The sequence below is a fragment of the Deltaproteobacteria bacterium GWC2_65_14 genome (assembly GCA_001797615.1).
Classification (GTDB): domain Bacteria; phylum Desulfobacterota; class Deferrimicrobia; order Deferrimicrobiales; family Deferrimicrobiaceae; genus GWC2-65-14.
Genome location: MGPV01000022.1, coordinates 1 through 57275 on the forward strand (window position 1 = coordinate 1; position 57275 = coordinate 57275).

A 57275-nucleotide genomic window follows, 5' to 3' on the forward strand; every position below is an offset into this window, starting at 1 on the left:
CGGAGGAGGGGGTCGCCCGCCTTAAGCCTCGGCGATCACGCCATCGGCCTTAGCGGCAGGGCGTCGGGCTTCCGCGCTCCGCAAGGTCGCGCTCATCCTCCCTGATCGGTCGGCGCCCGCCGCCCGTTCGACCCCCTCCCGTTGCGCACCACGCAACGGAAAAGGGAGTGGTGCCGGAGGAGGGGGTCGAACCCTCACGGCCTTGCGGCCACGGGATTTTGAGTCCCGCGCGTCTGCCAGTTCCACCACTCCGGCACGTCCGGACAGGATCTGCCCACGCACGTTCCATGGGGAAAACGCCCACGATTCCGGGCGGGGCGGCCTGTTCCTTTTATACATGCACGGTGGGGAAAAACCAAGCGATCCGGCTAAACTTTCGATGTTGGAATACCGATAGGAACAGAGTGGCCACGGAGAAAACAGACGTCGCTTCCAGGATGAACCCCCTGGGCCGGGGAGCCCTGCTCCTGGGGATCACCCTTCTCCTGTTCGGCCTGCTGCTCGGATTGTTCTTCCCCTACTTCGGAAGGGGCCCGATGGTCCTGTGGGTCGTCCTGGGCGGCGGCTTTGCCGTCCTCTACCTGGTCCTGTTCTGGATCGTCCGGAAGGGGCATCTGCAGATCCGCTCGGGTCAGGAGGAGCTGCGCGCCTCCCGCGAGAAGATCCGGTCGCAGAACCGGGAGCTTCTGGCCCGGATCGGCGCATCGGTCCGCGTCGAGAAGGAGATCGGCAAGATTCTCCGGGAGGTGACGGGAGAGGTCCGTCGGATCCTGGACATCCCGCGCTGTGCGATCCGGCTCTTCGGGGACCCCGACACGGTCATCGAGGAGTTGGCCCCGGGCATCCCATCCGCGAGGCAGCTGTTCCCCGAATCCTCGCGTCCGGAGGACTTGGAAGAGATCCTCCGGATGGAAAAGACGCGGGTCGTGGACGACGTCCGGAAGATCCCGGGGTACGAGGGAAAGAAGGAGGAGCTGGAACGGATCGGCCTGGGAGCCTATATCGGGGTCCCCCTCCGCACGCAGGATGGACTGCAGGGAGTTCTCTTCCTGGACCGGGCGGAGTCCCACCGGTGGACGCGGGAGGAGGTGGAGACCGCGGAGGCGGTGGCGGGACAGGTGGCGATGGCGATCCGGCAGGCCCGCCTGTCCCGGGAGCAGGAGGAGGTGACCGAGCGCCTGTTCGCGCTGATGAACAACGTGCCGGGGCTGGTGTACCGCGGGTACCCGGACTGGTCGGTCGGGTTCATGGGGGCCGGGGCGGAGCAGATCACCGGGTATGCGGCGAAGGAATTCCTGGACGGTGTCCTGAGTTGGAAAGATGTGATCGAGGCGGAGGACATCGAGAGGGTCTTGCAGACCATGCGGGAGTCGATCCGCAGGAAAGATCCGCTCATCCGGTTGGAGTACCGGATCCGGCAGAAAGACGAAAGCGTGAAATGGATCGCGGACCGGCGGCAGCTCGTGTACGACTCCGAAGGAAAATTCCTGCACATCGACGGCCTGGCGCTGGACATCACGGAGCGGAAGCGATCCGAGGAGACGCTCCGGCTCACCCAGTTCACCGTGGACCGTTCGGGCGACTCCGCCTACTGGATGGACCGGGACGGAAGGTTGCTCTACGTGAACGAAAAGACCTGCAGTTCCCTTGGGTACACCCGGGAGGAGCTCCTCTCGATGTCGATCCGGGAGATCAATCCCGACTACCCCGGGGATTCCTGGGGAAACCACTGGGAAGAGGTCCGGAAGAGAAAATCGTTCCCGATGGAAACCCGCCACCGTGCGAAGGACGGAAGGCTGATCCCGGTGGAGGTGACCGTCAACCACCTCGAGTTCGGCGGGAAGGAGTTCAACTGCGCCTTCGCACGCGACATCACGGAACGCCTGCGCGTCCGGGAGGAGAGCCGCCGGCTCCAGGAGCAGCTTCTCCAGTCCCAGAAAATGGAAGCGCTGGGGATCCTGGCCGGGGGAGTCGCCCATGACTTCAACAACCTGCTGACGGGGATCCTGGGCTACGCGGACCTGCTGTCCATTCGGGCCCCCCGGGGGAGCGAAACGGAGGTGGCGGCGAGGGTGATCCGGGAGTCGGCCGAGCGCGCTTCCCGCCTGACCACCCAGCTGCTCGGGTTCGCCCGGAAAGGAAAGAACCTGGCGGTGCCCGTGGATCTCTGCAGGACCGTCGCCGACGTGAAGAGCATCCTGGAGCGGACGCTGGACCGGCATATCCGGATCCGGACCCGGTTCCCGGAGAGGGCGGCCATGGTCGTAGGGGATCCCACCCAGCTCTCCCAGGTGGTGATGAATCTGGGAGTGAACGCGAAGGATGCCATGCCGGAAGGGGGGGAGCTCTTTCTTTCCATCGGAGATGCGGTTCTCGACGAGGCCTTCTGCCGGGAGAACCCCGGGTCGGCGCCGGGCCGCTACGTGGTCCTGTCCGTCCGGGACTCCGGCGTCGGGATCCCGGAGAAGAACCTCTCCCGGGTCTTCGAACCCTTCTTCACCACGAAGGAGCCCGGGAAGGGAAGCGGGTTGGGGCTCTCGATGGTCTTCGGGATCGTCAAGAACCATGGGGGAACCATCCACGTTCAGAGCGGGGAAGGCGAGGGGACGACGATGACGGCCTACCTGCCCGCCTTCGAAGGCGAGGTTGCCAGGGAGGAGGTCCCGGAGCCCTCGCCCGTTTCTCCGATGGGGCGGAAGGGGAGGGTGCTCCTGGTGGACGACGAGGAGACGGTCCGGGAGGTCTGCGCCTCCATGCTCGAGGTCATCGGCTACGACGTGATCGCCGCGGAGAACGGCGAGGAGGGGGTAGAGCGGTACCGGGAACGCTGGAGGGAGATCGACCTTGTGATCCTGGACATGATCATGCCGAAGATGGGGGGGCGCGACTGCTTCCGGAAGATCCGGGAGATCAATCCGCAGGTCCGGGCGATCCTGTCCACGGGGTACAGCCTCGAGGGGGCGGTCCAGGAGATTCTCCGGGAGGGGATGGACGGGTTCATCCAGAAGCCGTACCGGCTGGACCAACTGTCCGAGGCGATGTCCCAGGCGATGCGGCGCGCCTCGTAGCGATTTCGGCGGGAGCGGTTTTCCCTTCGGGGATGGAAAGCCGCCCCTTCTTCCGGTACAGTCTGGGGATGAACCTGCTGGACATCCTGATCCTGGCTCTGTGCGTGGGATTGGGGATCTTCGGGATTTTCCAGGGGCTCGTGAGGCAGGCCTTTTCCTGGGCCGGCCTGATCCTCGGGCATATCCTCGGGGTGAAATATTTCGGCGACGCGAAGGATCTCCTGGGTCTTTCCTTCCTCCACGGGGACGTCGTCGCCTACCTGCTGCTGTTCGCCGTGGTCTACCTGTGCGTGCGCCTGCTGGGAGTGCTCGTCGAGCGCCTGGTGCGCGAGTCGAAGCTCTCGGGGACCGACCGGTTCGCCGGGGCCCTCGCGGGGTTCGCCAAGGGGATCCTCCTCACCATTCTGCTGGTCTTCATGCTGGTCATCCTGCTTCCGAAAGACACGTCGCTGGTGCGGCGCTCGAAACTCGCCCCCCAGGCGGTCACGGCCGCGGGATGGATCTCGAAGCTGTTTCCCGAACGGATCGGCGACGCCTTCCGGGAGAAGATCGGGCAGGCGGCGCCCCCGGCCGCGCCCGCGAAGAAGCCTGACGGGAAGTAGCCCCTCTACCCTCGCCGGATCGCCTTCTGCGAGGTCTTGATGGCGCACAGGTCCGCGCACATCGTGCAGGCCGCCTCGTCGACGGTCGGCATGCTCCCGCCCCGGAGCGCCTGCGCCCGCTCCGGATCGATGGAGAGCTCGATCTGGGCCTTCCAGTCGAGCTTCCGCCGCGCCTCGGCCATCGCGTTGTCGCGGTCCATCGCGCCGGGGAGCCCCCGGGCGATGTCGGCGGCATGCGCGGCGATCCGGGAGGCGATCACCCCTTCCCTCACATCCTCCACCGGGGGGAGCCGCAGATGTTCCGAGGGGGTCACGTAGCAGAGGAAATCGGCCCCGCTCCACGCCGCGATCGCACCCCCGATCGCCGAGGTGATGTGGTCGTACCCCGGGGCGATGTCGGTCACCAGCGGGCCCAGGACGTAGAAGGGGGCGCCGTGGCATAGCCGCTTCTGGATCTGCACGTTCGCGGCGATCTGGTGCATCGGAACGTGGCCAGGCCCCTCGATCATCACCTGGACCCCCTTCGCCCACGCCCGCTCGGTCAGCTCTCCGAGCGTCAGCAGCTCGTGGAGCTGGGCGCGGTCGGTCGCGTCGGCCAGGCATCCCGGTCGCAGTCCGTCCCCCAGGGAGATCGTGACGTCGAACTCCCGGCAAATCTCGACCAGGCGGTCGTACTCCTCGAAGAAGGGATTTTCCCGGCCGTTGAACTCCATCCACTCGGCGAGGAGCGCTCCCCCCCGGCTGACGATGTCCAGCCGCCGTCCCTCCCGGACCAGCCGTTCGAGGGCGGCCCTCGTCACACCGCAGTGGACCGTCATGAAATCCACGCCGTCCTCCGCATGCTTCCGGATCCCCTCGAAGAAGTCGTCCGGGGAGAGCTCCACCCAGGATTTTTTCCGCAGTACAGCGTCGGCCGCCGCCTGGTAGACCGGGACGGTGCCCAGGGGAACCGGGCACTCCGCGAGGATCGCCCGGCGGATCTCGTCGATCGGACCCCCCGTGGAGAGGTCCATGACCGCGTCGGCCCCCGCCGCCACGGCGGTCCGCATCTTCTCTAGCTCCAGCGAGACGTCCGCCCGGTCCCGGGAGGAGCCGACGTTCGCGTTCACCTTGACCCGCAGCCCTTCCCCGATGGCGACGGGGCGGATCTCCCCCCGCACCCGGTTCCTCGGGATGACGGCCCGGCCCTCCGCGACGAGCTCCCGCATCCTCTCCGGGGCTATTCCCTCTTCTTTCGCGGCCCGGAGGATCTCATCAGGCAGGATCCCCTTCCTGGCCTTTTCCAGCAGCGTCATGGCTCACCTTCCTTCCCGCAGCGGCGCGGGGTATTCCTCCCCGATGCGCCGCATCAATTCGTCTGCGGCCGACCGCGGGTCCGCGGCGGCCACCACGCCCGAGATCAGGGCGATCCCGAACGCCCCGGCCCGGATCGTTTCCTTCACCTGTTCCGGGCCTACCCCCCCGAGGGCGAACACCGGTATCGGTGACTCCCGGCAGGCGCTAGACAGCGCTTCCACGCCGACCGGCGGGCCGTAGGCGGCCTTGGAGGGGGTCGCATAGACCGGCCCGAAGGTCCCGTAGTCGGCCCCGCCCGAGGTGGCCTTCCGGAGCTCCTCGAGGCCGTGTGTGGAGCATCCGACGATCGCCCCGGGCCCCAGCAGCCGCCTCGCCTCGGACGGGGGGATCGACCCGACCCCGAGGTGTACCCCGTCCGCCCCGACCGCCAGGGCGACGTCCGCCCGGTCGTTCACCAGCAGCCGTGCGCCGAACCGACGCGTCAGGACGCGCATCCGTTCCGCCAGCCGGTAGAGGTCCCGACCCGACAGGTCCTTCTCCCGCAGCTGCACGGCCCGGATCCCCCCGTCGAGCGCCGCCTCCACGGTCGCTTCCAGATCGCCGTTTCGCGCCTGCCGGCGGTCGGTGATCAGCAGGACCCGGAAATCGACCTTCATCCGTCTTCCCGTTACGAGAAGAAGGTGCCGTCCAGCGGCGAGGAGGCGGTGGCATAGAGCTTCTTCGGGATCCGCCCGGCGAGGAATGCCTTGCGCCCGGCCGACACCGCCTCCCGCATCGCCTCGGCCATCGTCACGGGATCTCTCGCGCCGGCGATCCCGGTGTTCATCAGGACGCCGTCGCAGCCGAGCTCCATCGCGACCGCCGCGTCGGAGGCGGTCCCCACCCCCGCATCGACGATCACCGGGACCTTCACGGTCTCCAGGATGATCCGGATGTTGTACGGGTTCCGGATGCCGAGCCCCGACCCGATCGGCGCCGCCAGCGGCATCACCGCCGCGCATCCCGCGTCCTCGAGCTTCTTCGCCATGATCGGGTCGTCGTTCGTGTAGGGGAGGACGACGAACCCCTCCTTCACCAGCACCTTCGCCGCGGCCAGGAGGCCTTCCGTGTCGGGAAACAGCGTCTTCTCGTCCCCGATCACCTCCAGCTTGACCATGTCCGACATCCCGGCCTCCCGGGCGAGGAGACAGGTTCTCACGGCGTCGTCGGCCGTGTAGCAGGCCGCCGTGTTCGGAAGCAGGGTGTACCGCTTCGGGTCGACATGGTCCAGCAGCGACTCCCTGCTCCGGTCGAGGTTCACCCGCCGCACGGCGACGGTGACGATCTCCGCGCCGGACGCCTCGAGCGCCCGGACCATGGTGGGGTAGTCCGGATATTTCCCGGTTCCCACCAGCAGGCGGGACCGGAAGTTCTTCCCTCCCAGCGAAAGCGGCTTGTCCATCCCTCTATCCCCCTCCCACGAAGGTGACGATCTCCAGCCGGTCCCCCTCCTCGAGGAGCGTTTCCCCGTACTCGGCCTTCCGGACGATGGAGAGGTTCCTCTCCACCGCCACCCGGGATTCCGGCAGGGAAAGCTCCCGCAGCAACTGAAGGACCGTGGCGCCCGGCGCGACCACGCGCTTTTCTCCGTTCACGAGGATCCCGGCCGGCTTCCCCATCAGAAGTGCAGATCCTTTTCGCCAGCGATCGTCCGGGCCAGCCTTCGCTGGAACTCTCCGAAGAGGGGGGAATCCTCCATCTCCCGCCTGCCGGTCCGCACCGCGGTCAGGCACTCCTCCTTGAGCACAGGGTCCTCCGCTGCGACGGCATACTCGGCCAGCGTCAGGAGCGCGTTGGGGAGGCAATAGCTTCCGATCCTTCCCCCCTCCGCCATCTCCGTGAACCGGCTGCCGGTCCGTCCGCTCCGGTAGCAGCTGGTGCACAGGGAAGGGAGGTACCCCCGGGAGAGGATCGTCCGGATCATCTCCTCCAGCGTCCTCGTGTCGGTGATCTCGAACTGCTCGGAGTCGCGCCGCCGCCGCCCCTCCGAGTAGCCGCCGGGGTCGGTCTTCGACCCCGCGCTGATCTGGGAGGCGCCGATCTCCAGCGTGCGGTCGCGCAGCGCCGCCGGCTCCCGGGTCGAGATCACCACCCCGGCGGCGGGAACCGAGAGCCGGAAGACGATCACGATCCGTTCGAATTCCGTGTCGGATACCGGACGGGGGGCGGCCGGCAGGGGCGACCCGAACGCCCTCCGGAACCGGGGGACCGAGAGGGTGTGGGGAAAGGCGCCGAAGTTCTCGTGCAGGGATTCGGCATGGCGGATGACCGAGAGCGCCTCGAACCGGGGGTCGTAGAGGCCCAGCAGGGCTCCGATCCCGACGTCGTCGAACCCCGCCTGGAAGGCCCGGTCCATGCAGGTGAGCCGCCCGGCGTAATCCGCCTTGGGGCCGGAGGGGTGCATCTCGCGGTAGGTCTCCGGGTGGTAGGTCTCCTGGAAGACCTGGTAGACTCCCGCCCCCGCCTCCCGGATTTCCCGGAGCGCCTCGACCGGCATCGGCGCCGCGTTCACGTGGAGGATCCGCATTCCCGTCTCCCGGTAGATCGCCCGAAGGACGTCGGCGAGATACCCGGCCTGTTCCCGGGCCGGGTGCTCCCCGGTCACCAGGAGAAGCCGGCGGTACCCCCTCCGCTCCAGGACGCGCGCTTCCCGCACCGCCTCCTCCGGGGAGAGGGTGATCCTCCCGGCCTCCCGGTTGTCCCGCCGGAACCCGCAGTAGAGGCAGTTGTTGCCGCACTCGCTCGAAAGGTAGAGCGGTGCGAAGAGCACGATCCGCCGCCCGAACACCGCCTCCCGGACCGCCCGGGCCACCGCCCCCGCCGACTCCCACACCATCGGGTCGTCGGTGGCGAGCAGCCGGGCCGCCTCGTGGAGGGCGAGCCTCCTCCGGGGGGAGAGGGAGCGCAGGAGGGCGAACGCCTCCCGCCTGCGGAACGGAAGGGTTCCGGCCAGGATCCGGCGGATCTGCTCCGCCGATACGGGAAGCGGATGGAGGGCTGCGGAACCCTGTTGCGGAAGCATCTTCGTCACAATCCTCCGGAAACGAAAAAACCGCGCCCGGCAGGCACGGTTCGTAGAGATCATCGCTCCCTGCGCCGGCATTACCCGGATCAGGTTCAACGGGTTGCCCGCGGCATGCGCGGGCTCTCAGCGAATAGCACCCCTGGCGTTGTTTCCCCATGATACGCCCCCGCGCCGGCCGAAGTCAAACCCCGCATCGCTGCGGAAACGGCTTTCACGGACGCGGCTTTCACACGGACACAGCTTTCACGGACACGGCTTTCACAGTCGCAGCGGTTTCCGATTCCATCCATGGCGGATTGGATGGGCACTGACCAGTCGGAGAGAGGGATGGTTGCGTATCGCAACACCCAGGCAGCGGGTCGGGAGTTCGAATCTCTCCAGGCGCACCATGGTTTTCCTGTTCCGCGATGCGAGATTCGAACTACGAGGCGGGCGCCGACCGGTTCGAATCTCTCCGGCAGGCGTTTCCTCCCGGTCAGCCAAGACGGGGTCGGCATACCCCGGGGATAAGCGCAGGAAGGTCCTTCGGAGCGGGTGATATCCGCCTCTTCCGGTCAGAAACCCATATGCCGGAGGAAATAGGGCATCTGAATTTTCCACCACGGCCAGTCGTGGGACACATCGTGCCCCCAGATATCGACCCAGGCGGGGATCTGCTTCTCTTCGAGAATCCGCCTGAGTTCCAGGGTGTCCGCGAGGAATATGTCTTCGTGATCCCCCTGGCCCGCGCACAGGACGATGCGGCCGCTCCGGTACCGATCCAGGAACCACGGATCGTCGAGGTTGGGGAGATAGGCGAGCGGTTCATGGAAATACACGGTTTCATCGACCTCGCCGACAAAGTGCTTCAGCCGGAAAAAACCGCTCAGGGAGATCACGGCGTCGAAGATATCCGGGCGGTGGAGGAAGAAGTTCGTCGCGTTGTATCCTCCGAAGCTGCACCCCATCCCCATGATCCCGTCATCCCCGGATCGCCAACGCGCGTAAGGGACGACCTCATCCACGATATACCGCTCGTATCGGTTGTGCCGGTTCGCGCGGTCGGCCAGGGGGGCGTTCCCGTTCAGCCATGTCTGGTGATAGATGCTGTCCACGGTGAACAGTTGGACCTTCCCCTCGTTCAGAAAAAGCCGGCAGGCGTCCACCATGCCGGTATCCTCGAACTCGGTAAACATCCCCGTTATTGAGGGAAACGCAAGGGCAGGCTTTCCCGCGTGCCCGTATACCTTCAACTCCATCTCCTGGCCGAGGTTCGGGCTCCACCACTTGTGATACTCGATATTCACGGTCGCTCCTCCCATATGGTATCCCGTGGTGCCCCCCCCCTCGCAAGTCCCGGGGCGGCCTCGCATGCCTGGATGTCCCCCGAACGCCCCGCGGGACGGATGCACCATTGTTGCTATCGGATCAGAAACCGAGCTCCTTGAGAACGTTGGGAATCGTTTTTTTCCACCACGGCCAGTCGTGGGCCACGTCACGTCCCCGGATGTCGATCCGGGCAGGGCTCTTCTTCTTACCCCGGGACTTCGCCCCCCTGCGCCTGTACACATTCCGTACCACGTCCCGGCTGCCGGGCCCTCGCTTGACATCTCCCTACTTTCGAAGGGTGACTGATCTCTCCACTTCTTCTACCGTAGTAAACGCTTGCCGGTATGGGCCGCGTCGTTTCGGCCGGTCTCCCAACTCGCAACAAGCACATCAATCGAACCGGGAAATGTCCGATGGACAGGACGGCATTAAAGAGGTTCATCCCTCCGAACATCGCATGGAAGATTCCTTTTGACAACCCGGCATGCCCGCTCAACGGAGGCGACGTCTACAAGGCTCTTTCCCCCCACAAAGTGATCGTGATGGCATGCAACATCCGGATTCCCTCGGTGATCCCCGGAATCATGAAGGCGGCTCAGGAGCTCGATGCGGTCGTCGCATTCGAGCTGGCCAAGACGGAAGGAAACATCGACGGCGGGTACACGGGGATGACCCCGGAGGTTTTCGCCAAAACGATCCTCACCTACGCGTGGAAGGTGCAGTTCGCGCGTCCGTTCGTCATCCACGGAGACCACATCACGGTCAAGAACACGTCCGCCAAGGAGATCGACGAGGGCCGCGCCCTGATCGCGGCGGAGCTCGCGGCCGGCTTCACCTCGTTCGCGATCGACGCCTCCTTCAACCCGGTCCCGGACAACGCGCGGATCACCGCCGAGCTTGCCGCGCCCATTCGGGAGCGGGGACTGGGGCTCGAAGTGGAGGTCGGGGAGATCAAATCCGCGGGGAGCGAGTCGACCCTGTCCACCGTAGAAGAGGCGGTGGAGCTGCTGGAGCGGCTCTTGGCAGAGGGTGTCTCGGCGGACCTGCTCGCCATCAACAACGGGTCGAAGCACGGCAACTATCTCGAGGGGGAGAAGATCTTCATCGACCTCGAGCGGACAGGGCGGATTCACGAGGCCGTTCATGGTCGGTTCGGCGTCGATATCGCGCAGCATGGGATCACCGGCACCCCCCTGCACATGATCGGATGCTTTGCCGACTACGGGATCCGCAAGGGAAACGTCGGTACGCAGTGGCAGAACATCGCCCACAAGGGGCTGCCTCCCGCGCTGATGCGGAAGATGCGCGCCTGGTCCAAGGAGACGGGAAAGGACATCAAGTTCGCGACCAGACAGTTCAAGCAGGAGATCGACGCGATCCCGACGGAATATGCGGAAAAGATCGAAAGGGCGGCCTATCGGGAAGCGCTGGCGCTCCTCCGCGCCTTCCGCGCCGAGGGGACGGCGACGATCGTCGCGCACCGCCTCGCAGGCAATGCTTGAGGGGCGGTCGGCTTGGCGAAGGGCCGGCGCGTTCCACCCGTGGGAGGTCAGGTCTCACCAGGCGCGGACGCGCCTGGATGGAGGAGCGGCGCGGGCACAATCCCCTGCAGCGTCCGATTGCCGTTTACGAGATGCACCTGGGATCCTGGATGCGCATACCGGAGGAAGGGAACCGGATGCCCACCTACCGGGAGGTGGCCCCGCGGCCGGCGGAATACCTGCGCCGCCTGAAGTTCACCCACGTCCAGTTCCTCCCCGTCATGGAGCACCCGTTCTACGGCTCCCGGGGATACCAGGTCGCCGGGTACTTCGCCCCGACCAGCCGGTACGGGACGCCCCCATGCCTTGGCATGGACGCCCTTACACCCTGACTCCGGCCGTGCCTCCCCTGGCAGCCGTGTTCTTCAAGAGCGCGAACCCGTAGCGTCGTCGCCATGATCCCGCCGTCGCCGTGGCACCAACGGATGGATGGGATCACCTCTTCGAGGACATACCGTTCATACCGACCGTGCCGCCTCGCGCGGTCCGCCAAGGAGTCGCCCGCGACCAGGTTCCGGCGGCGAACGCCGTGCCTCCTCTCAACCCGCGCTGCCCTGGGGAATCCCCTCGAGAATCAGGCTCATCTCCTGAGACGAATAGGCTCTGAGGGTCTCGGTCCTCGCGTTCCCGAGGATCCCCAGCCCAAGCATCAGGCGGCTGATGGCTCTATCGTCCGGGGCGTCCACGACCACGACGACATCGTAACGCCCCATGGTCCAATGGATCTCCCTGACCTTCACCTTCAACTTCTCCGCCATGTCCTTGAACGCTTTGGCCCGCTCGGTCGACTGCTTGACATTTCGGATCCCTTGGTCGGTCCAGTTGATCAGGCTCACGTAGGTCGGCATCTCCCTCCTCCTTTCGGCGCCTCCGATGCGCCATGGCATCGGGGCCTGCGCGGATGACGGTGCGGCCGGTCCGGGACCGCCGCCGGCTCAACTCCCCACTTCCTTCAGGATGTTGGGCATCATATTTCTCCATATTCCCTTTCCATCCTTTTCCATCGGATTCGTCTTCGTATCCCAATGTTTGAAGTTCCCCACAATATCAACCGCACGCGCCTCGGGCGCAGGAAATTCGAATTGAGCCTTCCTCGCACGGTGCTTTCGCCCACTTCGCACTCCACCATTTTCGATGGTCGACGATCATCGCTCTCCCTCCATCAGCAACGCAAGCGGTGAATCCAACGGCGATCCGCCGACCCCCACGTACGCACACGGGCAACCCCGGCGCGACTCACGCACACCGGACGTCCCGCAGTGGGGTGCGTTGCCGTCACCGGGTCAATACCCCAGTTCCTTCAGGAAGTGGGGCATCATCTTTCTCCACCACGGCCAGTCGTGGGCCACGTCATGGCCCCAGATGTCGATCCAGGCGGGGATCTGCTTCTCTTCGAGAATCCGCTTGAGTTCCAGGGTGTCCGCGAGGAACTTGTCTTCCCAGTACCCCTGGCCCACGCAGATCACCAGGCGGCTCTGCCGGTACCAGTCCAGGTACCACGGGTCGTTGAGTCCTGGAAGAAAGGCGATCGGCGCGTTGAAATAGACCCCCTCGTCCATGTAGTCGCCGATGTAGAACCTCGGATGGAACGGCCCGCTCAGGGCGATTGCGGTGTGAACGAGATCCGGGTGGCGGAGAAAAAAGTTCACCGTGTGGAACGCCCCGAAGCTGCACCCGGTCACTGTGATCCGGCCGTTTCCGCAGCGCCCGGCGATGAACGGGAAGACCTCGTGGATGAGATAGGCCTCGTACTGGTTGTGCCGCCTCACGCGGTCCGGCATCGAGACTCCCTCGTTCAGCCAGGACTGTGCGTCCATGCTGTCCACGGCGAACAGATGGATCCTGCCCTCGTCGATGAAAGGCCTGCAGACCTCCACCATGCCGAAATCCTCGTATTCATGAAAAGTCCCCGCCTTCGTCGGAAACACGAGGATGGGCTTCCCCGCGTGCCCGTAGACCTTGAATTCCATATCCCGGTTCAGGTTTTGGCTCCAATACTTGTGATACTCGGTATTCATTCCCGTTCCCTCCATGAGGTTCTTGTATTGTGTTCCAGGGGTTCTCCAAGAGGGTCATCAGGCCCGACCGCCTCTTTTTCGCAATGCCTTCTCGTATATCGACAGGTACTCGCGCGCGGAGGCGTCCCACGAAAAATCCTTTGCCATCCCTCTCCGGACGATCGCCTTCCAGCGACGGCGGTTCGCATGGGCCGCAAGCGTCCTTGATATGGCACGTATCAGCTCCCCGGCATCGTACCCGTTGAATTTGAAGCCCGTCCCGCCCGCGGGATCCTCGTCGGCGTCCACGACAGTATCCGCAAGCCCGCCGGTGTTTCGCACGATGGGCACCGTCCCGTACTTGAGGCTGCAGATCTGGGTAAGGCCGCAAGGCTCATAACGGGAAGGCATGAGGAAGATATCCGCTCCGGCCTGGACCTTGTGCGCCAACCGGTTATCGAACCCGAGCCGAAGCGAGACCTTGTCCGGACGGCGTCGGGCGAGTTCGGTTATCGACTGCTCGTATCTCCGCTCGCCCGTGCCGAGTACGACAAGGCGGACAGGCTGCTCCGCCAACCAGCCGCCGATCAGGTCAAGCAGGTCGACTCCCTTCTGGGCGGTCAGGCGTCCGATGAAACCGATGACGGGCTCCGACACCGGATCCGTCCAGCCGAACTCCGCGAGAAGGTCGGCCTTGCACGCCCCTTTCCCGGAAAGGTTGTACTTCGAATAGTGCGCGGCGATCAGGCGGTCCGTCTTCGGGTTCCACTCGTCGTAGTCGACACCATTCAAGATTCCGAATACATCTTCACGGCGCTGGTACAGAACACCTTCGAGACCGCAACCATAATCCGCGGTCTGTATCTCGCGGCTGTAGGTATGGCTTACGGTGGAAAGGACGTCTGAAAAAACCAGCCCCGCCTTCAGCAGGTTGATTCTTCCGAAGAATTCAATCCCTTGGGGGGTGAACAGCTCCCAACCAAGTCCCGTGAGCGGCAGGTCGTGGGTCCAGAAAAGTCCCTGGTACCCGAGGTTGTGGAGCGTCATCACCGTTCCGGTCGAGCGGAATGCTTCCTCGTCCGCATAGAGCGTTCTCGCGTAGGCGGGGATCAGGGCGGTCTGCCACTCGTTGCAGTGGAGGATGTCGTAACGCCGGCCGGACCGTGTGATCCACTCCATGACGGATTTGCAGAAGAATGCGAAACGCTCGCAGTTGTCGACGTAATCCCCCTCCTTCGTGCCGTAGATGAATTCCCTGTCGAAGTACCGGTCGTTGCGGACCAGGAACGTCTTGACCCCGGAATCGGCACTTGTCTCCAGAATCACTCCGCGTTCTTCCCGGTGTCCCATAGGGACGCGGATATCGGGGCCCGTTGGGGACAGGGGGGACCCCTGCCCATCCAGGCCGCGGTAGAGAGGAAGGATACAATCGGCTTCCACCCCGATCTTCCTCAGCGCCTTGGGGAGGGCCCCGGCAACGTCGGCCAATCCTCCCGTCTTTGCGAACGGGGTAATTTCAGGGGATGCGATAAGGACTCGCATGATGTTCTCTCCTCGACTCGACAGAAATGTCCTCCGTACAGCCAGGCCCGCTCCCTATTGTCGTGGGGTCGGTCCGGCGGCGGGCAATCCGGAGGGGGCTACTCCCACGTCACCAGCAGCGGGATGCAGGGGTTGACGAGGTCCGGATGCCGCGGGACGACCCTCGCGGCATACCCGTACCGACCGCTCGCACGGCAAGGAATCTCCGCACTGAACGTCGCGACCTTCCCGTCGGTCCCCACAAGCCCGGCACGCACGATTTCCCGCCAGAGGGGCTCGCCTGAGGACCCCATCGGCCCATGGACGATTTCCACCGCCACGTCCTCCGGGGAGAGGGGGCCGAGCTCGGCCCGGATGACGACGGGGGCCACCCCGTCGGCCTTGTACTCCGGACCCCCGGGAGCCTCCTCGAAGTGCACGGAGACGCGGGGCCATGCCGTCCGCACCCGTCGCCATGATGCCAAAGCCTTCGCGGCGGCGAAATCGTCTTCCCCGAGATGATGACCCGCCCGATGGGCCGGAAGATAAAGCTTCTCCAGATACTCCTGGACCATCCGGTGCGTGTTGAAGTAGGCACCCAGCTTCCCCATCGACGATTTCATCAGCGCGATCCAGCCTCGGGGCAGTCCCGCCCGGTCCCGGTCGTAGAAGAGGGGGACGATCTCCTCCTCGAGGAGGCTGTAGAGAGCCTCGCCCTCAACCTGGTCCTGCTCCTCCGGGTCCGCATAGACCTCGCCGCTGCCGATGGCCCACCCGGTATCCGGGGCATACCCCTCGCACCACCATCCGTCCAGGATGGAGACGTTGAGCGCGCCATTGGCGGCCGCCTTCATCCCGCTCGTCCCCGAGGCCTCGTGGGGACGCCGCGGCGTATTGAGCCAGACGTCTACCCCCTGGGTGAGGTACCGCGCGACGTTGATGTCGTAATCCTCGAGGAAGGCGATCCGGTGACGGATGCGTGGATCCCTCGCGAAATGGATGACCGCCTTGATGACTTCCTTGCCGGCCTGGTCCTGCGGGTGCGCCTTCCCCGCGAAAAGAATCTGGACGGGTCGATCCGGGTTCGTGAGAAGCCGGACGAGCCGCTCCGGCTGACGGAACAGGAGCCAGGCGCGCTTGTACGTCGCGAACCGACGCGCGACGCCGATGGTGAGCGCCTCGGGGCTCAACAGCTCTTCGGCGGCCCGAAGCGCGGAGGCTCCCGCCCCCTGCCGCAAAAGCTGGGTCCGAATCCTCTTGCGGGCGAAGAAGACAAGCCGCTCCCGGCGCGTTTCGTGACGGCCCCACAGTTCGCTGGAGGGAACGGTGTCGATCCGCTCCCAGACCGAGTGGTCGGCCGGCTTCACGGAGAACCGCGGCCCCAGGTAGCGGGAAAACAGGTCTCCCATCTCGTGGCTGATCCAGGAGCGCGTGTGGATCCCGTTCGTGATGCACCCGATGGGGACTTCGGACTCGGGGAGGCCGGGCCATAGGTGCTGCCACATTTTCCGGGATGTCTCCCCGTGGAGGCGGGCGACGCCGTTGACGAACGCGGCCGTCTTGAGGGCCAGGATCGTGAGCCCGAACTGATGGGACTTCTCGCCCGGCGCCTGCCCCATGCGGAGGAACTTCTGCCAGGAGAGCCCCAGCTGCTGCGCCATCGGCTGGAAATATTTCAGGACGAGCTCCGCGGCGAACACCTCGTTCCCCGCGGGTACGGGGGTGTGCGTCGTGAACACGGTGGAACCGTACACCTGCTCTCCCGCCTCGGCGAACGAAATCCCCCGCTCCGCCACGACCGCGCGGATCCGCTCCAGGGCCAGGAACGCCGAGTGCCCTTCGTTCATGTGGTAGACGGTGGGGGAGAGCCCCAGCGCCTTGAGCGCCCGCACGCCGCCGACACCCAGGATGATCTCCTGCCGGATCCGCATCTCCCGGTCGCCTCCGTAGAGGGTCTCCGTAATTTCCCGGGCCGCGGGAGAATTGGTCTTCACGTTCGTGTCCAGGAGGTAGAGCGGCGTCCGTCCGACCTGGACGCGCCAGATCCTGACGTTTACGGTCTCGCCCCCCATCTCCACGTCGACGGTCAGCGCCTTGCCGTCCGGCCCTCGTTCGATCGTGACCGGCATGTTGAACCAGTCGTTGACGGGGTACTGCTCCTGCTGCCAACCGTCCTGGTTCAGGACCTGACGAAAGTACCCCTTCTGGTAGAGAAGGCCTACGCCAACCAGCGGGATCCCGAGGTCCGATGCCGACTTGAGGTGGTCGCCGGCCAGGACCCCAAGGCCGCCCGAGTAGATGGGCAGCCCCTCGTCGATCCCGAACTCGCAGGAGAAGTAGGCGGCGAGAAAATCCTTCTCCGCCGCGTATGTCTCGCGGAACCACCCCGGTGCTTTGAGGTAGTCGATGAACCTTGCATGCACGTCCCGCAGGTTTGCGACGAAGCTCTCGTCGCTTGCCGCCGATTCGAGGTCGTTCTGGGAAAGGGCGCCGAGCATCAGGACCGGGTTCTGGTACGACTTCTCCCAGAGATCCGGGTCGAGGCGGATGAACAGCTGGACCGCTTCCCAGTTCCAGCAGAACCAGAGGTTCATCGCAAGGTCCTTGAGAGGGAGCAGCGGCTCGGGAAGGTTCGGCTGAATATGGAAATGCCGGAATTTCATGGCGTTATCTCCTGGGAACTGTTCTTGCCCGGTTCCCCTTACCCGAAGAACTCCTCCGCGATCGAGTAGACGATCATGTCGACCGTCTTTTCCTTCGCGGTAGCCTCCGCGAGCGGGACGGCGACGATCCGGTTCCCCTGGAGCGCCGCCATCTTCCCGAACTCTCCCCGGTGGACCATTTCGGTCGCGTGGATGCCGTACCGGGTGGCGAGAACCCGGTCGTGCGCCGTCGGCGAGCCGCCCCGCTGGATGTGGCCGAGCACGACGAACCGTGTCTCGAACTTCGTCCGCTTCTCGATGGCCGCGGCCAGCAACTGCGAGATCCCGCCCAGACGGACGTGGCCGAACTCATCGGTCCTCGCCTCCTGGGTGACGAGTTCCCCTTCGACGCCGGCTTTCTCCCGGAACTTCGCCCCCTCGGCGACCACGACGATGCTGAAGTTCTTCCCGCGGCTGTGGCGGCGCAGGATCAGGTCACACACCTCATCGATGTCGATCGGTTTTTCCGGGATGAGGACGACGCTCGCCCCCCCGGCGATCCCCGCATAGGTGGCGATCCATCCCGCGTGGCGGCCCATCACTTCCACCACCATGACCCGGTTGTGCGATTCGGCCGTCGTGTGGATCCGGTCGATGGCGTCGGTTGCGATGGAGACGGCCGTGTCGAACCCGAAGGTGAAATCGGTACCCGACAGGTCGTTGTCGATCGTCTTGGGGACGCCCACCACCCGGGAAGCGAAAGCGTCCGCCTTCCGAACCACCGCCCGGATCACGGCATTGAGGCCGGGGCAGTCCCCCCCTCCGGTGAGCACGCCGATCTTCATCGCGGATTCCCCCTGCGCGAAAATATACGCAACAGAAAAAATATTTTTACGGTTCAGGCCCTTATTCCGGTCCTCACGAATTCGGGCTTCGGCTTGGGCACGAAGGACGGGTCCCACCACTTGTATTCGTATATCTGCCCGTGTTTCCCCTCGAACGGTTCGATCTCCTTGAGGACCTTTGCAGGATTTCCTCCGACGATGGTGAACGGAGGGACGTCCTTGTTCACCACGCTCGCGGAAGAAACGACGGACCCCCGCCCCACCGTGACCCCTTTCAGGATGATGCAGTGGCAGCCCACCCAGGCGCCCTCTTCCACGGTGGTCGGCATATCCTTCGGCGGATTGTAGCCGACACCGTGGTAGTCGGTATCGGTGATCGACGTTTTCCAGCCGATGAGGCAGTAGCCGCCGATCACCACCCTCACCTTGCTGTGGATCTCGACATCGTAATTGATGCTGGTGTAGTCGCCGATTTCAATGCGCGCCCCTTTCCCAACCTGGAGACGGAGCGGCCCCTGGAACTGGACGTCTCCGATCAAGATCTCCCCTCCCCCGTTATTGACCAGGAGAGGACCGATCCTCTCCCAGTTCCCCTGCATGGTATAGTCCCCTCGCTCCAGTCCATCCCGGATGGTACGGTAGTCTTGCAACATGGCTTCCCCCCTGCCCTGGAATTGGAGTGACAAACCTCCGGGTTTTTTCCCTAAACGCCTCGAACTGCATCATCCGCCTTCTCCCTTCTTCCCTCCTTTCCCGCCGTTTTCGCCCGGTATATGCCGGTCAGCGACCGTACCGCCCGTACAAGGGAGGCAGGCCCGTCCACATTGACGGCCTTCGCAACCGACACCCAGCCTCCTATGGCAAATGCCGTTCCCCTGCGTGAAAGTACCCACCGCATCGCCACGGCGTCGTTTTCGTCATCTCCCGCGTAAATAATCCGTCCCTTGGATGGATGGAAACTCAAGTGGCGGCAAAGTCGTCGGATGCCGAAGGCCTTGTTTATCGTGGGAAGGAATTGCACATCGGCTACATCGGGGCCTCCGAAGACGCGAATCCCCGGATGTCGTTTCAATTCCTGAATCATCGGAAAAAGGACGAAGATCTCCTCCGGGTGAACGCGCAGGTAATGAACCGCCACCGACCAACGCTTGTCTTCCAGCTCCACGCCATGAATCGTGGCGATCTTTCCCAGCACGGGAATCACGTTCCTCCGGGATTTTTCCAGTTCCCTCTCCGTTTCCTCGTCGGGAGGGAACAGGGCGCCTTCCGGATCGCGCCACGTAAGCCCGCTCCCTCCTCCCACGAAGACCCGCGGTACGGGGATCCGGGGGACGATGTCCTCGATGGACCGGCTGGAGAGTACGGCCACCCGGTCCCGAGGGTCGGCGGCAAGGTCCTTCAGAAGCTCCAGGGCATCCGGATGCAGACGCGCCTCGTTGCGGTCGGGGACCAAGGGGGAAAGAGTTCCATCGAAGCCGAAGACCCATAGGTGCCGGATGCCGACGCCAGGCTTCACCACGCCACCTCCGGAGCGAGAATCCGTTCCGATTCCTCGAAGATCCTCGCCCCCCAGCGAAACACGTTGTTCCCTTGCACCTGGGCGCGCATCCTCCCCATCCTCGGCCGGTAATCCTCCGCGGGCATGAGATAGGCCGCATGCATCGCATCCGCCATCTGATCGATGTCGTACGAGTTCACGAGCAGGGCATCCGCGAGCTCGCGGGCCGCGCCGGTGTAGATGGAGAGAATGAGGACCCCATCCCCGTCCGTGCGGGCGGAGATGAACTCCTTCGCCACCAGGTTCATCCCGTCATGGAGGGAAGTCACGAGCCCGACATGGGCCAGACGGTACGCGGCAAGCACCGCGTGATAATCGTGGTGGCCCCGCAGGAACCGGATGGGCATCCAGGTTTCCGTCTGGTGGCGCCAGTTGATTTCGTCGATGAGGTCGTCCAGCTCATCGTTCAATTTCCTGTAGGCCTCGATGTGGGTCCGGCTGGGGGCGGCCAACTGGACCAGAGTGGCCTTCGCTTTCAACTCCGGATGACGTCTCAGCATCAGGTCGAAGGCGCGCAGGCGCTCCGGGATCCCTTTGGTGTAATCGATGCGGTCGGCGCCGACGAAAAGCTTCCCCCCGTTGCTCTCCCCCAACTCCTCAAGGAAACCCGCCATCTTCAGTCTTACGGCCGGAGATTCGCTGTCCATCCCGATCCGCGCGTAGTCCACGCTGATCGGGAAGGCGCGGACATAGGTCGAATGGCCGCCGCGGAATGCGCGGAAGTTCTCGTAATCGACACGCGATTCGATCCCCCGGTCCACGGTGCCGAGGAAATTCCTGCAGTAGTATTGAATGTGGAACCCGATCAGATCGTTCCCGAGGAGACCGTCCAGCAGTTCCTCCGCGAAGGGGCAGATGCGGAACGTCTCGCGGTTGGGCCACGGGATGTGCCAGAACTGGATCACCTTGATGTCCGGCCGGGCCTCCTTGATCAGGCGCGGCAATAAGGACAAATGGTAGTCCTGGATAAAGACGATCGCCGGGCCGGACCCCGCTTCCTCCAGGACCGCATCACGGAATCTCTTGTTGACGGCCCTGTAGGCATCCCAGTCGCACCGTGAAAAGCGCGGCCTCGAGTATACGTGGTGGCACAGCGGCCAGATCGCCGTGTTGGAAAGCCCGTAGTAATAGCCGTCCTCCTCCGCACGGGTGAGCCAGACGCGCTGAAGCACGTACTTGGGATCCTCCGGCGGGAGGGCGATGCGGCCACGCTCGCCTGCCACGAGCCGGTCTGCGGAGCCGGAGCCGTGGGCGATCCAGGTCCCTCCGACGGCGCGGACGATCGGCTCGATGGCGGCCACCATTCCGCTGGCCGGTCGAAGCACCCTGACCCCCTCCGCGACGCGCTCGTGCACGACCGGCTCCCGGTTGGACACCACGATGAGCTTCGCTCCCGTCGACACCCGGGAGACGACTTCCGCGAGTTCATCCGCCCTCATGGCAAAACGTCTTCCTCTTCCCCGCGTACCCTTTCCGCGCCCAGGAGAAAACGTTTCCCGCCGGGTCACGATCCGCCCCCGGCTCCACTCGGAGGCCCGGATCCCCGCGGCGGTTGTTTTGCGATGGTAGGATGCGAAGGGGGAGGAGTCACCCTCCGAAAGGAGGGAAAAATTCGGGAAGGGTCGGTCCTTTTTTAAAACAGGAATACGGGGATTGTCGACGGCTATCCCGCCACAATTTCCACGGGTCCACTTCCTTCCCGGGCTGCCGGGGGAACGGACGAGCCCGAAAAGGTGTTTGAAAACACCGGGGTTCGCGGAGGACGGATACGCGGCAGCGGTTCAGCCAAGCAGCCCCAAATTCCGGGCGCTGGCAATCGCCTCGGTGCGGTTGCTGACGTACAGCTTGCAGTAAAGCCGTTTCAGGTACCACTTCACCGTCGTCTCGGAGAGAAAGAGTCGCTTGCCGATATCGCGGTTGCGCAGACCCCGGGAGAGCAGATCGAGGATCTGCACTTCCCTGTAGTGGAACGACTCCCGGGGCAGCCCCGTCGACGTTTCCCTGGAGACGGGGTCGCCTTCATCTCCAAGGGCCGAAAGGATCCCGGCCGCCGTCGCGCGCAGCCTCTCCCTGCTCTTGAGTTGCCTGAGGAACGGAATGATCTCTCTTCCCGCATTCACGAAGGGGCGAATGATTCCTTCCCCTTCGGCAAGGAACATTGCCTGTTCGAGCTTTGCCAGTCCCTTCTTCGAATTCCCCAGGCCGATCCATGCGGAACCCAGCAGGACGAGGACTTCGATGACGTTCCGTCCTCTTCCCGCGGTCCGGGCGCTGTTCAGGATCTTCCCGGACAGCCTGACGGCCCCGCTGAAATTCCGCTGGGCGATCAGAACAGAAAGGCGTTCGATCAGGAAGGACTCGTATTTTTCTGTGAAGACGGGTCGATCGATCACGTTCTGCCCGGCGAAGGCCGCCTCGGCGGCTTTCAGAAACGACGATGCCTTCTGGGGATCCGAAGCTTGTATAGCCATTCGAGATTCCAACAGGTCGGCGCGGAACGATACGCGATGGACGCTGTGCTCCCTCGCGATCTGTCGGGCCCGAGCGACATCGGCGGCGGCCAGATCGTCCCTTCCCAGCGCCAGCTTGGTGCGGGCACGCTCCACGAGAGCCACTCCGAGAAAACCGAATGCGTTGCTGGCTTCGAGAAATGCAATCGCCTCCGACAACTCCTCGAGCGCCTCGTCCAGCCTGTTTTTTTCCTGGAGCACCAGGGCGAGCCCGTACCGCAGGAACGCCGCCCCCATGCTGCGCAGCCACAGCCGCTCCCGGGAGACTTCCAGGGACCCGCGGAAACTGGTTTCCGCAATGTTCGTGCGCCCCATGAGATAATTCACGATCCCGATGTTGAGCCTCGCCGTCAGGTTGACCAGGGAGCTGTTCGCACGGTCGGATCCTTCGAGGGCCTCCTGAAAGTGCCGGAGCGCAAGAGGAAGGTTGCCCCCCACTCGGCTTGCATATCCCAACGTGATGGATGCGTAGCTGCGCAGTACCGACTCTTCGCTGGGGAAGATGGAGACGATCCCGGAGTGCAGCCCGGCAACGTCCGGCTCGTCCGTCTGGATGATGCCGAGGACCGCTCGAAGTACCTTGAGCTCGGCGCCTGCCTGGATCGGGGCCTGCGCGGGAGAGGATTCCGGCCTTGACAGCGCCGCTTCCGCGCAGTCGATGCGCAGCCTGGCGGCATCGAATTCGCCCAGGTAGGCAAGCGCCCAGGCGTGCAGCGTACACAGGACAGGGTATTGGCGAACTGTCTTGTCGGGGAGCTCGTCGATCCACCGGCGCAATTCCTTGAAATCCCCCTGGCGGAAAAGGTCCCGGCCCGTGGTTTCGAGCAGCCTGGCTGCCCGCTTGGACCTTTTCCCTGCGATCGCGTACCGTATTGCCTCGATGGGATAACCGTTCCTCTCGAACCAGTCGCCGGCGATGTCGTACAGGCCGGCACAATCTACGGAACGCTCGGCCCGCAGACGATTTCGCAGAAAATCGGCGAAGAGATGGTGGTACCGATACCAGATTCGCTGATCATCGAGAGAGAAGATGAAGAGATTCTTCTTTTCCAGCGTTTCCAGCATGCGCTGGCTGTCCTGCCGCCCGGTGAGCGTGTCGCACAGCGGAGCGGTCATCTGGTCCAGGATGGCCGTTTCCAAAAGGAAATTGCGGACCTTGGCAGGCTGCCGGCCATAGACCCCCTCCATGAGATAATCGGCGACGTTCCGTTGCGCTCCCGAGAGGCAGGTCGCGAATCCGTCGGCATCCGCCGCTTCGGAGAATGTCATGGCCGCAAGCTGCAGCCCGGTGATCCACCCCTCCGTTCGTTGGTTGAGAGCGCGGACCTGATCCTCGGACAATCGCAGCCGGCATACCTCATTGAGGTAGATTCGCGCCTCGTCGAGGTTGAACCGCAGATCCTTCCAGCGAATCTCGAGGACATCTCCCCGGCCACGAAGACGCTCGATGGACACCGGGGGATCCTTGCGGGTACCGATGACGAAGTGAACATTGACAGGGACGTATCGGAGCAGAAAATCCACGACGGCATGGATCGTTCGATCCCGGATTTCGTGGTAATCATCGAGAAACACCACGACCTTCGAATTCGTGCTGCCGAAGTCATGGATCAGGCTTGCAGCCACATCCGCAATCAGCACGTCCGGATTCACGGTGAGAAACTGAAGGGCCTCGTGGCCGAAGTCCGGCCGAACTTCCTGGACCGCGGAGATCAGGTGGGAGAGGAAACGGCGGGGTTCGTTGTCGAAGTCGTCGAGAGAGAGCCACGCGGTCGTCACAGGGTGCTTGCGAAGAGCCAGATACCATTCGGAAAGCATGGTGGTCTTCCCGGACCCCGCGGGCGCGGAGATCAGCACAAGTCGAAAGGGGTCGATCCTCGCCGGATCGAAGGAGAACCGCGGGCGCGGCAGATGACGGACCCCTTTCGAGGGCGGCCTCAGCTTGGTCGCCAAAGTCCGCCGGGTGGAACCTCTCCCGTGATCGTTAATCAGGCGATGGTCTACGGACATGCCTCTTCCCGATGACGGCGGTTCGTGAAGAGAAACACGGAAAAGCGATGAGCCGCCATTTGGGTCCGGGAACCATCTCCTGGTGATCCACGACCGGAACCACGGTTTCGGTGTCGGCCCACCGCGTACTCACCCATTCAAGGGAAGGAATTCCTGAAGAGGACAGGAATACGAAGGGCCCCTTTCAGGGCATTCCGTTGCCCGAAACGGCGTTTTAAAAACATGATACTCGATTCTCTCGTTTTTATCAACGGACACGGCTTTACGGACACGGCTTTACACGGACACGGCTTTACACGACACGGCTTTCACGGACACGGCTTTCACCCCGCATCGCTGCGCGGTCCCGGGCCTTGCGCCATCACGACGGGGCGCACGATTCCGGCGGAGCCGTCGGCGTGCGCCGCGGTGGCGCGCCCCGGCCGGCAAGCGGCTGTGAGCGACGGAGCCGTTTCCGTGGCCTCCTTTACTTGGCCGGGGGGGTTACAGTACACTTTCCGGGGGATCGTCCATCCCTCCCGTTGCGAGGTGCCCGTTTGGGTAGACCCACTGTGGCCGAGATCGACCTGTCGGCCCTCCGCCACAACTACCGGCTCCTTCGGTCCCTCCTTCCGCACGGCACCTCCGTGTTCGCCGTCGTGAAGGCGGACGGATACGGGCACGGGGCGTTTCCCGTGGCGAAGGCGCTGGCCGAGGAAGGGGCCAGGATGTTCGGGGTCGCCACGGTCGAGGAGGGGGTGGAGCTCCGGCGGGCCGGGATCCAGGCTCCGATCGTGGTGCTCGGCGGCGTGGACGAACTGCAGGCGGAGGAGGCCCATGCGCACTCTCTTTCCGCGGCCCTCTTCGAGCGGGGGCAGGTCGGGTATCTCGCGCGGGAAGGGGAGAGGCGGGGGAAGCCGTTCCCGGTCCACATCAAGATCGACACGGGGATGGGCCGGCTCGGCTTCCGGACGGGGAAGGAGAGGGAGATCGTGGAGGCGGTGGCGGCCCGTCCGGCTCTCCGGGTCGAGGGGTTCATGACGCACCTCTCCTCGGCCGACGGGACGGAGGAGGAGGACCGGCTGTTCACCCGCGCGCAGCTGGACTCCTTCGCGCGGGAGATCCCGCTGGTGCGCCGGACCTTCGGGGAGGCGGTCAGCGCGCACGCCTTGAACAGCGCGGGGATCCTCCGCTACCGGGAGTTCGCGTTCGACATGGTCCGGCCGGGGATCACCCTGTACGGAAGCCTTCCCGCGGAGGGGATCGGCGGGGAGCTCGGTCTTCGCCCTGTGATGCGCCTGGTCACCCGGGTGGTTTCCCTCAAGGATCTCCCGGACGGCCATCCGGTAAGCTACGGGAGGCGGTACCGCTGCGGGGGGACGCGGCGGATCGCGGCCATCCCCCTGGGCTACGCGGACGGCTACCGCCGGACCTTTTCCGACGCGGCGCAGATGTCGGTCCTGGGCCGGAGGGCGCCGGTCGCCGGCAGGGTGTGCATGGACCACACGATGATCGACGTGACCGGTATCCCGGGCGTGTCCGTGGGGACCGATGTCGTCGCGATGGGGGGGGAGGGGCCCTCGGCCGACGAACTGGCCCGGATCGCCGGCACCATTCCGTACGAGATCCTGGTCCAGGTCGGGCGCCGGATCCCGAGGAGGTGCATTGGCTGACGGGAAGACGCCGAAAGGGCTCGCGGTCCTGCTCGAACGGCTCGGGACCCGCGTGTTCCGGATGGTCGAGGACCTCGGGGGGATCTTCCGGCTCTTCCTCCAGTGCGCCGTCTGGACCTTCCGCCCCCCTTCCGAGATCCGGAACATCGTCAAGCAGATGGAGGAGGTCGGGATCCATTCCCTGCCGGTCGTGCTCGTGACCGCCACATTCACGGGGATGGTGATCGCCCTCCAGAGCTTCTCCGGCTTCCAGCGCTTCCAGGCGACCAGCTTCGTCGGATCGGTGGTCGCCCTCTCGATCACCCGGGAGCTGGGCCCCGTCTTCGCCGGACTCATGGTGTCGGGGCGGGTGGGGGCCTCCATGGCGGCCGAGCTGGGGACGATGAAGGTCACGGAGCAGATCGACGCCCTGGTGACGCTGGCCACCAACCCGGTGAAATACCTCGTCGTCCCCCGCGTGGTGGCGTCGACCCTCGTCCTGCCGGTCCTGGTGATCTTCGCCGACCTGGTGGGCATCCTCGGCGGCTACTTCGTGTCGGTCTATCTCCTGGGCGCGAACCCCTACGTGTACACGGAGAAGACCTTCCAGTACCTGGAGCTGCGGGACATCTACACGGGGCTGGCCAAGGCGGCGGTCTTCGGGTTCCTGATCGCGCTGATCTCCTGCTACCACGGCTTCATCGCCGAGGGAGGGGCGGAAGGGGTCGGCCGGGCGACGACCCGCGCGGTGGTGGCTTCCTCGATGATGGTCCTGGTGTCCGACTACTTCATGACCTCCTTCATGTTCTAAAGGGGACCGAGGGTGATCGAGATCCGGGGGCTCTGCAAGCGGTTCGGAAAGAACGTCGTCCTGGACGGGGTCGACCTGGACGTCCCCCGGGGGAAGAACACCGTGGTCATCGGGGGAAGCGGCACCGGGAAGTCGGTCCTGATCAAGTGCGTGGTGGGACTGCTGCGCGCGGACGCCGGGCAGATCCGGATCGACGGGGAGGACGTGACCTCGATGGACGAGCGGGAGCTGGTCCGGGTCCGCCGGAAGTTCGGGATGCTGTTCCAGGGGTCGGCCCTCTTCGACTCGATGAACGTGGGGGACAACGTGGCCTTCTCCCTGCGGCGGCTGCATAACTACCCGGAGCGGCAGGTCCGGGACGTCGTGGGGGAGAGGCTCGCGATGGTCGGGCTGCGGGACATCCAGCACCTGATGCCGGCGGAGCTGTCGGGCGGGATGAAGAAGCGGGTGGGGCTGGCCCGGGCGATCGCATCGGAGCCGGAGATCCTGCTGTACGACGAGCCGACGACGGGGCTCGACCCGATCATGGCCGACGTGATCAACGACCTGATCATCTCCCTGCGGGAGTCGCTGGGGGTGACTTCCATCTCGATCACGCACGACATGGCCTCCGCCTACAAGATCGCGGACCAGATCGCGATGCTGTATAAGGGAAGGATCGTCGAGGTGGGCACGCCCGAGCGGATCCGCGCCTCGGAGAACCCGGTCGTGTCCCAGTTCGTCGAGGGCCGGGCGCAGGGGCCCATCACGGCGGAGCACGAGGAGTTCATCCGGTTCGTCCGCCGGACGGACGACGCGGGGGCGCCAGGAGGGGAATGATGTCGAAAGAAGCGAAGGTGGGGATCTTCGTCCTGCTGGGACTGGTTGTCCTCACCTATTTCACCTTCCGGGTCAGCAAGTGGGGAGGGATCGGGGAGCAGGGGTACAAGCTCACCGTGGACTTCGAGACCGCCGCCGGCCTGGAGCCGAAGGCGAACGTCAAGATGGCCGGGGTTCCGGTGGGGAAGCTCGAGGAGATTCTGCTGGTGGAGAACCGGGCTCGCCTGGTGCTCCGGGTCCAGGACGGCGTCCGCATCCCGGTGGACTCCATCGCCTCGATCCAGACCCAGGGGCTTCTCGGGGAAAAATACGTGGAGATCCTTCCGGGGCGGAACGCCGAGCAGTTCCTTCCGGAGGGCGGCCGGGTGGCGAACACGATCCCCCCCGCGAACCTGGACGAGATCATCCGGAAGGTCTCGCTGATCTCCGAGGACCTGAAGAAGTTCACCGAGACCCTTTCCATGACCTTCGGGACCGAGGAGGGGCGGAAGGCGATGTCGGACATCCTCCGGAACGTCCAGGAGACCACGGAGGTACTCCGGGCGGTCGTGACGGCGAACGAGGAGCGGCTGAACCGGATCCTCGTGAACGTCGACGTCCTCTCCGCGGACCTCAAGGAGATCTCCTCGGCGAACAAGGAGGACCTGCGCGCGACGATCTCCAACCTGCGGGCCTTCTCCGAGACGCTCAAGAACGAGACCCCCGGCCTGGCGAAGAACCTCCAGGAGATGGGCGAGCGGGTGAGCGGGCTGATCGGGGAAAACCGGGAGAACATCAAGGCCAGCATCGAGAACCTGAAGAGCGCCTCCGCAAAGCTGGACAACACGCTGGACTCCGCGGGCAGGGTCCTCGCCCGGATCGACCGGGGGGAGGGAACGCTCGGCAAGCTGGTGACCGACAACACGGCCCACGAATCGCTCACCCGGACGCTGGACGGGATCAACAGGTTCGTGCGGAAGACCGAGTCGTTGAAGACCTTCCTCGACTACCGGCTCGAGTTCCAGAGCGAGCCCTCCGAGTTCAAGCACTACGCGAACCTCCGCCTGCAGCCCTCCGCCGACAAGTACTACCTCGTCGGGGTCGTGGACGACCCGCGGGGGAAGTTCGACTCCTCGGTTACGACGACCACGACGGGCGGGACCGCGGTGACCACGAGAACGGAATCCTTCACGAACGAACTGAAGTTCTCCGCGCAGGTCGCCAAGCGGTTCTCCGGCCTCACCATCCGGGGAGGGGTGATCGAGTCCACGGGGGGGGTGGGGCTCGACTACGAGCTGTTGAAGGACCGCCTGACCCTCGGGGTGGACGCCTACGACTTCACCCGGAAAGACCAACCTCCCCATTTGAAGCTGTTCGGCAACTATGATATCGTGAAAAACCTTTTCGTGACGGGCGGCGTGGACGACCTCCTCAACGACGAGAAGAACCTGCGGACCTTCTTTTTCGGGTTCGGGATCAAGTTCGCGGACGAGGACTTGAAGACTCTCCTGGGGGCCGTCACGGTCAGCCCATAACCGTTCGTTCATCCCATCCTGCGGTTCGGAAAGAAAGGGTAAGGGGCCATGGCGAGAATCCATCGGGCGATCCTGAGCGTTTCCGACAAGGCCGGGATCGTGGAGTTCGCGCGCGGGCTCTCCCGCCTTGGGGTCGAGCTGTTCGGCTCCGGCGGGACCGCGCGGATGCTCCGCGAGAAGAAGATCCGGGTCCGGCTGATCGAGGAGTACACGGGGTTCCCGGAGATGCTCGACGGCCGGGTCAAGACGCTGAATCCGAAGATCCACGGGGGGATCCTCGCGGTCCGGGGAAACCCCGCGCACATGCGGACGATCCAGGCGCACGGCATCGTTCCCTTCGACATGCTGGTGGTGAACCTCTATCCCTTCGAGGCGACGGTGGCCCGGCCCGGATGCACGCCGGAGGAGGCGATCGAGAACATCGACATCGGCGGCCCGGCGATGGTCCGCTCGGCTGCGAAGAACTTCCGGGACGTGGCGGTGGTCACCGATCCCGCCGACTACCGGCAGATCCTCGAGCGGCTGAGGAAGGGGAACGGGAGCCTCGACCCGGAGACCCACGCCGAGCTGGGACGGAAGGCCTTCGCCCTCACCGCCCGCTACGACGCGGCCGTCTCGAACCATCTCGGCGGCGGGGGCGGGGAGGGGGCCGCGTTCCCGGCGACCTTCACGGCGCAGTGGCGCAGGGTCCAGTCGCTCCGGTACGGGGAGAACCCCCACCAGGCCGCCGCCTTCTACACGGATGTCCGCCTGCCGGACGAGCCGTCGCTGGGAGGGGCGCGCCAGCTCCAGGGGAAGGAGCTTTCCTACAACAACATCGTGGACATCGACGCGGCGCTCCAGCTCGCCCTGGAGTTCCGGGAGCCGGCCGCCGTGATCATCAAGCACACCAACCCCTGCGGGGTGGGGACCTCCGGGCGCAGGCTCCTGGACGCCTTCAAGAAGGCGAGGGCGTGCGACCCGGTCTCCGCCTACGGCGGCGTCATCGGGTTCAACCGGCCGGTGAACCGGGAAACGGCGCAGGAGGTGGCCGGCACCTTCTTCGAGGCGGTCGTCGCCCCCTCCTACGACCGGGAGGCCCGCAAAATCCTCGCGGCGAAGGGGAACCTCCGGCTGATGGAGACGGGGTGCGAGTTCCGGTGGGGGCGGGATGCGGAGTGGGAGATGAAGCGGGTCAGCGGGGGGCTGCTGCTCCAGAGCCGGGACCGGCACCTGCTCGATCCGGCGGACCTCAAGGTGGTGACGAAGCGGCCTCCCACCGCCGGGGAGCGGACCGCGCTGCTCTTTGCCTGGAAGGTCTGCAAGCATGTGAAGTCGAACGCCATCGTCTTCGCCCTGAAGGACCGGACGGTGGGAGTGGGGGCGGGGCAGATGAGCCGGGTCGATTCCGCCAGGATCGCGGTGATGAAGGCCCAGCTTCCGACCCGCGGGACGGTGGTGGCCTCGGACGCCTTCTTCCCGTTCCGGGACGGGCTCGACGTGGCCGCGGAGGCGGGGGCGACCGCGGTCATCCAGCCCGGCGGATCGGTCCGCGACGCGGAGGTGATCGCGGCGGCGGACGGGCACGGGATGGCGATGGTGTTCGCGGGAGTGCGGCATTTCCGGCATTGATGGGCGGGGACACTCCTCGCGATATGAAGCACAAAACCAGGAATGTCCCCGGTTAGAACAGGAGGGAGCGCATGGGTCTGAAGATCCTGGTGGTGGGGAGCGGGGGGCGGGAGCACGCCCTGGTCTGGAAGATCGCCCAGAGCCCGCTGGTGGAGAAGATCTATGCGGCCCCGGGGAATCCGGGGATGGCGAAGGAGGCCGAGCTCGTTTCCGTTTCCGTGGAGGACCTCCCCGGGATCGCCGCCTTCGCCGCGGGGAAGCGGATCGACCTTACGGTCGTCGGCCCCGAGGCGCCGCTGGCCAAGGGGCTTACCGACCTGCTGGTCGCGAAGGGGCTGCTCGTGTGCGGGCCGAGCGGGGCGGCGGCGCAACTCGAGGGCTCCAAGGTGTTCACGAAGAGGATCCTGGCCAAGTACCGGATCCCGACCGCCGCGTTCCGGGAGTTCGACGAATTCGACGACGCGCAGCACTACGTGCTCTCCCACAGGCTGCCGGTGGTGATCAAGGCGGACGGCCTGGCGGCGGGGAAGGGAGTCGCGGTCGCGGGGACCTACGAGGAGGCGGTCGCCTTCCTCCGGGACGTGATGGAGAAGCGGGTGTTCGGCGCGGCGGGGGAGCGGGTGGTGGTGGAGGAGTGCCTCACGGGGGAGGAGGCCTCCTATATCGTCTTCACCGACGGGGAGAAGATCGTGCCGCTGCCTTCCTCGCAGGACCACAAGCGGATCGGGGACGGCGACTCGGGACCGAATACCGGCGGGATGGGGGCCTACTCCCCGGCTCCCGTGGTGACCCCGGAGGTCGAGGCGAAGATCCTCGGGAAGATTTTCGAGCCGCTCCTGGCGGGGATGCGCGCGGAGGGGACCCCGTTCCGGGGGATCCTCTACGGCGGGCTGATGATCGAGCGGGGGGAGCCCAAGGTGCTCGAGTTCAACGTCCGGTTCGGCGACCCGGAGGCGCAGCCGCTCTTCCTGCGCCTGAAAAGCGACCTGGTCCCGCTGCTGGTCCAGTGCGCGCAGGGGAAGATCACCGACGCCGTCATGGAGATCGATCCCCGCCCGACGGTCTGCATCGTGATGTCCTCCGGCGGCTATCCCGGGTCGTACCGGAAGGGCTTCCCGATCGCCGGGATCCGGGAGGCGGAAGGCGAAGGCGGGGTCGTGGTGTTCCACGCGGGGACCGCGCTCCGGGACGGGTCGCTCGTCACCAACGGGGGGCGGGTCCTCGGGGTGACGGCGGTGGACGACGACATCGCGAGCGCCATCGCCCGGGGGTACCGGGCGGCCGGGAAGATCCGGTGGGAGGGGGCCTACTACCGGACCGACATCGGGAAAAAGGCGCTGCTGCGGGGGGGGGGAACGCCATGAACGGCAAGGTCCTCATCCTGATGGGATCCAGTTCGGACGCGGAGGTGATGAAGGAGGCCGCCGGGGTGCTTTCCGGGTTCGGCATTCCCCATGCCCTGGTCGTCACCTCGGCTCACCGTTCGCCGGAGCGCACCCGAAAGATCGTCCGGGATGCGGAGAAGGACGGCATCTCGGTCATCATCGCGGGGGCGGGCGCCGCGGCGCACCTGGCCGGTGTCGTGGCCGCGGAAACGGCCCTGCCGGTCATCGGGGTCCCCCTGGCGAATTCCCCGCTGGCGGGCTTCGACTCCCTGCTCTCCACCGTGCAGATGCCGGCCGGGGTCCCGGTCGCGACGGTGGCGGTCGGAAAGGCGGGGGCCCGCAACGCGGGCCATCTCGCGGCGCGGATCCTCGCGCTGTCCTCCCCGGAGCTGATGGCCCGGGTGCAGGACCACCGGAAGAAGATGGCGGAGGCCGTCGCCGCGTCGGCCGACGAGGTGCGATGACCGGTTCGCCGGTCCCCGGCGGCGGAGCGAGGAGGAGATGACGCAGCTGTTCCGGATCGCGGCCGGAGCCCGCGGCCTGCTCCCCCCGGGGGTTTTCCGCTCCCTTCGGTCCGGCGGGCTGGTGGTCTTTCCCACGGACACTCTGTACGGTCTGGGGGCCGATCCCGGATCCGCCGCGGCGCTCGAGGCGCTGTTTTCCCTCAAGGGACGGGAGGAAGGGAAGCCGGTCCCCCTGCTCCTGGACTCCGCGGAGAGGGCCTGGGCCTTCGCGGCGGAGGTTCCCGAGGCGGCCCGGCGGCTGATGGAGCGGTTCTGGCCGGGGGCGCTCACGATCGTCCTTCCCGCATCTCCCCGCCTCCTTCCCGCGGTCGCGGGGCCGGGGAGAACGGTCGGGCTCCGGGTTCCGGACCACCCGGTTCCCCGGGCGCTCGCGAAGGCGCTCGGAGGGGCGGTGACGGGGACCTCGGCCAACCGGTCGGGCAGTCCGGCCCGCTGGCAGGAGCCGGAGGCGATCGCCCGCGAGTTCGCGGGGAGGGTGGAGTGGATCCTGTGGGACGGACCCTCCCCGGCCGGGAGGGAGGGCGGGGGCCCGGGATCGACCGTCGTGTCCGTGGAGAATGACCGCCTTTGCCTTCTGAGGGAAGGGGAGATCCCCTTCCGGAGCATCACAGACCACCAACCGAAAGGGTGAGGAACATGACCATCGTTTCTCCGTTCCGGGGGATCCATTACGATCCCTCCCGCGTGAAGGATCTCTCGCAGGTCGTGACCCAGCCCTACGACGTGATCTCCCCGGAGGAACAGGCACAGCTGCACGAACGCCACCCGCGGAACATCGTCCACGTGGACTTCGGCCTGGACCGGCCTGGGGACGGTCCGGCGGAGAACAAGTACACCCGGGCCGCCGCGCGATACCGGGAATGGCTGGCCGAGGGGACGCTGGTGCAGGACCCCTCCCCCGCCTTCTACTACTACGAGCAGGAGTTCACGATCCCGGGGCAGGGAACCTTCGTCCGGAAGGGGTTCCTCGGGGCTCTGCGGCTGTCGGCCTTCGGGGAGGGGATGGTCTACCCGCACGAAAAGACCCACTCGCGACCCAAGGAGGACCGGCTCTCCCTCATGCGGACGACGGAGGCGAACATGAGCCCCATCTTCGCGCTCTATTCGGATCCGTCCGGCGGGGTGGCGAAGGCGCTGCGCGAGAGGTTGCCGAAAACTCCCGGCTTCTCCGCCACCGACGACCTGGGGGTGAAGCACCGGGTGTGGAAGGTCGACGATCCCGGGGCCGTCTCCTCCGCGGCAAGGGGAATGCGGGACAAGAAGGTGTTCATTGCCGACGGGCACCATCGCTACGAGACGGCGCTCGCCTACCGGGACGAGATGCGGAAGGTGCACGGTTCCCGAGAAAACGCCGCCCACGAGCATGTCCTCATGTTCCTGTGCAACATGGATGTCGAGGGGATCGTCATCCTGCCGACGCACCGAGGGATCCACTCCGTCCCGGGATTCTCGGAGGAGGAGTTCGCATCCCGGGTGAAGGCCCATCTCCCGATGGAGACGCGGAAGGGGACGCCGGAGGACGCGATGCGGGCGGTGGCCGAGAAGGGGAAGCAGGCCAAGACGATCGGCTGGAGCGCGGGGGGCGGCCGGTTTCACCTGGTCACCTTCCCCGACACCGGGCGGCTCGGCGAGAAGCACCTGTCGCGCTTCCCCCGCGAGCTCCGCACCCTGGACGTGGTGTTCCTCCACGGGATGATGCTCGAGGAACTTCTCGGGATCTCCCCGGAGGCGGTGACCGCCGGGCAGTTCGTGAAGTATTACAAGGAGCCTGCGAAGACCGCCTCCGACCTCGACCGCGGGGCGATCCAGGCCGCCTTCTTCCTGAACCCGGTCACGATGGAGGAGTTCCGGGACGTTTCCCTGTCCGGTCACGTGCTTCCGCAGAAGACCACCTTCTTCTACCCGAAGATCCTGACCGGCCTGCTGATCTTCTCCTCGCGGGGGGATGACCGGGTTCCCGGATAGGCCGGAAGGAAGCGGCGGAGGCGGGAAGCGGGGCTCCGGCCGGAGCCGTACCGTCCCGGGGTCTCCGCCGCCCGGGATCTTTTCCTCCCTCATCGTCCGCCAGCCGCGCGAAGGGTACCGGTTCTCCATCGACTCCGTCCTGCTGGCCGACTTTGCCGCGGACTACTGCGGGGAGAGGGTGCTCGACCTGGGGACCGGGGCGGGGGTGATCCTGCTCCTCCTGGCCGGGATCCGCGGCGACCTCAGGGAAGGCGTCGGCGTCGAGATCCAGGAGGAGCTGTGGCGGGCCGCCGCGGAGAACATCGGGGAGAACGGGCTTTCGGGGCGTCTTTCCGCGCGGCTCGGGGATTTCCGGGAGAAGATCCCGGGACTGCGCGCCGGGTCGTTCCACCTCGTGGTCTCGAACCCCCCTTTCCGCCGGATCGGCGAGGGGAGGAGGAACCCCGACCGGAGGAAGGAGATCGCCCGCCACGAGATCGCCTGCACCTTCCCGGATCTGTTCGCCGCCGCCCGCAGGTACCTGGCTCCCCGGGGGGCGTTCGCGATGGTCTCCCCCGCGGCGCGGATCCCGGAGATCCTCGCCCTGGCCGCCGCCTCGGGCCTGGCGCCGGCCGCCCTGAGGCTCGTGCATCCCTTCGCCGACGCGCCCTCCAACCGGGTGCTCTTCGCCGGGATCCGGGGAGCCTCCCGGGATCCGGTCTTTCTTCCACCCCTCGTGGTCTATGCGGAGCCCGGCCGTTACCACCCCGAAACGGAGCGGATCCTCGCGGGGCGCCGGCCGTAGCCGCTATTCCTTCCTCCGGGAGGATTTCCTGCAGATCGACCGCAGGAGCTCCCGCGTCTCGGGATCCCGGATCCCGTCGAGTTCGTCCGGAGAACGGAGCGGGGGAACCTCCCCGCGTTCCGGTTCTCCCCCCGCCGGGGACGGATCCTTCCCGGAGGGCGAAACCGGACCCACGACGAACCGGAGATCCCGGATCTTTCCCTCCCCGAGCGCGGCCTCGATCCTGCCGAGCAGGACCGGCTTGGAGAGCTGCAGTTCCTGTGCCCAGGAGGGGTTGAGGACGTGGACCGTGAGGACGCCGCTGCGGACCCGGAAAGGGCGGGCCTTCCCGGCGAGGAGGGGACCGGCGATCTCCCCCCAGGCGCGGGAGAGGGATACCTGGAGCGCCACCGCCGGCAGCCCCGCGGAGGCGAGCAGCTTCTCCAGCGTCCGGGACAGCTTCTCCGTGGCCATCAGCTCGCCGGCTCCTTCCGGCGCCGGACTCTCCCCCCGATCACCTGTCCCGCGATGGCGAAGAGGATGAACAGGGGGATGAACCATGCGCTCAGGTGGCTTTCGATTCGCAGGAAGGCGACCAGCGGGATGGAGAGATGGATATACACGAACCACCCGAGGGAGAACTTCCGTCTCCCCTCCCGCAGGTACCCCAGCGGCACGTTTACCGACAGGGCTGCCAGCCCGATCAGGATCAAGGCGAGACGGGGATCCGCTTGTTGGATGATGAAGGACATTCCGGCCGCTCTCTCCGATTATAATGGATCCTGTCCGATTCCGGCATTTTTTGGAGGAAACCGGTTGGGTCGCTCCGCGGTTCCCGAAGTCGTCCTGATCTTCCGGGGGACGCACCAGGTCCTGTCGGCCGAGAAGCAGCTGAAGCGGGCGGGGGTCCCCATGCGGCTCATCCCGGTGCCGAGGCGGCTTTCCTCCGACTGCGGTCTCGCCATCCGGATCTTCCCCCCGGGCAGGGGGGCTGCGAAGGAAGTTCTCTCGCGTTCCGGGATCCTGCCGAAATCGGTACATATTTTGCGTAACACGGGGGAGTACGACGAGGAACCCCTGTAAGGGGGACTACTGTTTCCGCGGGAGAAATCGATGTTGACTTTCGGAAATTTCTTAAATAAAATGCCAACTTATATGAGTGCTCACGGAGGGGAGTTGGGGGAGCGCAGACGGTTCTCCAGGACAGCGGGACTGACAATTCTTGTCGGTCTGCTGGCGTTGTCCGGCCCGGTTTCGGCAGCGGAAACAGTGCGGTTTTCCATGCTACCCACCTTTTTGAAGACTCCGGACGCGGTTTCCGTCACGGGGGCAGACCCCGGTTCCGTCCTTCTCCCCAGGCAGAACGACGAGGCGTTGGATCGTCACCGTTCCCCCGGGATCCCGGGGACTGACACGATGGCTCTTGCCGCCGTGCCTGCGCCCGCTCCGGCGGGCAGTCGTCCGGCCGAGCGTTCCCGGCTCGATTTCGTCCTCTCTCCCGGGGATCTCGACGGCGCGATCGCCGGGAACGAGGAGACGGAAGCCGTCGAGGAGCTGGACGGCCGGTTCTTCACCAACCCCCTGGAGGAGATCGAGAAGGGGGAGGAGGGGAACTACGCGGGGCTGACCGCCCGGATCGGGAAGTTCACCCACTATTTCCAGAACCGGGGAAGGGAACGCTTCGAGATCTGGCTGGCCCGGTCCGGGAAGTATTCCGAGATGATGCGGCGGATCCTGGCGCAATACGGGCTCCCCGGGGACCTGGTCTACCTGGCGCTGATCGAAAGCGGGTTCTCCCCGAAGGCCTACTCGGTGGCGCGAGCCGCGGGCCCCTGGCAGTTCATCGCCGGCACCGCCCGGCGGTACAAGCTTCGGGTGGACTGGTGGGTGGACGAGCGGCGCGACTACGAGAAGGCGACCCATGCGGCGGCCTCCTACCTTCGGGACCTCTACGGGATGTTCGATTCTTGGCCGCTGGCCGCGGCCGCCTACAACGCCGGGGAGATGAGGATCAAGAAGGCGGTGGCCCGCTACAAGACCGACGACTACGCGCAGCTGATCCGCCACCGGTATCTCTCCAGGGAGACGAAGGACTACGTCCCGAAGATGCTGGCCGCCTTGAGCATCGCCAAGGAGCCGGAGCAGTACGGGTTTGGGGATGTCCAATACGAGGACCCGCTGGAATTCGACCGGGCGACCGTACCGGGCGGCACCGACCTGGCGGCGCTGGGCAGGATCCTCGGCGTGGAGGCCGGGTCGCTGCGGGAGTGGAACCCGGAGCTGCGGCGGTTCTGCACCCCCCCGAACCGGGAGGAATACGAGATCCGGCTTCCGAAGGGATTCGGCCCGGTCGCCGCGGAGCGGATGGAAGAGATCCGCAGCGCGGCGAAGGTGACCTTCCTCTCTCACCCGGTGCGGAGGGGGGAGACGCTCGCCTCCCTGTCCGGCAAGTACGGCACTCCCGTTTCCGTGCTGCACGAGATCAACGGTCTCCGCGGGGATTCCCTGAGCCGGGTTCCCCGCGTGATCGTTCCGGTGACCGGCCTCTCCGAGGAGGATTCGGTCCCCGGGAAGGAGATCTCACCCGACCAGCTCCGGCTCGCGCACATGCGGGTGGACGAGGGGTACCGGAAGGGCCGGACGGTGCGGGTCCGCAAGGGCGACACCCTGTCGAAGATCGCCCGGCAGGCGGGGGTGTCGGTCCGGTCGCTGATGCGTGCTAACGGGATCCAGGAGGCCGGCATGATCCGCGCCGGGAGCCTGATCCGGATTCCCCGGGAGTCCTGACCTGCCCCGTTCGACCGTACCGATCTACCTGGACAACGCCGCAACGTCCCTGCCCAAGCCCGGAGGCGTCGCCGCGGCGGTCGCCGCGGCGATCCAACGCGCCGGAAATCCGGGGCGGTCCGGGCATGCCCTGTCCATCCGGTCGGCGAGGGACCTCTTCCACGCGCGGGAAAAGCTCGCGGAGCTCTTCGGCGGGGCGGACAGCTCCCGATTCGTGTTCACGGAGAACGCCACGGTCGCCCTGAACCTGGCGATCAAGGGGCTGCTTAGGCCGGGGGACCATGCGGTGACCACCTCGGTCGAGCACAACTCGGTAACGCGTCCCCTGCGCAGGATGCAGGAGGCGGGCGTGTCGGTGACCGTGGTCCCGGCGGACTCCACCGGCGCCGTTTCCGCCGGGGCGGTGGCTTCCGCGATCCGCCGGGAGACGCGGCTCGTCTGCCTCGTGCACGCCTCCAACGTGGCCGGGGCGATCCAGCCCGCCGCGGGAGTCGTCCGCGCAGCCCGCCGCGCGGGCGCCTTCACCCTCCTGGACGCCTCCCAGACGGCCGGCTCGATCCCCATCTCCGTCCGGGATCTCCCGGTCGACCTGCTCGCGGCGCCCGGGCACAAGGGGCTGCTGGGGCCCCAGGGAACCGGATTCCTCTACGTGCGGGAGGGGGTGCCGCTCGTTCCGCTGATCGAGGGGGGGACCGGGAGCCGCTCGGAATCGGACCGGCAGCCCGACTTCCTCCCGGACGCTCTCGAGTCGGGGACCCCGAACAGCGTGGGGATCGCCGGGCTGGGCGTCTCCCTTTCCTGGCTGCTTCGGAAAGGGGTGGAGACGGTCCGCCGAAAGGAGGAGACGCACCTGGCGGTTCTGCTGGAGGGGATGGGGCGGATCCCCGGCGTCACGGTCTTCGGTCCGCGCGATCCCTTCCGGCGGATCTCGGTCGTTTCCTTCATCGTCGAGGGAAAGGACTCTGGGAAGGTGGGGCTTCGGCTGGAGAAGGAGTTCGGGATCCTGGTCCGGGCGGGGCTCCACTGCTCGCCCGGCTCCCACCGCACCCTGGGGACCTTCCCGGAAGGAACCGTGCGGGTGAGCCCGGGCCCCTTCACCACGAGGCGGGAGATCGTAGCCTTCCTCGAGGCTCTGCGGAAGATCGCCGGGTCCCGGCGGTAAGGCCTCCCCGGAGCCGGGGGGTCACTTCCTTCCCGCGGCCGCCCTTCCCGCGCGAGTAAGGATGGCGGTGGTGGATCTGCCGGGAAGGAACCGGATCGTCCTCACCTTCCCACCCCTCGCCCGGACGAAGTCGGCCCCGACAATCTCCTTCCCTTTCCAGTCGCCCCCTTTTACCAGGATATCGGGAGCCACCTCCTCGATCAGCGCCGCCGGCGTGTCCTCGGAGAAGACGACCACGAAGGAAACCGCCTGAAGCGAGGCGAGCAGGTAGGCCCGGTCGGCCGCCGGCTGGAGCGGCCGCCCCGCCCCTTTCAGCCGCCGTACGGAGGCGTCGCTGTTCACCCCCACCACGAGGAGGTCGCCCAGGGAGGCCGCTTTCCGGAGGTACTGCGCATGCCCGGCGTGGAGGATGTCGAAGCAGCCGTTCGTGAAGACGAGCCGTTTCCCCCGCCCGCGGAGGCGTTCGCCGAGCCCCCGGACGGACTTCCGGGGAACTACCTTGGCGGCCGGGTCCTGCGGTAGGCCCGCTCGTTCCGGTCCTTTGCGCACGGGATCCTCCTTCTCACCTCGTCGATCCTCCCGGGGTCGACGGTCGCCCTCACGACCGCCTCCTCCTCCCCCCCCTGCGCCAGCCGCTCCCCGAGTGGGGAGAGGACGGCCGACCCCCCGGAATACTGGAACTCCCCGGACCGTCCCACCGCATTCGTCGCCACCACGAAGAGCTGGTTCTCCACGGCGCGCGCGGCGATGAGCAGGTCCCAGTGTTCCTTCCTCGCGGTGGGCCACTGCGCGCTGACGCAGAGCAGGGTCGCACCCTCGAGGAAGTATTTTCGGGAGAGCTCGGGAAACCGGATGTCGTAGCAGATCTGCGGACCGAGGACTCCCACCCGGGTGCGCACGGTCCTCGCCTGCGCCCCCCGCCGGAAATGGAGGTGCTCCCCCGACGGGGTGAAGAGGTGCGCCTTCCGGTATTCCCCGGCGACGATCCCCGTCGCGTCGATCACGTACAGCGTGTTGTACACCGACCGGCCCGACCGCTCGGGGAGGGATCCGGCCAGGACGATCTTCCTCTCCGCGGCGAACCGCCGCAGCTCGTGCAGGATCTCCGGGGTGGATCCGCAGAGGCGGAGAAGGTTGTCGTACGCGAAGCCGGTGCTCCACATCTCGGGCAGGACGCACAGCGACGCCCCCGTTCCGGCCGCCTCCCGCAGGAGGGCAAGGGCCCGGGAGAGGTTCGCCTCGACCTGTCCCATCTCGATCGGGAACTGCAGCGACGCGGCCGTGAATGGCGAGGGCATCCGGTCTCCGTACGGAAGATTCAGGGGACGGCCCGGGAGACCGTCAGGATCACTATATGCTCCGCCCCGGCTCTTTTCAAGGTGCGGGCGCATTCCGCCGCCGTGGCGCCCGAGGTGTACACGTCGTCCAGGAGGAGGATCTCCGGGGGGATCCCCCTACCCGGGGAGACGGCGAACGCCCCCCGGACGTTTCCTTCCCGGAGGGAAAGCGGGAGGGCCGCCTGGGGAAGACGTTCCCGGGTCCGCAGGAGGAGGAGGGGATCGAACGGCCACCCTGCAAGGCGGGCCAGCCTGCCCCCCACCAGCGCGGGGAGGTTGAATCCCCTCCGGAAATATTTCCGGGGAAGGATCGGGACCGGGACGATCACGGGACGGCAACCGTCCGGGAACAGGTCCGCCCACTCCTGCCGTATGGCCGCGAACATTCGCTCCGCGACAGGGCCCGCCGGCGTGGCCATCCCCCCGTATTTCGCGGCCCGGATCGCCTCGCGGACCTCTCCCTCGTAGGGGAAGAGGGAGCGGGCGGCCGCGAAGGGAGGGTCGCCCGGGCAGTCGGCGCAGGCACCGCCCCGCCCGGAACGCACGGGAAATACGACCGCGGAAAAGGCGCCGCACCGGGGGCAGCAGGCTCCCCTCCAGGCGGTCCACCGCGCGACCGATCCGCGGGAAAGCCCGGCCCGCGCGGGAGGAAGGAGGGCTTGCAGCGCCGCGAGCAGGGCCGCCGCGCCGCGGGCGAACCGGGAAAGGTCAGCGGACCGTGGCGGGGATGGCGAATTCCTTCCTGCCGTGGTCGATGGAGTACCCGTTCCAGATGCCGCAGATGGGGCACCGGGGAGTCCACTTGATCGTGATCTCCCCGCATCCGCCGCAGCGGAACGGGATGAGGTACCTGCGCTTGTAGCCGAAGGCGCGCTGGTAGTGCTGGCAGGCGGATTCATAGCGGCCTCTCCGCCGGAACGCCTCCGCAAGCAGGATGTTGACCGACTCGCGCTCCGGCTCCAGCTGCTCCGCCTTCAACAACTGTTCCACCGCCTCGTCGTTCATCTCCAGCCTCAGGAAGAACTTCCCCATGAAGAGGTTCACGTCGTAGTCCGCGGGGTAGTCGCGTTGCAGGTCGGAGTAGCGCGCGATCACGGCGTGCGGCCGCTCGGTCTCCACCCCCATGTCCTCGATCTTGATGAAGAAGACCGGGTTCCGCGTGGCGCGGTATCCCCGCAGGAGAATCTCGGTCGCCTCGTCGATGTTCCCCCGGGAGCGCAGGTGCTCGGCGAAAGCGACATAGGAGGGGGCGAAGCCCGGCTGGTCCTTGATGAGATCCTTCAGGCGGCGTTCCGCGTCGTCGGTCTTCCCGTCGGCCATCCGGCGCACCGCCTTCTCGTACCGGAGGGCGGAAAAGATCTCCTGGTCCGCGGCGGACGCCGACTTTCCCTTGAATTTGACGATCTTCTTCTGGATTTCGTAGGCGGGGACCATCTCCCCGCGGCGGATGTGGATCTCCCGGATCATTTCCCACACCCGCAGGTTCTCCCCCCCGGACCCCTCGACCGTCGAAAGGAGGGAGAGGGCGTTCTCGTCGTCGTTCATTTCGCGGTAGAGGCGGGCGAGGCGGTAGTAGACGAACAGGTCGGACGGGTCGATCTGCTTGATCCGGGTGAGCGCCTTGATCGCCTCGAGGGGGACCTTCCGCTCGGCCTCGACGGTAACCGAAAGCTCGAGCGCCTCCCGGTCCTCGGGATTCACGGAGAGGCTCTTCCCGAGCTCGGTGGCCGCCTCGTCCAGCATCCCGCGCCGGTGGAAATCGGCCGCCTTCGCGACCCGGGCGCGGGCCGCTTCCCGGCGCTGCGCCTGGCGGCGCTCCCTCCAGTTCCGGGAGGCCTCGGTCACGTCCTTCACCATCGTCCCCAGGATCACCATGGCCGCCCCGAGGCAGAAGGAGAGGATGGCGAGCTCGCTGACGGTGACCTCCACCTGGCGCATGGTGGAGTAGAAGAACTGGACATGCTGGCCGTTCAGCAGGGAGACGTAGGAGAACCCGACCAGGATGATGACGAAGAAGAGCAGGAGCAGCCGGACCCCCATGCGCGGGCCTCCTCGGGAAGGGCTATTGGTCCTCCGGCACGGGGATCTCGGCGGCGGATCCCCAGAGCCGGTCGAACTTGTAGAATTCCCGGACCTCGTCCAGGAACACGTGCACGACCATGTCGGCGTAGTCCAGCAGCACCCAGCGACCGTCCCGGACTCCCTCGACGACGAAGGGCCGCGTCCCTTCCTTCCGGAGCGTCTCCTCGATGTGGCCGGCGATGGTGGTCACCTGACGGTCCGAGGTGCCCGAGCAGATCAGGAAATAGTCGGTGAAGGATGCGCTTTCCCGGACGTCCAGGGCCCGGATGCCGACGGCCTTCTTTTCCTGCGCCATCCGGGCGCAACGGATCAGCGTCTCCCTGGTCGTGATGGCGGTCATCCCTCCCCGGGACGGGTATAGAGCCGGTTTCCGGCGATATGCTTCTCCACCTCCGGCGGAACGAGCCCCCGGATGCTCTTCCCGCATGCCACCTTCTCGCGGATTCCGCGCGAAGAAATATCCAGGGCCGGGAAGGCGGGGCAGAACAGCTTCCGTCCCCCCGGCAGGAGATAGCTTTCCCCGTTCCAACTATAGCAATGCGGTTTTTCTTTTTCAATACGCAACCCTTCCGGCGGCGACGGCTCGCCCGCGGCTCCCGGGCGGGGAAGCAGGATGAAATCGCACGCCGCGAGAAACTCCCGGTACCGGTGCCAGGTGGCGATCTCCGCGAAGGAGTCGGCCCCCATCACGAAGAGCCAGTCGACCCCGGGCCCGGCCCGGCGGAACTCCAGGACGGTGTCCAGGGAATAGGAGGGGCCTTCCCTGCGCAGCTCCAGGTCGGACACCTCGAATCCGGGAATCCCCCGGATGGCGGCGGCGGTCATCGCCAGCCGCTGCGCGGCGTCGGAGACCGGCTGCCCCGGCTTGTGCGGGGGATGGCGGGCCGGCAGGAAGACGACCCGGGGGAGGGAAAAGGCCTCCTTCACCTCGATCGCCATCCGCAGGTGCCCGATGTGGAACGGGTCGAAGGTTCCGCCGAATAGGGCCGCGGATGTTCGCGGGGGAGGCACGCCGCTACGTCCGGACCTGGCCGTCCCCGAAGGCGATGAACTTCGTCGTGGTGAGCTCGGTCAGCCCCATCGGGCCGAACGCGTGGATCTTGGTGGTGCTGATCCCGATCTCGGCGCCCAGGCCCAGCTGGAACCCGTCGTTGAACCGGGTGGAGGCGTTCACGAGCACCAGCGAGGAGTCCACCTCGCGGATGAAGCGCATCGCCCGCGCATGATCCTTCGTGAGAATCGCCTCGGTGTGCAGGGAGCCGTACGTCCGGATATGCGAGAGGGCCGCCTCCATCGAGGGGACCACGCGCACCGCCAGGATCAGGTCGAGAAACTCGGTACCCCAGTCCTCCTCCCTCGCGGGCTTCGCCGCCGGCACGAGCCGCACCGTCTCCGGGCAGCCGCGGATCTCGACACCGTGCCGGACCATCTCGGCCGCGGCGGCGGGCAGGAAGGAGCCGGCCGCCCTCTCGTGGACGAGCAGCGTCTCCATCGCGTTGCAGACGCCGGGACGCTGGACCTTGGCGTTCACGCAGACGGAGATCGCCTGCGGCAGATCCGGATCCTCGTCCACGTAGATGTGGCAGACCCCCTTGTAGTGCTTGATGACCGGGATGCGGGACTTTTCCGCGACGCTGCGGATCAGCCCTTCCCCGCCGCGGGGGATGATGAGGTCGATGTACTCCTCCGCCCGGAGCATCTCGTCGATCGCCGCCCGGTCGGTCCGCCGGATCACCGAGACCGCGTCCTCCGGAAGGCCGGAGGAGGCGAGCGCTTCCCTCAGGATTTCCGCGATGGCGAGGTTGGAGTGGATCGCCTCCGATCCGCCCCGGAGGATGACGGCGTTTCCCGACTTGACGCACAGCGCGGCGGAGTCGGCCGTCACGTTCGGCCGCGATTCGTAGATGATCCCGATCACCCCGAGGGGGATCCGCATTTTTCCCACCCAGAGCCCGTTCGGGCGCCTCCACATCCGCTCGACTTCCCCCACCGGGTCGGGAAGGGAGACCACCTCCTCGATTCCGGCCGCCATCTGGGCGATCCTCCCCTCGTCCAGGGCGAGGCGGTCGACCATCGCGCCGGAAAGCCCCCGGTCCGCGGCGGCCGCAAGGTCCGTCCGGTTCTCCCGGAGGATCCGTTCCGACTGCTCCCGCAGCCCCCGGGCCATGGCGGAAAGGGCACGGTTCTTCTCGGAGGCGCCGGCATGCCCGATCCGCGCGGCCGCCTCCCGCGCGGCGCGGCAGACCTCGTTCACCGAATTCCGGAGTTCCGTCATCTACCGGTCCGCTCTTTTCCCTTCCCCGGCCCCCTCGTGGCGGGGGAGGATCGTCAGGTTGTCCCGGTGGACCACCTCGGCGGGGAGATTCTCCCCGAGGAGCGCGCGGACGTCGGGAGTCTTCTTCCCCATTCCCGCCTCGACCTGCCCGCTGTCCCAGGAACTGATCCCCCGCGCGACCTCCCGTCCCCGCCGGTCGCTGATGGAGACGGCGTCGCCGCTGCGGAAGGTCCCGCGCACCCCCGTGATCCCCGCGGGGAGCAGGCTTTTTCCCTGCTCCCGGAGGACCAGGATCGCCCCGTCGTCGACGGTGATCGTCCCGTGGGGATGCCTCGCGTAGGCGATCCACATCTTCCGCCGGTTTGCCTTCCCGGGGCCGCCGGGCAGGATCAGCGTTCCGACCTCCTTCCCCGCGAGGATGTCGGCGAGGGAGCGGGGCGACAGCCCCGAGGCGATCACCACGGGGATCCCCGAGTCGCTCGCCAGCCTCGCCGAGAGGAGCTTGGAGCCCATGCCGCCGGTCCCGACGGTCCCCCGGGACTGCCCGGAAGCGGCCCGGATCCTCTCCTCCGTGATGCGCTCGAGCAGGGGGAGGAGGCGGGCGTCGCGGTGGCGGAGCGGGTCCCGGTCGAACACCCCCTTCCGGTCGGTGAGCAGCACCATGAGGTCGGCTCCGACCATCTGGGTGACCAGGGCGGCGAGGTGGTCGTTGTCCCCCAGCCGGATCTCCTCGGTGGCGACGGTGTCGTTCTCGTTGATGATCGGGACGATCCCCCGCGCCAGAAGCGTCTCGATCGTGTTCCGCGCGTTGATGTACCGTTCCCGGCTTTCGAAGTCCTCGTGGGTGAGCAGCAGCTGGCCGACCTGCCGCCCCCGCCGCTCGAAGGCGCGCTCGTAGGCCTGCATCAGGGTGGTCTGCCCCACGGCCGCAGCCGCCTGCTTGAGGGCGATGGTGCGCGGCTTCTCCCGCATCCCCAGCTTCTTGCGCCCCGCCGCGATCGCTCCCGAGGTGACGACCACGAAGCGGATCCCGTCCCGCTCCCAGGAGGCGGTCACCTGGGAGGCGAGGGCGCGGATCGTGGGGAGGCGGAGCCCCGCCTCGACGTCGGCGAGCGTTCCGCTTCCGAGTTTCACCACGACCCTGCGGATCCTGCGGGAACGGAGCAGGGATGCACGCGCCGCCGCGCTGTCAGGATTCATGCCGTCGGCCTTCTCCGGAGCGCCACCAGGGCATCCAGCAGGGTCTTGACCCCCATCCCGGTGGCCGCGGAAATATAATAGGCATTCCCTTCCGGGATTTTCAACATCGCCCGGGCCTTTTCCGCCGCCTCCCGCGCGCCGGGGAGGTCGGTCTTGTTGAAGGCGAGCAGGGCCGGGCGGGCGACGAGCCCGGGGTTGAACCGTTCCAGCTCCTCCCGCACGGTCCGGTAGGCGGCGGCGATCTCCCGCGGCGGCTTCGAGGAGTCCAGGACATGGACCAGCACCTCGGTCCGTTCCGCGTGCTTGAGGAACCGGTGCCCCAGCCCTGCCCCCCGGTGTGCCCCCTCGATCAGCCCGGGAAGGTCGGCCACCACGAAATCCTCGTCCCGGTGGGACACCATGCCGAGCACGGGGGAGAGGGTGGTGAAGGGATAATCGGCGATCTTCGGACGGGCGCGGGAGATGCTTGCGAGGAAAGTCGATTTCCCGGCGTTCGGGAGCCCGACCAGCCCGACGCTCGCGATGAGCTTCAGCGTGAGCCGGAGGCGGCGCCCCTCCCCCGGGATTCCCGGTTGGGCGTAATCGGGGGCCTGGTTCGTCGAGGTGGCGAAGGTGGCGTTACCCCGCCCCCCCCTCCCGCCGCCGGCGACGACCACGGAATCGCCGTCCCGGGTAAGGTCCGCGAGCGTTTCCCCGCTGTCGGCGTCCTGGACCATGGTCCCGGCGGGGACGGGGATCACGAGGTCCTCGGCGTTTCGCCCGTGCATCTTCTTTCCCTTTCCGTGCACGCCCCGGCGGGCCCGGAAGAGGTTCCGGTACCGGAAGTCGAGCAGGGTGGCGAGGCCGGGGACGGCACGCAGGACGACGCTAGCGCCGTTCCCGCCGTTTCCGCCGTCCGGCCCCCCGCGGGGCACATGTTTTTCCCGGCGAAAGCTGGAACACCCCCGCCCGCCGTCTCCGGAGCGGACGGTGATGGTGACCTCGTCGACGAAGCGCATGGAGAGGAAAGAACTACGATGCGTAGAGGACGGACACCCTCTTGCGGTCTTTCCCGAACCGCTGGAACTGGACCGTCCCGTCGATCAGGGCGAACAGGGTATGGTCCCTTCCGACCCCGACGTTCTGTCCGGGATGGACGGCGGTTCCCCGCTGGCGCACGATGATCGAGCCGGCGGTCACCAGTTCCCCGCCGTAGGCCTTCACGCCGAGCCGCTTGCTCTGGCTGTCCCGCCCGTTCCGGGAGCTTCCGACCCCTTTTTTGTGCGCCATGGCGCGATCCTCCCTGCGGTTATCCTACCCGGATTTCCCGGACCGAGAGCCGGGTGAAGGCCTGGCGGTGCCCCTGCTTGCGGGCGTAGTTCTTCCGCCGCTTGAACTTGTAGACCACGATCTTCTTCCCCTTGCCATCCCCGAGCGAGACGCAAAGGACCTTCGCGTTCGGGACGGTGGGGGCGCCCACGGTCGTTCCCTGTTCGGAGGAGACGAGCAGCACGTCGGTGAGCTCGACCTCGGAGCCGGTCTCGACCGGGAGCTTCTCGACCTGGATGACATCCCCGGGGGCGACGCGGAGCTGCTTCCCCCCGGTGCGGACCACGGCATACATGTTCACGACCCTCCGTTCAGGGCTCGAATAGGAACAAATCATGATAAAGAAGTCCTTTTTCGCTGTCAACCCGGAATTCGACCCGGTATTCGACCCGGAATTCGACACATGGGATGGGGTATCCTGTTCCTGAGTCGGCCGGAAGCGGAAAGGCGGGGGAATGGAAACCCGGGACGTCCTGATCGTCGGGGGGGGGCCTGCGGGCCTTCTTCTGGCGCACAACTTCCAGGAGCACGGGATCGACTACCGGGTCCTCGAGCGGGGGAAGGTGGCCCAGGCCTGGCGGATGATGCGCCAGGGGATGACGCTGCTCTCCCCGGCCGTTCCCGGGACCGACTGGACGTCGCTCTCGCTCCGGCATCCTATCTGGGCGCTTCCGGGGACCCGGAAACCGTTCCCCAGCCGGGAGGATTTCCTCTGCTACGTCGAGTCCTTCACCCGGGAGAACCTGCTCCGGGTGACGGAGAATACCGCGGCGGTCCGCGCGGTCGTCGTCCCGGGGGGATTCATGGTGGAGACCTCTTCCGGGGAGATGGCCTGTCGCTTCCTCGTGCTGGCCTCCGGATCGACTACCGTTCCCGCCTACCCGGACGTTCCGGGGGTCGGGAACAATCCGTACGTCCTCCATGCCTCCGATTTCATCCATTGCATGGCCTACACGGGGAAGCGGGTCCTGATCGTGGGCGGCGGAAACTCCGCCGCGGAGATCGCGATCGAGCTGGCCGGCACCGCCCGGGTGACGATCTGCACGAGGGGGCCGATCCGCTACTTCTCCGCCACGGGGGAGCTGGAGGATATCCGGGGGTCGTCGGAGAGCATCCTCAAGGAGTGCGTCCGGTTCGGGATCGTCCGGCTCCGGGAGGAGGATCCTCCCGCCGCCGTCTCGGGGAGGCGGGTCCGGTTCCGGATGGGCGAGGAGGAGGAGTTCGACTGGATCCTCTGCGCGACCGGATACCGGCCGGCCTGGGTCCCCATGGAGGGAGGGACGGTGCAGGTGGGGGAGGGGGGATTCCCGGTGATCTCCGCGACGGGGGAATCGACCGTCCCCGGGCTCTACTTCTGCGGGTCGCTCGCCCGTTTCCACCGGCGCTGCGCCTTCATCCACGGCTTCCGGAACTACGTCGAGAAGGTCTTCTGGGACATCGCCGACAAGGTCTAGGCCGGTTCAGCTCCCCGGGGTGATGTTCTCCGGGAGCCGGTACTGGATCGCCTCGGCCACGTGCTGGGCGGCGACCCGTTTCTCGCGCGCCAGATCGGCGATCGTCCGGGCGACCCGTCCCGTCTTGTTCAGCGCCCTTCCGGACAGCTTCAGCCGGTCCGCCGCGCGCACGAGAAGGATCCGCGCCTCGGGGGCGAACGAGGAGATCAGCTCGGAAAAGGGGGCTCGCGCGTCCCCGTTCGTGCGCCAGGGGCGGCCGGAATGCCGCTTCGCCTGGATCCGCCGGCATTCCATGACCCGCCCGCGCACCGTCGCCGAGTCTTCCCCCCACGATCCGGCCGACCATTCGTCGCCGGGAACCGGGACGACCGAGAGGGAGAGGTCCACCCGGTCCAGGAGCGGCCCGGAGAATTTCCGGGAGAATCTCTCGCGCAGCGCGGGGGTGCACCGGCAGACCTTCCGGGGGTGCCCGGCGTTCCCGCACGGGCAGAGATTGGTGGCGGCGAGGAGGAGGAACCGGCAGGGGAACCGGCAGGCGGTTCCGGCCCGCGCGATCACGACCTCCCCGGACTCGAGCGGCTGTCGGAGCGACTCCCGCACCTCCGGCCGGAACTCGGAGAACTCGTCGAGGAAGAGGACCCCGCCGTGGGCGAAGCTCGCCTCCCCGGGGCGGGGGGGGGAGGCGCCCCCGAGCAGTCCCGCCCGGGTGACCGAGTGGTGGGGCGCACGGAAGGGCCGGCGGGTCAGGATGGAGGGCCAGGGAGGCTCTCCCGCGGCGCTGTAGATCCGCGCGGTCTCCAGCGCCTCCTCCCCCGAGAACTCGGGAAGGATCCCGGGGATCCGCTCCGCGAGCATGGTCTTCCCGCACCCCGGGGGGCCGGCGAACAGCAGCGGATGGTTCCCGGCGGCGGAAATCTCCAGGACCCTGCGTCCGAGCGGCTGGCCGACCACGTCCCGAAGATCCATCGCCGGGGAGCCGGGCGAAACGGGAAGAGGGGCGGGGCCGGGATCCGGCGGCTCCGGCGATTCCCCGGAGAGGCGGAAGGCGGCCTGCCGGAGCGAATCCGCCGTGAGGACCCGGATGCCGGGAACCAGAGCGGCTTCCGACCGGTTCGCGGCGGGGACGAGGATCCCCGCGAGCCCCATCTCCCGGGCCAGAAGCCCCTGCGGCAGGACTCCGCGAACCGGCTTGAGGGAGCCGTCCAGCGACAGTTCCCCCGCCACCAGGTAGTCCCTCAGCGCGTCTCCCGGGAAGACCCCTTCCGCGCAAAGCAGGGAGAGGGCGATCGGAAGGTCGAGCAGAGCCCCCTCTTTCCTCAGGTCCGCGGGGGCCAGGCTGATCGTGATCTTCCGGCCCGGGTAGGGGAGGCCGGAATTGCGGATGGCCGCACGGATCCGGTCGGCGCTTTCCCGGACCGACCCTCCCGGAAGGCCCACGAGCGTCAGGGAAGGCAATCCGCGGGAGATGTCGGTTTCCACTTCGACCGGGATCGCTTCGATCCCGGACAGGGTCGCGGTCAGCACCCGGACCAGCACGCGGCCTCCCCCGGCCTCCCCCCGGTTTCCGGAGGACCGGTTCCGGGAGGGGGCGATCGTTTCCCTCCGGGAGGTGCAACCCTCGTACCGGCCGGTAACGCTTCGGGGTGCGCCCGTCCAGCGTCCGCCTGGACCGGCGCCCGGACATTCCGGACCGGAGGGGGACCGGGAAACCGATGGCCGAGGGAGGTTTGTTGATGGGGGAGGTCGTTTCGAATAGAATGTCGGAGACGAGGCCGGTCCCGGACCGGTCCGGGGGGAGGCGTTGCCCAAGGACGGAAGGGTGAGCATGGCCGACGTATCGGGGAAGGGGGAAACCGTCCGGACGGCGGTCGCCGAAGGGAGGGTGTTCCTGTCCCGTCCGGCCTGGGAAATGCTGAGGAAGGGAGAGATCCCGAAGGGAGATGTCCTGTCGGTGGCGCGCGTGGCCGGGATCTCCGCGGCCAAGGACACCTCCCGGATCCTTCCCCTGTGCCACCCGCTCCCGCTCGATTCGGTCCGGGTCGATCTTTCCCTCCCCGCGCCGGGAGAGGTGCGGATCGAGGCGGAGGCCAAGACCTGCGCGAAGACGGGGGTCGAAATGGAGGCGCTCACCGCGGTGGCCGCCGCAGCGCTCTGCGTCTACGACATGGCCAAGCCGGTGGACCGGTCGATCCGGATCGAGGGGATCCGCCTGCTGCGGAAAACCGGCGGGAAACTCGGAGACTACGTGGCGCCCGGCCTGGAAAGCCCCCGGCGGAGCCGGACCGCCAGCCGGGCGGCCTCCCGGGATTCCTCCTCCGGCAGCGGGCGCGGGCCGAAACGGTCCAGGTGATAGAGGCGGAGGAAGCGCCCTGCCTCCTCCGCGAGCAACGGGGATCCCTGCACCGCGCGGTCCAGCATCTCCTCCAGCGTCGTGCCGGGGGAGCGCCGTAATCCTTTCGAGGCAAGGAATTTCAGAAGACGGCCGTAGGAGCGGGGAAGCCGCTCCCCGGCGCGTCCGGTTCCAAAGAGGACCGGCGGGCGGAATCGCTTCCGCAGGATCCACGCGAGGGAAACCGCGCAGGCCGACACGACGGCCGCTGCCCCCGCGGTCCGCCCACGAGGGAGTCCTTCCCACCCCCGGATCCGGTCCCGGAGACTCCAGCGGGCGCGACGCACGGCGGTCCAGCTCCGGGACACCGCTTCCGCCTGCATCTTCAGCGAGTAGTTGATCACGTACTTGTTCCACCGCTGCCGCGCCCAGTCCAGGTAGATTCCCAGCAGCCCGGTTTTCACGGAGAAGGGGGAGTCCCCTCCGGCCGGGGGGGTGGCGTCCAGCGTGACCCAACGGCCCTCGATCCATCCTTCCGTCCAGGCGTGGGCGTCGGACTGCCGGACGATCAGGTAGTTCCCGGGGGCGCTCCACTCCCCCCCGAGATACCCCGCGGCGACCCTGGCGGGGATCCCGGCGGAACGCAGGAGCAGCGCGAGACCGGTGGCGTAGTGCTCGCAATACCCCGCCTTCCGGACGAAGAGGAATTCCTGGACCGTGCCGGCCGGATCGTCCAGCGTGTACCGGAAGCCCGACCGGAAGTGCGAAAGAAGCCGTTCCGCCTTCTCCCGGTCGGTCCCCGCCCCCGCCGCGATCCGTTCCGCCAGGCCGCGGACATCCTCCATCCCGGGCGGGAGGGCGAGGGCTCCGTCCCGGGCGGCGGGGAGCAGTTTTTCCCGGGAGGAGCCGCCCTGCGCGAACCGGACCCGGTACCGCACCGCGGAGCGCAACGGCTCCTGGAACGAGTAGCTTCCCGCAAGGTCGGTCCACAGGTGCCCGAGGTCCCCCTCGATGGTGACCGGCGTCCCGTAGACGAAGAGCGCCGGGTGGCTCGCGGGCTCCAGGACGATCTCGGCCGTGGAGAGCGGTCCCCCGGTAGGGGGGGAACCGGCGAGATAGTAGAACCCGCTCCGGGAGACGCCGACCAGGGGAGTTCCGCCGCGCCTCCAGCGCGAGCCGTCGAACCGGGAATAGACCGCTCCCCGGAGGTAGAGGTCCGTCGGTACGGTCGAGGGGGCCAGCTCCGGAAACTCGATCCGGGCAGCGACCCTCCGGTCGGTCTTGGCGGAGGTGACGTCCCGGAGGGTGATCGTGTCGGAAAACCCCGGAAGCCCGGCCGACCGGCTCAGGTGCCGAAGGATGTGACCGATCCCGATCCGGGGGATCGCCACGAAGAGTACGGCCGTCATCGCGAAACCGGCGACGGCGGCCAGCGAAAGCAGACGGACCGCGAATCCCGGGAGGACCTCCGCCGCGGCCTCCCGGAGCTCCGCCTCCTCCTCCAGGTGAAGGGCCCACATCGCCCCCGCGGAGAGCCCGAGAAAGAGAAGAAGGAAAAGGGCGAACTGGATCTCCGAGGAGACGGCGGCGGCGGCGAGAAACTCGAGGAAGGAGACGGCGCAGAGCTGCCAGCCGTCCCGGGTCGTCTTGGGAAGGAGGAACTTGACCGACTGGACTCCGAGAACCAGCAGGGTGACGGCCGAAAGGAGGTCCCGGCTGCCGGCGAAGAAGTCGGCGGAGGCTGCGAGGGCCGTCGCCAGGACCAGAGGCGTCGAGAGGCGATGCCAGCCCGGCCGTTCCGTGCCCGCCCGGTCCAGCAGGACCCCGAGGAGGAAGGCGGCGGTCGCCGCGGCCAGTCCCGCCCGGGAGATCTCCGTGAGAAAGAACAGGGGGAGAAGCCCGGCGATCCAGTGGGCCCGGAGGCAATACCAGAGGATCGGCGGGAGGGGAGGATGCCTCCGTTCCCGCCTCACGGGGATTCCGCCTCCGCCGTCGCCAGGAAGAAGAGGGCCCGGCGACGCCGGTCCGCCTGCGACGGTTCCACGGAGGGACCCCTGCCGATCCGAAGGCGGTAGAGGCGACCCTCCCGCTCCAGGCGGAGGACGAGTCCGCACGCCCTCGACAGGTGCCGTTCGAGCTGCTCCTCCGGGGAGGACAGGGGAACCCGGATGTCGACGACCCGGTCCGGCTCCGCCTCCCGCTCCTTCACCATCCACCGTCCCCGTTTCGCGGAGGCTTTCCAGTGGATCTCCCGGACCGGGTCGGCGGGCATGTGCTCCCGCGCGCCCCGGACCATAGGCCCCTGCCTTCCCGCGGGGGTCTGTCCCCCGTCCGGAAGCTCCCCGGATCGGAGGAGTTCGGTCGCCCCGCTGCTCTCCGGCTCCGGGTAGACCAGCAGGGAGGACGCCGGGACCATGAGGCGCCGCGATTTTTCGAACAGGCCGAACGGGAAGCGGGTGGAGATTGTGCAGGAGAAGGGGGGGACGGAACCTCTGCGGGAAGGACGCCATTCCACGACCCGGTCGGCGGATCCCCCGGGGGGGATTACCGGAAACCGGACCGTTCCGCAGGCCACCGGGGGGCCGGGAGTCACCGCGAGGGAAACCGCGGGGAACCGCTTCCCCGGGGCGGAGCAGGTCAGGACGAGGAAGGAGGGCCGTCCCGCGAAGGCCTCCGAGGCATGGCGGATCGCGACCCGGACTCCCCGGATCGATCCCTCCGAGAGGATCCCCGACAGGATGATCAGGGAGAGGTTCATGCTGAAGGCGAGGTAGAGGAGGTTGTTCCCGGTGTTCACCGCCGCCGCGCCGACCCCGAGAGTGAGCGCGATGAAGCCCTTGCCCGAAAAGGTGATCCGAAGGCTCCTCGGGAAGAGGGGCCGTTTCCGGAACCTGCCGGGAAGCGGGGTCACAGGGGAGCCGGGACGGCCTCCAGGATCTCCGAGAGGACCGATTCCGCCGCCTCCGTGTCCGCCCCCTCGCCGGGCGCCCCCTTCAGGAAGATCCGGTGACAGAGAACGGGTCCCGCGGCCCTCCGGACATCCCCGGGGATCACATGATCCCTCCCGGAGAGCAGGGCGAGCGCCTGGGTGGTGTTTTTCAGCCCGATCGCCCCGCGGGGCGACGCTCCCAGCCGGACCGCGGGATGGACTCTCGTGGCCTCCACCAGGCGGTGGATGTAGTCCAGGATCGGCTCCCGGACGGTCACCTGCTCGGCCCGGGTCCTCATCTCGAGGATCTCCTCCGGGAGCAGGACCGGACGGATCCCGTCACGGCCGCGGAAGAGGGTGCTCTCCCGGATGAGCCGGAGTTCCGATTCCCGGTCCGGGTATCTCAGCCGGAGACGGAGATTGAACCGGTCGAGCTGCGACTCCGGCAGGGGATAGGTCCCGTGCTGCTCGAAGGGGTTCTGGGTGGCGATGACGAGAAACGGGTCCGGAAGGGGATAGGTCCGGTTGTCGACGGAGACCTGCCGCTCGCTCATCGCCTCGAGAAGCGCGCTCTGGGCCCTGGGATTGCTCCGGTTGATCTCGTCCGCGAGCACGATGTTCGCGAACAGCGGCCCCGGCGAGAAGGTGAAGCGCTTCCGGTCGACGTCGAAGATGTGGACCCCGACCACGTCCTGTGGGAGAAGGTCGCTCGTGAACTGCACCCGGCGGAAGGTGCCCGAGATTCCGGCCGCGATCGCCCGGGCGAGGGTCGTCTTTCCGGTCCCCGGGATATCCTCGAGCAGGATGTGCCCCCCGGCGAGGAAGGAGGCCAGGGCCAGCTCGACCTCGGGCCGTTTTCCGAGGAGAACCGATTCCACCGTGTCCCGCAGCCGCGAGATCCGGGCCGTTGCGTCCGAAAGGTCCATGCATATAGTATCGCCGAAATGCTTCCGCGACTTCGGTCGAAAATCGGGAACGGAACTTGAACCCTCCCCCCCGGGGGAACCGGAAGAAGGAGGGAGGATGAGGGGCTGGGCCGGCCGGGACGGGAGGCCGCTGGAGCACGAGGAGGAGGAATCGCTGTTCCGGGCCGCGTTTCCCGCGGACTGGGAGGGGATGCGGGGGGCCGCCCGGGGAGCTCGTCCCGGGGACACCGCGATGACCGGGCGCTGGGAGGCGGTGCTGGAGATCGCGCGGCGCGCCCTCTCCGCCCCGCGCAGCCGGCCCGCCCCGTTTTCCTCCGCGGGGGATGTGCACGAGAGGTACCGGTACCGGCTCGGGGATCTCCGCGTGGAGGTCTTCCTCGTCCTTCTGCTCGACGCCAGGCACAGACTGCTGGGCGACTTCCGGGCCTCGACCGGGATCCTGAACGGAAGCCTGGTCCACCCCCGGGAGGTGTTCTCGGCGGCGGTCGCGGAGAGGGCGGCGGCGGTCATCCTCGTGCACAACCACCCCAGCGGCGATCCCGCCCCCAGCCGGGAGGACCGGGAGATCACGGAGAGGATCCGGGCGGCGGGCGGAATCCTGGGGATTCCGGTGCTGGATCATGTGATAATCGGAAGTTGCACCTTTTACAGCTTCCGGGAGGAAGCGGGTTGGGGATAACGGGGTTTTTCAGGTCCGCCGCGATTCTGCTCCTCACCATCGGGGCCTCCCTGGCCGCGACGCTGGCCGGTGCGGTCACAAGGAGCGAGAGGCTCCCCGCGGAGATCGTGAAGCGGTGGGGGAAGCGGTTCGTCCGCATCGGGGGCTGGCCGGTGCGGGTCGAGGACGCCGGACGGATTCCGGAGGGAGGGGTCATCCTGGTTGCGAACCACCAGAGCCTCGTGGACATTCCGCTTCTGCTCTCCGCATTCCCCCGGGAGATCCGCTTCATCGCCAAGCGGGAGCTGGGGCGGATCCCCCTGTTCGGCCATGCGATGACGGCGTCGGGGAACCTGTTCGTCGACCGGGAGGATCCGCGGGACGCCGTCCACATGATGCGGCAGGCATCGGCGCTGCTCGCGAAGGGGCGCGCGCTGGTCGTCTTTCCGGAGGGGACCCGAAGCGGCGACGGCTCGATCGGGGAGTTCCGCCCGGGGGCCTTCCACATCGCCTGGAAGACCGGGTTCCCGCTGGTTCCCGTCTACCTGGACGGCGGGAGACGGGCGCTTCCGAAGGGGAGCCTGCTGTTCCGCCCGGCCGAGCTGGTCGTGCGGGTCCTTCCGCCGGTTTCTGCCGGTCCCGGCCGCCCGCTCTCGCGGGACGGGATGGCGGAGGAGACCCGGCGCCGGCTCCTGTCGGCGAAGGACGAGGAGGAGGGACGGTGCGCCGTCGCGACGTCATGAGGCACGCGGCGGGATCCGCCGGGAGGGACGGGAAATGCCGCTGCGCGTGATACCGCTCGGTGGGCTGGGCGAGATCGGCCTGAACTCGATGCTCTTCGACGACGGGGAGTCGGCCCTCCTCGTGGACGCCGGCCTCATGTTCCCGGACGACACGATGCCGGGGGTCGACTTCGTCATCCCCGACTTCGGCTTTCTCCGGGAGGTCGGCTCCCGGCTCGAGGGGGTTCTTCTCACCCACGGGCACGAGGACCATATCGGGGCCGTGGCCTTCCTGCTCAAGGAATTCGACCTCCCCGTCTACGGCACCCGCCTGACGCTCGGTCTCCTTCGGAATCGGCTGGCCGAGCACGGGCTGGCGGAGACGGCGAGGCTTCGCACGATCGGCCGCACCGAGCGGTTCCGGCTCGGCCGGTTCGACCTGGAGGCCTTCCCCGTCTGCCACAGCATCCCGGACGGGATCGGGTACATCCTCCGGTGCGGGGAGGGGGTGTTCGTCCACACGGGGGACTTCAAGCTCGACGCCCGTCCCCTGGACGGCGTGGGGACCGATCTCGGGCGGCTGGAACGGCTCGCCCGGGAGGAGGGGGTCACGGCCCTCTTCTCCGACTCCACGAACGTGGAGCGCAACGGCGTCAGCCTCCCCGAGGCGTTCGTGGGAGAGGCCCTCTCGGAGATTTTCGGCGGCGCGGAGGGCCGGGTCATCGTCGCGATGTTCTCCTCGAACATCCACCGGATCCAGGAGGCGCTGAACGCGGCCGCGCGCCACGGGAGGAAGGTGGCGCTCTGCGGGAGGAGCATGGTCGGGAACGTGGCCACCGCGATCGAGTTGGGGTGCATGCGCCTTCCGGATCCCGACATCCTGGTCCCCGCGGAGAGCGCCGAAACCCTCCCGGGAAAGGAGGTGGCGGTGCTGACCACCGGCAGCCAGGGGGAGCCCCGGTCGGCCCTCTCCCTGATGGCGCTGGGGGAGCACAAGTCGATCCGCATCCGGGCGGGGGACACGGCGGTCCTGTCGTCCAAGTTCATCCCGGGGAACGAGCGGGCGATCGCGAACGTGATCAACCATCTCTTCCTTTCCGGCGCCGACGTGCTCTATGAGA

Annotated in this window: 54 protein-coding genes, 1 tRNA gene and 1 other annotated feature (1 of these 56 running past the window's edge); of the genes, 22 read left to right on the forward strand and 33 right to left on the reverse strand. The window is 66.9% G+C overall.

The genetic code is table 11. From position 1 onward, the window contains the following. Positions 1 to 168: 168 nt before the first annotated feature. Positions 169 to 255: transfer RNA gene (locus A2X88_07995), tRNA-Leu, on the reverse strand. Between the two features lie 182 nt (positions 256 to 437). On the opposite strand from A2X88_07995, the gene A2X88_08000 reads away from it, so the two are divergent. Together A2X88_08000 and A2X88_08005 are read left to right on the forward strand one after the other, a co-directional pair. Then, positions 438 to 3068, forward strand: coding sequence for a hypothetical protein (locus A2X88_08000; GenBank protein ID OGP34799.1), 2631 nt, complete (start codon positions 438 to 440; stop codon positions 3066 to 3068). A 32-nt stretch (positions 3069 to 3100) separates the two neighbouring features. Further along, positions 3101 to 3670 carry a hypothetical protein gene (locus A2X88_08005; GenBank protein ID OGP34800.1) on the forward strand — a complete coding sequence of 190 codons (570 nt, stop codon included), beginning with the start codon at positions 3101 to 3103 and terminating at the stop codon, positions 3668 to 3670. A gap of 5 nt (positions 3671 to 3675) precedes the next feature. On the opposite strand, the gene A2X88_08010 is transcribed toward A2X88_08005, so the two are convergent. From A2X88_08010 to A2X88_08035, 6 genes are all read right to left on the reverse strand, one after another. Beyond that, positions 3676 to 4965 carry a phosphomethylpyrimidine synthase gene (locus tag A2X88_08010; GenBank protein OGP34801.1) on the reverse strand — a complete coding sequence of 430 codons (1290 nt, stop codon included), beginning with the start codon at positions 4963 to 4965 and terminating at the stop codon, positions 3676 to 3678. A 3-nt stretch (positions 4966 to 4968) separates the two neighbouring features. Further along, complete coding sequence (locus A2X88_08015) at positions 4969 to 5622, reverse strand: thiamine-phosphate diphosphorylase (protein ID OGP34802.1); 654 nt, start codon at positions 5620 to 5622, stop codon at positions 4969 to 4971. 11 nt (positions 5623 to 5633) lie between these two features. Then, positions 5634 to 6407 (reverse strand): thiazole synthase, encoded by a 774-nt coding sequence (locus A2X88_08020; protein OGP34803.1) that lies wholly within the window; start codon positions 6405 to 6407, stop codon positions 5634 to 5636. A gap of 4 nt (positions 6408 to 6411) precedes the next feature. Further along, the gene (locus A2X88_08025) at positions 6412 to 6624 is read right to left on the reverse strand and encodes a thiamine biosynthesis protein ThiS (GenBank protein ID OGP34804.1); all 213 of its coding nucleotides are present in this window, start codon (positions 6622 to 6624) and stop codon (positions 6412 to 6414) included. Continuing rightward, positions 6624 to 8090, reverse strand: a complete 1467-nt coding sequence (locus A2X88_08030) for a [FeFe] hydrogenase H-cluster radical SAM maturase HydG (GenBank protein OGP34805.1) — start codon at positions 8088 to 8090, stop codon at positions 6624 to 6626. The genes A2X88_08025 and A2X88_08030 overlap by 1 nt, the downstream gene beginning before the upstream one ends. Continuing rightward, positions 8078 to 8181, reverse strand: a binding site (TPP riboswitch). Its footprint overlaps the gene before it by 13 nt. Positions 8182 to 8584: 403 nt before the next feature. Then, entirely contained in the window at positions 8585 to 9331 is a 747-nt protein-coding gene (locus A2X88_08035; GenBank protein OGP34806.1) for a hypothetical protein, read from the reverse strand. A 420-nt stretch (positions 9332 to 9751) separates the two neighbouring features. Between A2X88_08035 and A2X88_08040 the strand changes: the two genes are divergently transcribed. Together A2X88_08040 and A2X88_08045 are read left to right on the forward strand one after the other, a co-directional pair. Next, a complete protein-coding gene (locus A2X88_08040; protein OGP34807.1) occupies positions 9752 to 10840 on the forward strand; it encodes a fructose-bisphosphate aldolase in 1089 nt (362 codons plus the stop codon). Between the two features lie 77 nt (positions 10841 to 10917). After that, entirely contained in the window at positions 10918 to 11211 is a 294-nt protein-coding gene (locus A2X88_08045; protein OGP34808.1) for a hypothetical protein, read from the forward strand. A gap of 207 nt (positions 11212 to 11418) precedes the next feature. Here A2X88_08045 and A2X88_08050 read toward each other — a convergent pair whose 3' ends face one another. From A2X88_08050 to A2X88_08090, 9 genes are all read right to left on the reverse strand, one after another. Continuing rightward, on the reverse strand, positions 11419 to 11727 hold the full coding sequence (locus A2X88_08050; GenBank protein ID OGP34809.1) for a GYD family protein: 309 nt from the start codon (positions 11725 to 11727) through the stop codon (positions 11419 to 11421). A gap of 435 nt (positions 11728 to 12162) precedes the next feature. Next, entirely contained in the window at positions 12163 to 12897 is a 735-nt protein-coding gene (locus tag A2X88_08055; GenBank protein OGP34810.1) for a transposase, read from the reverse strand. A gap of 57 nt (positions 12898 to 12954) precedes the next feature. Next, complete coding sequence (locus A2X88_08060) at positions 12955 to 14418, reverse strand: hypothetical protein (GenBank protein ID OGP34811.1); 1464 nt, start codon at positions 14416 to 14418, stop codon at positions 12955 to 12957. 98 nt (positions 14419 to 14516) lie between these two features. Next, on the reverse strand, positions 14517 to 17060 hold the full coding sequence (locus tag A2X88_08065; protein ID OGP34812.1) for an alpha-glucan phosphorylase: 2544 nt from the start codon (positions 17058 to 17060) through the stop codon (positions 14517 to 14519). Between the two features lie 38 nt (positions 17061 to 17098). Continuing rightward, positions 17099 to 17884: a hypothetical protein gene (locus A2X88_08070; GenBank protein OGP34813.1), complete on the reverse strand. Its 786-nt coding sequence runs from the start codon at positions 17882 to 17884 to the stop codon at positions 17099 to 17101. Between the two features lie 53 nt (positions 17885 to 17937). Beyond that, positions 17938 to 18483, reverse strand: coding sequence for a hypothetical protein (locus tag A2X88_08075; GenBank protein OGP34814.1), 546 nt, complete (start codon positions 18481 to 18483; stop codon positions 17938 to 17940). 104 nt (positions 18484 to 18587) lie between these two features. Next, the gene (locus A2X88_08080; GenBank protein OGP34815.1) at positions 18588 to 19403 is read right to left on the reverse strand and encodes a trehalose-phosphatase; all 816 of its coding nucleotides are present in this window, start codon (positions 19401 to 19403) and stop codon (positions 18588 to 18590) included. Further along, positions 19397 to 20821, reverse strand: coding sequence for a trehalose-6-phosphate synthase (locus tag A2X88_08085; GenBank protein OGP34864.1), 1425 nt, complete (start codon positions 20819 to 20821; stop codon positions 19397 to 19399). The genes A2X88_08080 and A2X88_08085 overlap by 7 nt, the downstream gene beginning before the upstream one ends. A 402-nt stretch (positions 20822 to 21223) precedes the next feature. Beyond that, a complete protein-coding gene (locus tag A2X88_08090; GenBank protein ID OGP34816.1) occupies positions 21224 to 23962 on the reverse strand; it encodes a hypothetical protein in 2739 nt (912 codons plus the stop codon). A gap of 536 nt (positions 23963 to 24498) precedes the next feature. On the opposite strand from A2X88_08090, the gene A2X88_08095 reads away from it, so the two are divergent. The 10 genes from A2X88_08095 to A2X88_08140 all read left to right on the forward strand — a co-directional run bounded on the left by A2X88_08095 (position 24499) and on the right by A2X88_08140 (position 35006). Continuing rightward, positions 24499 to 25614: an alanine racemase gene (locus A2X88_08095; GenBank protein OGP34817.1), complete on the forward strand. Its 1116-nt coding sequence runs from the start codon at positions 24499 to 24501 to the stop codon at positions 25612 to 25614. Between the two features lie 61 nt (positions 25615 to 25675). Further along, complete coding sequence (locus A2X88_08100; GenBank protein OGP34865.1) at positions 25676 to 26404, forward strand: ABC transporter permease; 729 nt, start codon at positions 25676 to 25678, stop codon at positions 26402 to 26404. A gap of 12 nt (positions 26405 to 26416) precedes the next feature. Further along, positions 26417 to 27223, forward strand: a complete 807-nt coding sequence (locus A2X88_08105; GenBank protein OGP34818.1) for an ABC transporter ATP-binding protein — start codon at positions 26417 to 26419, stop codon at positions 27221 to 27223. Further along, the gene (locus A2X88_08110; GenBank protein ID OGP34819.1) at positions 27223 to 28737 is read left to right on the forward strand and encodes a hypothetical protein; all 1515 of its coding nucleotides are present in this window, start codon (positions 27223 to 27225) and stop codon (positions 28735 to 28737) included. Before A2X88_08105 ends, A2X88_08110 begins: the two co-directional genes overlap by 1 nt. A 48-nt stretch (positions 28738 to 28785) precedes the next feature. Next, entirely contained in the window at positions 28786 to 30348 is a 1563-nt protein-coding gene (locus tag A2X88_08115; GenBank protein OGP34820.1) for a bifunctional phosphoribosylaminoimidazolecarboxamide formyltransferase/IMP cyclohydrolase, read from the forward strand. 77 nt (positions 30349 to 30425) lie between these two features. Continuing rightward, positions 30426 to 31712, forward strand: a complete 1287-nt coding sequence (locus A2X88_08120; protein ID OGP34866.1) for a phosphoribosylamine--glycine ligase — start codon at positions 30426 to 30428, stop codon at positions 31710 to 31712. Further along, positions 31709 to 32197 (forward strand): 5-(carboxyamino)imidazole ribonucleotide mutase, encoded by a 489-nt coding sequence (locus tag A2X88_08125; GenBank protein ID OGP34821.1) that lies wholly within the window; start codon positions 31709 to 31711, stop codon positions 32195 to 32197. The genes A2X88_08120 and A2X88_08125 overlap by 4 nt, the downstream gene beginning before the upstream one ends. A gap of 76 nt (positions 32198 to 32273) precedes the next feature. Further along, a complete protein-coding gene (locus tag A2X88_08130; protein ID OGP34867.1) occupies positions 32274 to 32888 on the forward strand; it encodes a threonylcarbamoyl-AMP synthase in 615 nt (204 codons plus the stop codon). Between the two features lie 5 nt (positions 32889 to 32893). After that, a complete protein-coding gene (locus tag A2X88_08135; GenBank protein ID OGP34822.1) occupies positions 32894 to 34222 on the forward strand; it encodes a hypothetical protein in 1329 nt (442 codons plus the stop codon). A gap of 76 nt (positions 34223 to 34298) precedes the next feature. Then, on the forward strand, positions 34299 to 35006 hold the full coding sequence (locus A2X88_08140; protein OGP34868.1) for a hypothetical protein: 708 nt from the start codon (positions 34299 to 34301) through the stop codon (positions 35004 to 35006). Between the two features lie 3 nt (positions 35007 to 35009). On the opposite strand, the gene A2X88_08145 is transcribed toward A2X88_08140, so the two are convergent. Beyond that, positions 35010 to 35459 carry a hypothetical protein gene (locus A2X88_08145; protein OGP34823.1) on the reverse strand — a complete coding sequence of 150 codons (450 nt, stop codon included), beginning with the start codon at positions 35457 to 35459 and terminating at the stop codon, positions 35010 to 35012. Next, a complete protein-coding gene (locus tag A2X88_08150; GenBank protein OGP34824.1) occupies positions 35459 to 35737 on the reverse strand; it encodes a hypothetical protein in 279 nt (92 codons plus the stop codon). The genes A2X88_08145 and A2X88_08150 overlap by 1 nt, the downstream gene beginning before the upstream one ends. Before the next feature lie 64 nt (positions 35738 to 35801). Between A2X88_08150 and A2X88_08155 the strand changes: the two genes are divergently transcribed. From A2X88_08155 to A2X88_08165, 3 genes are all read left to right on the forward strand, one after another. After that, complete coding sequence (locus A2X88_08155) at positions 35802 to 36068, forward strand: hypothetical protein (protein ID OGP34825.1); 267 nt, start codon at positions 35802 to 35804, stop codon at positions 36066 to 36068. A gap of 213 nt (positions 36069 to 36281) precedes the next feature. Further along, positions 36282 to 37772, forward strand: coding sequence for a hypothetical protein (locus A2X88_08160; protein ID OGP34826.1), 1491 nt, complete (start codon positions 36282 to 36284; stop codon positions 37770 to 37772). A 1-nt stretch (position 37773) separates the two neighbouring features. After that, complete coding sequence (locus tag A2X88_08165; GenBank protein ID OGP34827.1) at positions 37774 to 38934, forward strand: cysteine desulfurase; 1161 nt, start codon at positions 37774 to 37776, stop codon at positions 38932 to 38934. Positions 38935 to 38955: 21 nt separating this feature from the next. On the opposite strand, the gene A2X88_08170 is transcribed toward A2X88_08165, so the two are convergent. The 11 genes from A2X88_08170 to A2X88_08220 form a co-directional block, all read right to left on the reverse strand. After that, positions 38956 to 39483 carry a hypothetical protein gene (locus tag A2X88_08170; GenBank protein ID OGP34828.1) on the reverse strand — a complete coding sequence of 176 codons (528 nt, stop codon included), beginning with the start codon at positions 39481 to 39483 and terminating at the stop codon, positions 38956 to 38958. Then, positions 39429 to 40232, reverse strand: coding sequence for a hypothetical protein (locus A2X88_08175; protein ID OGP34829.1), 804 nt, complete (start codon positions 40230 to 40232; stop codon positions 39429 to 39431). Before A2X88_08175 ends, A2X88_08170 begins: the two co-directional genes overlap by 55 nt. A 20-nt stretch (positions 40233 to 40252) precedes the next feature. After that, a complete protein-coding gene (locus A2X88_08180; GenBank protein ID OGP34830.1) occupies positions 40253 to 40816 on the reverse strand; it encodes a hypothetical protein in 564 nt (187 codons plus the stop codon). A 163-nt stretch (positions 40817 to 40979) separates the two neighbouring features. Next, complete coding sequence (locus A2X88_08185) at positions 40980 to 42311, reverse strand: hypothetical protein (protein OGP34831.1); 1332 nt, start codon at positions 42309 to 42311, stop codon at positions 40980 to 40982. Between the two features lie 22 nt (positions 42312 to 42333). Continuing rightward, on the reverse strand, positions 42334 to 42693 hold the full coding sequence (locus tag A2X88_08190; GenBank protein OGP34832.1) for a ribosome silencing factor: 360 nt from the start codon (positions 42691 to 42693) through the stop codon (positions 42334 to 42336). Continuing rightward, complete coding sequence (locus tag A2X88_08195) at positions 42690 to 43364, reverse strand: nicotinate (nicotinamide) nucleotide adenylyltransferase (protein OGP34833.1); 675 nt, start codon at positions 43362 to 43364, stop codon at positions 42690 to 42692. Before A2X88_08195 ends, A2X88_08190 begins: the two co-directional genes overlap by 4 nt. Before the next feature lie 4 nt (positions 43365 to 43368). Then, positions 43369 to 44628, reverse strand: a complete 1260-nt coding sequence (locus tag A2X88_08200) for a glutamate-5-semialdehyde dehydrogenase (protein OGP34834.1) — start codon at positions 44626 to 44628, stop codon at positions 43369 to 43371. Continuing rightward, on the reverse strand, positions 44629 to 45828 hold the full coding sequence (locus A2X88_08205; GenBank protein OGP34835.1) for a glutamate 5-kinase: 1200 nt from the start codon (positions 45826 to 45828) through the stop codon (positions 44629 to 44631). Continuing rightward, positions 45825 to 46826: a GTPase ObgE gene (locus A2X88_08210; protein ID OGP34836.1), complete on the reverse strand. Its 1002-nt coding sequence runs from the start codon at positions 46824 to 46826 to the stop codon at positions 45825 to 45827. The genes A2X88_08205 and A2X88_08210 overlap by 4 nt, the downstream gene beginning before the upstream one ends. Positions 46827 to 46839: 13 nt before the next feature. After that, a complete protein-coding gene (locus A2X88_08215) occupies positions 46840 to 47097 on the reverse strand; it encodes a 50S ribosomal protein L27 (GenBank protein OGP34837.1) in 258 nt (85 codons plus the stop codon). Between the two features lie 19 nt (positions 47098 to 47116). Further along, positions 47117 to 47431, reverse strand: coding sequence for a 50S ribosomal protein L21 (locus tag A2X88_08220; protein ID OGP34869.1), 315 nt, complete (start codon positions 47429 to 47431; stop codon positions 47117 to 47119). 160 nt (positions 47432 to 47591) lie between these two features. On the opposite strand from A2X88_08220, the gene A2X88_08225 reads away from it, so the two are divergent. Continuing rightward, positions 47592 to 48590 (forward strand): hypothetical protein, encoded by a 999-nt coding sequence (locus A2X88_08225; GenBank protein OGP34838.1) that lies wholly within the window; start codon positions 47592 to 47594, stop codon positions 48588 to 48590. A 6-nt stretch (positions 48591 to 48596) separates the two neighbouring features. On the opposite strand, the gene A2X88_08230 is transcribed toward A2X88_08225, so the two are convergent. After that, positions 48597 to 50126, reverse strand: a complete 1530-nt coding sequence (locus tag A2X88_08230; GenBank protein ID OGP34839.1) for a hypothetical protein — start codon at positions 50124 to 50126, stop codon at positions 48597 to 48599. Between the two features lie 289 nt (positions 50127 to 50415). Here A2X88_08230 and A2X88_08235 point away from each other — a divergent pair, with 289 nt between their 5' ends. Then, positions 50416 to 50940 (forward strand): molybdenum cofactor biosynthesis protein C, encoded by a 525-nt coding sequence (locus A2X88_08235; protein OGP34840.1) that lies wholly within the window; start codon positions 50416 to 50418, stop codon positions 50938 to 50940. Here the strand turns inward: A2X88_08235 and A2X88_08240 are convergent. From A2X88_08240 to A2X88_08250, 3 genes are read right to left on the reverse strand one after another with little or no spacing between them, the layout of a single operon-like run. Beyond that, positions 50832 to 52892 carry a hypothetical protein gene (locus A2X88_08240; GenBank protein OGP34841.1) on the reverse strand — a complete coding sequence of 687 codons (2061 nt, stop codon included), beginning with the start codon at positions 52890 to 52892 and terminating at the stop codon, positions 50832 to 50834. The two genes, A2X88_08235 and A2X88_08240, sit on opposite strands and share 109 nt — an antisense overlap. Beyond that, positions 52889 to 53830, reverse strand: a complete 942-nt coding sequence (locus A2X88_08245) for a hypothetical protein (GenBank protein OGP34842.1) — start codon at positions 53828 to 53830, stop codon at positions 52889 to 52891. Before A2X88_08245 ends, A2X88_08240 begins: the two co-directional genes overlap by 4 nt. After that, complete coding sequence (locus A2X88_08250; protein OGP34843.1) at positions 53827 to 54774, reverse strand: hypothetical protein; 948 nt, start codon at positions 54772 to 54774, stop codon at positions 53827 to 53829. The genes A2X88_08245 and A2X88_08250 overlap by 4 nt, the downstream gene beginning before the upstream one ends. Before the next feature lie 97 nt (positions 54775 to 54871). On the opposite strand from A2X88_08250, the gene A2X88_08255 reads away from it, so the two are divergent. The 3 genes in view from A2X88_08255 to A2X88_08265 are tightly spaced (at most 34 nt apart) and all read left to right on the forward strand, a layout consistent with a single transcriptional unit that may run on beyond the window. Then, positions 54872 to 55453, forward strand: a complete 582-nt coding sequence (locus tag A2X88_08255; GenBank protein ID OGP34844.1) for a hypothetical protein — start codon at positions 54872 to 54874, stop codon at positions 55451 to 55453. Further along, complete coding sequence (locus tag A2X88_08260) at positions 55444 to 56175, forward strand: hypothetical protein (GenBank protein OGP34845.1); 732 nt, start codon at positions 55444 to 55446, stop codon at positions 56173 to 56175. The genes A2X88_08255 and A2X88_08260 overlap by 10 nt, the downstream gene beginning before the upstream one ends. Before the next feature lie 34 nt (positions 56176 to 56209). After that, positions 56210 to 57275, forward strand: the 5' portion of a protein-coding gene (locus A2X88_08265; protein OGP34846.1) for a ribonuclease J. Its footprint extends 587 nt past the window's final position; only the first 1066 of its 1653 coding nucleotides appear in the window; its start codon is at positions 56210 to 56212; its stop codon lies off the right edge, out of view.

What these genes read in the sequence shown, in the direction of transcription:
- A2X88_08215 (OGP34837.1), bottom strand. Translation starts at nt 47,097, where the DNA reads ATGGCGCACAAAAAAGGGGTCGGAAGCTCCCGGAACGGGCGGGACAGC.
- A2X88_08175 (OGP34829.1), bottom strand. Translation starts at nt 40,232, where the DNA reads ATGCCCTCGCCATTCACGGCCGCGTCGCTGCAGTTCCCGATCGAGATG.
- A2X88_08185 (OGP34831.1), bottom strand. Translation starts at nt 42,311, where the DNA reads ATGGGGGTCCGGCTGCTCCTGCTCTTCTTCGTCATCATCCTGGTCGGG.
- A2X88_08225 (OGP34838.1), top strand. Translation starts at nt 47,592, where the DNA reads ATGGAAACCCGGGACGTCCTGATCGTCGGGGGGGGGCCTGCGGGCCTT.
- A2X88_08100 (OGP34865.1), top strand. Translation starts at nt 25,676, where the DNA reads ATGGTCGAGGACCTCGGGGGGATCTTCCGGCTCTTCCTCCAGTGCGCC.
- A2X88_08250 (OGP34843.1), bottom strand. Translation starts at nt 54,774, where the DNA reads ATGGACCTTTCGGACGCAACGGCCCGGATCTCGCGGCTGCGGGACACG.
- A2X88_08205 (OGP34835.1), bottom strand. Translation starts at nt 45,828, where the DNA reads ATGAATCCTGACAGCGCGGCGGCGCGTGCATCCCTGCTCCGTTCCCGC.
- A2X88_08255 (OGP34844.1), top strand. Translation starts at nt 54,872, where the DNA reads ATGAGGGGCTGGGCCGGCCGGGACGGGAGGCCGCTGGAGCACGAGGAG.
- A2X88_08145 (OGP34823.1), bottom strand. Translation starts at nt 35,459, where the DNA reads ATGGCCACGGAGAAGCTGTCCCGGACGCTGGAGAAGCTGCTCGCCTCC.
- A2X88_08125 (OGP34821.1), top strand. Translation starts at nt 31,709, where the DNA reads ATGAACGGCAAGGTCCTCATCCTGATGGGATCCAGTTCGGACGCGGAG.
- A2X88_08015 (OGP34802.1), bottom strand. Translation starts at nt 5,622, where the DNA reads ATGAAGGTCGATTTCCGGGTCCTGCTGATCACCGACCGCCGGCAGGCG.
- A2X88_08060 (OGP34811.1), bottom strand. Translation starts at nt 14,418, where the DNA reads ATGCGAGTCCTTATCGCATCCCCTGAAATTACCCCGTTCGCAAAGACG.
- A2X88_08220 (OGP34869.1), bottom strand. Translation starts at nt 47,431, where the DNA reads ATGTATGCCGTGGTCCGCACCGGGGGGAAGCAGCTCCGCGTCGCCCCC.
- A2X88_08000 (OGP34799.1), top strand. Translation starts at nt 438, where the DNA reads ATGAACCCCCTGGGCCGGGGAGCCCTGCTCCTGGGGATCACCCTTCTC.
- A2X88_08235 (OGP34840.1), top strand. Translation starts at nt 50,416, where the DNA reads ATGGCCGACGTATCGGGGAAGGGGGAAACCGTCCGGACGGCGGTCGCC.
- A2X88_08135 (OGP34822.1), top strand. Translation starts at nt 32,894, where the DNA reads ATGACCATCGTTTCTCCGTTCCGGGGGATCCATTACGATCCCTCCCGC.
- A2X88_08075 (OGP34814.1), bottom strand. Translation starts at nt 18,483, where the DNA reads ATGCAGGGGAACTGGGAGAGGATCGGTCCTCTCCTGGTCAATAACGGG.
- A2X88_08090 (OGP34816.1), bottom strand. Translation starts at nt 23,962, where the DNA reads ATGTCCGTAGACCATCGCCTGATTAACGATCACGGGAGAGGTTCCACC.
- A2X88_08005 (OGP34800.1), top strand. Translation starts at nt 3,101, where the DNA reads ATGGAAAGCCGCCCCTTCTTCCGGTACAGTCTGGGGATGAACCTGCTG.
- A2X88_08065 (OGP34812.1), bottom strand. Translation starts at nt 17,060, where the DNA reads ATGAAATTCCGGCATTTCCATATTCAGCCGAACCTTCCCGAGCCGCTG.
- A2X88_08190 (OGP34832.1), bottom strand. Translation starts at nt 42,693, where the DNA reads ATGACCGCCATCACGACCAGGGAGACGCTGATCCGTTGCGCCCGGATG.
- A2X88_08050 (OGP34809.1), bottom strand. Translation starts at nt 11,727, where the DNA reads ATGCCGACCTACGTGAGCCTGATCAACTGGACCGACCAAGGGATCCGA.
- A2X88_08210 (OGP34836.1), bottom strand. Translation starts at nt 46,826, where the DNA reads ATGCGCTTCGTCGACGAGGTCACCATCACCGTCCGCTCCGGAGACGGC.
- A2X88_08110 (OGP34819.1), top strand. Translation starts at nt 27,223, where the DNA reads ATGTCGAAAGAAGCGAAGGTGGGGATCTTCGTCCTGCTGGGACTGGTT.
- A2X88_08200 (OGP34834.1), bottom strand. Translation starts at nt 44,628, where the DNA reads ATGACGGAACTCCGGAATTCGGTGAACGAGGTCTGCCGCGCCGCGCGG.
- A2X88_08030 (OGP34805.1), bottom strand. Translation starts at nt 8,090, where the DNA reads ATGATCTCTACGAACCGTGCCTGCCGGGCGCGGTTTTTTCGTTTCCGG.
- A2X88_08150 (OGP34824.1), bottom strand. Translation starts at nt 35,737, where the DNA reads ATGTCCTTCATCATCCAACAAGCGGATCCCCGTCTCGCCTTGATCCTG.
- A2X88_08045 (OGP34808.1), top strand. Translation starts at nt 10,918, where the DNA reads ATGGAGGAGCGGCGCGGGCACAATCCCCTGCAGCGTCCGATTGCCGTT.
- A2X88_08070 (OGP34813.1), bottom strand. Translation starts at nt 17,884, where the DNA reads ATGAAGATCGGCGTGCTCACCGGAGGGGGGGACTGCCCCGGCCTCAAT.
- A2X88_08115 (OGP34820.1), top strand. Translation starts at nt 28,786, where the DNA reads ATGGCGAGAATCCATCGGGCGATCCTGAGCGTTTCCGACAAGGCCGGG.
- A2X88_08035 (OGP34806.1), bottom strand. Translation starts at nt 9,331, where the DNA reads ATGGGAGGAGCGACCGTGAATATCGAGTATCACAAGTGGTGGAGCCCG.
- A2X88_08020 (OGP34803.1), bottom strand. Translation starts at nt 6,407, where the DNA reads ATGGACAAGCCGCTTTCGCTGGGAGGGAAGAACTTCCGGTCCCGCCTG.
- A2X88_08055 (OGP34810.1), bottom strand. Translation starts at nt 12,897, where the DNA reads ATGAATACCGAGTATCACAAGTATTGGAGCCAAAACCTGAACCGGGAT.
- A2X88_08040 (OGP34807.1), top strand. Translation starts at nt 9,752, where the DNA reads ATGGACAGGACGGCATTAAAGAGGTTCATCCCTCCGAACATCGCATGG.
- A2X88_08025 (OGP34804.1), bottom strand. Translation starts at nt 6,624, where the DNA reads ATGGGGAAGCCGGCCGGGATCCTCGTGAACGGAGAAAAGCGCGTGGTC.
- A2X88_08010 (OGP34801.1), bottom strand. Translation starts at nt 4,965, where the DNA reads ATGACGCTGCTGGAAAAGGCCAGGAAGGGGATCCTGCCTGATGAGATC.